General features: G+C 59.7%; 43 protein-coding genes and 2 tRNA genes (1 of these 45 running past the window's edge). 23 read left to right on the top strand and 22 right to left on the bottom strand.

All coding sequences use genetic code 11. The annotated features are described in order from the left end of the window. Window positions 1-2212, top strand: the 3' portion of a protein-coding gene (locus VGG64_00245) for an amidohydrolase family protein (protein ID HEY1597997.1). 1097 nt of this gene lie to the left of the window's left edge; the window shows 2212 of its 3309 coding nt (coding positions 1098-3309); its start codon lies off the left edge, out of view; its stop codon occupies window positions 2210-2212. Between the two features lie 180 nt (window positions 2213-2392). Beyond that, window positions 2393-3748 (top strand): amidohydrolase family protein, encoded by a 1356-nt coding sequence (locus VGG64_00240; GenBank protein ID HEY1597996.1) that lies wholly within the window; start codon window positions 2393-2395, stop codon window positions 3746-3748. Window positions 3749-3780: 32 nt separating this feature from the next. Here VGG64_00240 and VGG64_00235 read toward each other — a convergent pair whose 3' ends face one another. Beyond that, window positions 3781-5169: an HD domain-containing phosphohydrolase gene (locus VGG64_00235; protein ID HEY1597995.1), complete on the bottom strand. Its 1389-nt coding sequence runs from the start codon at window positions 5167-5169 to the stop codon at window positions 3781-3783. A 264-nt stretch (window positions 5170-5433) separates the two neighbouring features. Next, a complete protein-coding gene (locus VGG64_00230; protein HEY1597994.1) occupies window positions 5434-6864 on the bottom strand; it encodes an arylsulfatase in 1431 nt (476 codons plus the stop codon). A 263-nt stretch (window positions 6865-7127) separates the two neighbouring features. Here VGG64_00230 and VGG64_00225 point away from each other — a divergent pair, with 263 nt between their 5' ends. After that, entirely contained in the window at window positions 7128-10259 is a 3132-nt protein-coding gene (locus VGG64_00225) for a DUF1553 domain-containing protein (GenBank protein ID HEY1597993.1), read from the top strand. Continuing rightward, entirely contained in the window at window positions 10256-11692 is a 1437-nt protein-coding gene (locus tag VGG64_00220) for a DUF1501 domain-containing protein (GenBank protein HEY1597992.1), read from the top strand. The genes VGG64_00225 and VGG64_00220 overlap by 4 nt, the downstream gene beginning before the upstream one ends. 330 nt (window positions 11693-12022) lie before the next feature. Here the strand turns inward: VGG64_00220 and VGG64_00215 are convergent, their stop codons facing one another. Then, window positions 12023-13516 (bottom strand): M81 family metallopeptidase, encoded by a 1494-nt coding sequence (locus tag VGG64_00215; GenBank protein ID HEY1597991.1) that lies wholly within the window; start codon window positions 13514-13516, stop codon window positions 12023-12025. Window positions 13517-13521: 5 nt separating this feature from the next. After that, the gene (locus VGG64_00210) at window positions 13522-13926 is read right to left on the bottom strand and encodes a RidA family protein (GenBank protein HEY1597990.1); all 405 of its coding nucleotides are present in this window, start codon (window positions 13924-13926) and stop codon (window positions 13522-13524) included. An 81-nt stretch (window positions 13927-14007) separates the two neighbouring features. On the opposite strand from VGG64_00210, the gene VGG64_00205 reads away from it, so the two are divergent. Together VGG64_00205 and VGG64_00200 are read left to right on the top strand one after the other, a co-directional pair. Then, window positions 14008-14784: an IclR family transcriptional regulator gene (locus VGG64_00205; GenBank protein ID HEY1597989.1), complete on the top strand. Its 777-nt coding sequence runs from the start codon at window positions 14008-14010 to the stop codon at window positions 14782-14784. Further along, window positions 14781-15452: a hypothetical protein gene (locus VGG64_00200; protein HEY1597988.1), complete on the top strand. Its 672-nt coding sequence runs from the start codon at window positions 14781-14783 to the stop codon at window positions 15450-15452. Before VGG64_00205 ends, VGG64_00200 begins: the two co-directional genes overlap by 4 nt. A gap of 297 nt (window positions 15453-15749) precedes the next feature. On the opposite strand, the gene VGG64_00195 is transcribed toward VGG64_00200, so the two are convergent. Both VGG64_00195 and VGG64_00190 read right to left on the bottom strand, forming a co-directional pair. Then, window positions 15750-16685: a hypothetical protein gene (locus VGG64_00195; protein HEY1597987.1), complete on the bottom strand. Its 936-nt coding sequence runs from the start codon at window positions 16683-16685 to the stop codon at window positions 15750-15752. A 79-nt stretch (window positions 16686-16764) separates the two neighbouring features. Then, window positions 16765-17352: a YceI family protein gene (locus VGG64_00190; protein HEY1597986.1), complete on the bottom strand. Its 588-nt coding sequence runs from the start codon at window positions 17350-17352 to the stop codon at window positions 16765-16767. 566 nt (window positions 17353-17918) lie between these two features. Between VGG64_00190 and VGG64_00185 the strand changes: the two genes are divergently transcribed. The 5 genes from VGG64_00185 to VGG64_00165 all read left to right on the top strand — a co-directional run bounded on the left by VGG64_00185 (window position 17919) and on the right by VGG64_00165 (window position 23596). Continuing rightward, a complete protein-coding gene (locus VGG64_00185) occupies window positions 17919-18515 on the top strand; it encodes an RNA polymerase sigma factor (protein ID HEY1597985.1) in 597 nt (198 codons plus the stop codon). Further along, window positions 18502-18786 carry a hypothetical protein gene (locus VGG64_00180; protein ID HEY1597984.1) on the top strand — a complete coding sequence of 95 codons (285 nt, stop codon included), beginning with the start codon at window positions 18502-18504 and terminating at the stop codon, window positions 18784-18786. Before VGG64_00185 ends, VGG64_00180 begins: the two co-directional genes overlap by 14 nt. Then, entirely contained in the window at window positions 18783-19274 is a 492-nt protein-coding gene (locus VGG64_00175) for a hypothetical protein (GenBank protein ID HEY1597983.1), read from the top strand. Before VGG64_00180 ends, VGG64_00175 begins: the two co-directional genes overlap by 4 nt. An 85-nt stretch (window positions 19275-19359) precedes the next feature. Next, window positions 19360-21450, top strand: coding sequence for a redoxin domain-containing protein (locus VGG64_00170; protein ID HEY1597982.1), 2091 nt, complete (start codon window positions 19360-19362; stop codon window positions 21448-21450). Between the two features lie 127 nt (window positions 21451-21577). Continuing rightward, a complete protein-coding gene (locus VGG64_00165) occupies window positions 21578-23596 on the top strand; it encodes a redoxin domain-containing protein (GenBank protein HEY1597981.1) in 2019 nt (672 codons plus the stop codon). 63 nt (window positions 23597-23659) lie between these two features. Here VGG64_00165 and VGG64_00160 read toward each other — a convergent pair whose 3' ends face one another. The 3 genes from VGG64_00160 to VGG64_00150 are packed head-to-tail and all read right to left on the bottom strand — an operon-like array spanning window position 23660 to window position 26267. Continuing rightward, window positions 23660-24634 carry a zinc-binding alcohol dehydrogenase family protein gene (locus VGG64_00160; GenBank protein HEY1597980.1) on the bottom strand — a complete coding sequence of 325 codons (975 nt, stop codon included), beginning with the start codon at window positions 24632-24634 and terminating at the stop codon, window positions 23660-23662. 47 nt (window positions 24635-24681) lie between these two features. Further along, window positions 24682-25377, bottom strand: a complete 696-nt coding sequence (locus VGG64_00155) for an alpha/beta hydrolase (protein ID HEY1597979.1) — start codon at window positions 25375-25377, stop codon at window positions 24682-24684. A 41-nt stretch (window positions 25378-25418) separates the two neighbouring features. Next, window positions 25419-26267 (bottom strand): alpha/beta hydrolase, encoded by an 849-nt coding sequence (locus VGG64_00150; protein ID HEY1597978.1) that lies wholly within the window; start codon window positions 26265-26267, stop codon window positions 25419-25421. Between the two features lie 1295 nt (window positions 26268-27562). Between VGG64_00150 and VGG64_00145 the strand changes: the two genes are divergently transcribed. Continuing rightward, window positions 27563-28288 carry a metallophosphoesterase family protein gene (locus tag VGG64_00145; protein HEY1597977.1) on the top strand — a complete coding sequence of 242 codons (726 nt, stop codon included), beginning with the start codon at window positions 27563-27565 and terminating at the stop codon, window positions 28286-28288. A gap of 53 nt (window positions 28289-28341) precedes the next feature. On the opposite strand, the gene VGG64_00140 is transcribed toward VGG64_00145, so the two are convergent. Beyond that, window positions 28342-29295 carry a cobalamin-binding protein gene (locus VGG64_00140; protein ID HEY1597976.1) on the bottom strand — a complete coding sequence of 318 codons (954 nt, stop codon included), beginning with the start codon at window positions 29293-29295 and terminating at the stop codon, window positions 28342-28344. A 160-nt stretch (window positions 29296-29455) separates the two neighbouring features. Here VGG64_00140 and VGG64_00135 point away from each other — a divergent pair, with 160 nt between their 5' ends. The 4 genes from VGG64_00135 (at window position 29456) to VGG64_00120 (ending at window position 33258) form a co-directional block, all read left to right on the top strand. Beyond that, entirely contained in the window at window positions 29456-30271 is an 816-nt protein-coding gene (locus tag VGG64_00135; protein HEY1597975.1) for a glycerophosphodiester phosphodiesterase family protein, read from the top strand. Between the two features lie 163 nt (window positions 30272-30434). Beyond that, a tRNA-His gene (locus tag VGG64_00130) sits at window positions 30435-30508 on the top strand. Window positions 30509-30856: 348 nt separating this feature from the next. Continuing rightward, entirely contained in the window at window positions 30857-31555 is a 699-nt protein-coding gene (locus VGG64_00125; GenBank protein HEY1597974.1) for a hypothetical protein, read from the top strand. Between the two features lie 233 nt (window positions 31556-31788). Then, window positions 31789-33258, top strand: coding sequence for a serine hydrolase (locus tag VGG64_00120; protein ID HEY1597973.1), 1470 nt, complete (start codon window positions 31789-31791; stop codon window positions 33256-33258). A gap of 103 nt (window positions 33259-33361) precedes the next feature. On the opposite strand, the gene VGG64_00115 is transcribed toward VGG64_00120, so the two are convergent. The 6 genes from VGG64_00115 to VGG64_00090 all read right to left on the bottom strand — a co-directional run bounded on the left by VGG64_00115 (window position 33362) and on the right by VGG64_00090 (window position 40846). After that, on the bottom strand, window positions 33362-34345 hold the full coding sequence (locus VGG64_00115) for a DMT family transporter (GenBank protein HEY1597972.1): 984 nt from the start codon (window positions 34343-34345) through the stop codon (window positions 33362-33364). Window positions 34346-34687: 342 nt separating this feature from the next. Beyond that, complete coding sequence (locus VGG64_00110) at window positions 34688-36097, bottom strand: galactokinase family protein (GenBank protein ID HEY1597971.1); 1410 nt, start codon at window positions 36095-36097, stop codon at window positions 34688-34690. Next, window positions 36094-37284 (bottom strand): DegT/DnrJ/EryC1/StrS family aminotransferase, encoded by a 1191-nt coding sequence (locus tag VGG64_00105; protein HEY1597970.1) that lies wholly within the window; start codon window positions 37282-37284, stop codon window positions 36094-36096. The genes VGG64_00110 and VGG64_00105 overlap by 4 nt, the downstream gene beginning before the upstream one ends. After that, complete coding sequence (locus VGG64_00100) at window positions 37271-38161, bottom strand: NAD(P)-dependent oxidoreductase (protein HEY1597969.1); 891 nt, start codon at window positions 38159-38161, stop codon at window positions 37271-37273. The genes VGG64_00105 and VGG64_00100 overlap by 14 nt, the downstream gene beginning before the upstream one ends. Window positions 38162-38248: 87 nt before the next feature. Then, window positions 38249-39799 carry a glycerophosphodiester phosphodiesterase family protein gene (locus VGG64_00095; GenBank protein ID HEY1597968.1) on the bottom strand — a complete coding sequence of 517 codons (1551 nt, stop codon included), beginning with the start codon at window positions 39797-39799 and terminating at the stop codon, window positions 38249-38251. A gap of 171 nt (window positions 39800-39970) precedes the next feature. Continuing rightward, window positions 39971-40846: a hypothetical protein gene (locus VGG64_00090; protein ID HEY1597967.1), complete on the bottom strand. Its 876-nt coding sequence runs from the start codon at window positions 40844-40846 to the stop codon at window positions 39971-39973. Between the two features lie 198 nt (window positions 40847-41044). On the opposite strand from VGG64_00090, the gene VGG64_00085 reads away from it, so the two are divergent. Next, on the top strand, window positions 41045-41791 hold the full coding sequence (locus tag VGG64_00085) for a VTT domain-containing protein (GenBank protein ID HEY1597966.1): 747 nt from the start codon (window positions 41045-41047) through the stop codon (window positions 41789-41791). Between the two features lie 37 nt (window positions 41792-41828). Here VGG64_00085 and VGG64_00080 read toward each other — a convergent pair whose 3' ends face one another. The 3 genes from VGG64_00080 to VGG64_00070 form a co-directional block, all read right to left on the bottom strand. Further along, the gene (locus VGG64_00080) at window positions 41829-42962 is read right to left on the bottom strand and encodes a hypothetical protein (GenBank protein HEY1597965.1); all 1134 of its coding nucleotides are present in this window, start codon (window positions 42960-42962) and stop codon (window positions 41829-41831) included. A gap of 217 nt (window positions 42963-43179) precedes the next feature. Further along, window positions 43180-46305 (bottom strand): pentapeptide repeat-containing protein, encoded by a 3126-nt coding sequence (locus tag VGG64_00075; GenBank protein ID HEY1597964.1) that lies wholly within the window; start codon window positions 46303-46305, stop codon window positions 43180-43182. A gap of 973 nt (window positions 46306-47278) precedes the next feature. Beyond that, window positions 47279-47361, bottom strand: a tRNA-Leu gene (locus VGG64_00070). A 336-nt stretch (window positions 47362-47697) separates the two neighbouring features. Here VGG64_00070 and VGG64_00065 point away from each other — a divergent pair. Then, window positions 47698-47928 (top strand): hypothetical protein, encoded by a 231-nt coding sequence (locus tag VGG64_00065; protein HEY1597963.1) that lies wholly within the window; start codon window positions 47698-47700, stop codon window positions 47926-47928. 422 nt (window positions 47929-48350) lie between these two features. Here VGG64_00065 and VGG64_00060 read toward each other — a convergent pair whose 3' ends face one another. After that, complete coding sequence (locus VGG64_00060) at window positions 48351-48749, bottom strand: hypothetical protein (protein HEY1597962.1); 399 nt, start codon at window positions 48747-48749, stop codon at window positions 48351-48353. Between the two features lie 281 nt (window positions 48750-49030). On the opposite strand from VGG64_00060, the gene VGG64_00055 reads away from it, so the two are divergent. Further along, window positions 49031-50266 carry a putative sugar nucleotidyl transferase gene (locus VGG64_00055; protein HEY1597961.1) on the top strand — a complete coding sequence of 412 codons (1236 nt, stop codon included), beginning with the start codon at window positions 49031-49033 and terminating at the stop codon, window positions 50264-50266. A gap of 122 nt (window positions 50267-50388) precedes the next feature. Beyond that, on the top strand, window positions 50389-51261 hold the full coding sequence (gene metF, locus VGG64_00050) for a methylenetetrahydrofolate reductase [NAD(P)H] (protein ID HEY1597960.1): 873 nt from the start codon (window positions 50389-50391) through the stop codon (window positions 51259-51261). Window positions 51262-51265: 4 nt separating this feature from the next. Here the strand turns inward: metF and VGG64_00045 are convergent, their stop codons facing one another. Continuing rightward, window positions 51266-52552 (bottom strand): protein-L-isoaspartate(D-aspartate) O-methyltransferase, encoded by a 1287-nt coding sequence (locus tag VGG64_00045; GenBank protein HEY1597959.1) that lies wholly within the window; start codon window positions 52550-52552, stop codon window positions 51266-51268. Window positions 52553-53149: 597 nt separating this feature from the next. On the opposite strand from VGG64_00045, the gene VGG64_00040 reads away from it, so the two are divergent. Further along, window positions 53150-54319, top strand: a complete 1170-nt coding sequence (locus tag VGG64_00040) for a dockerin type I domain-containing protein (GenBank protein HEY1597958.1) — start codon at window positions 53150-53152, stop codon at window positions 54317-54319. Window positions 54320-54368: 49 nt separating this feature from the next. Here the strand turns inward: VGG64_00040 and VGG64_00035 are convergent, their stop codons facing one another. After that, entirely contained in the window at window positions 54369-55862 is a 1494-nt protein-coding gene (locus VGG64_00035) for an FGGY-family carbohydrate kinase (protein ID HEY1597957.1), read from the bottom strand. Between the two features lie 241 nt (window positions 55863-56103). Here VGG64_00035 and VGG64_00030 point away from each other — a divergent pair, with 241 nt between their 5' ends. After that, window positions 56104-57183: a hypothetical protein gene (locus VGG64_00030; GenBank protein ID HEY1597956.1), complete on the top strand. Its 1080-nt coding sequence runs from the start codon at window positions 56104-56106 to the stop codon at window positions 57181-57183. A 286-nt stretch (window positions 57184-57469) separates the two neighbouring features. After that, window positions 57470-57671 (top strand): hypothetical protein (locus tag VGG64_00025; GenBank protein ID HEY1597955.1); only part of this gene is annotated, 202 nt, incomplete at its 3' end.

Below are 57671 nucleotides of genomic sequence, written 5' to 3'. Positions count from 1 at the left end.
CAAAGCGGTTGAACGAGGACTGACACCCGAAGCAGCCTTGCGAGCACTGACAGTCGCTCCCGCCGAGATGTTCGGCGTGGCGAGTCGGCTGGGCACGCTTGAGCCCGGCAAGGCGGCTCATATTATCGTGGCCAGTGGCGACCTGTTTCACGGCAAGCCCAAGGTCCTGGAGACCTGGATCGACGGCGTACGCTATGAGGTGGAGACCGAACCGCAGTTGGACATGCGCGGCACGTGGACCGTCGAGATTACGAAGCCAGACGGCGCCAAGGAATCGATTCAGTTCGAGATCAAGGGGCAGCCGACCAAGCTCTCGGGCAAGATCAAACGGGGCGACAAGTCGACCGCACTGACCAATCCTGCGCTGGCTGATTTGCAATTCTCGGCGTCGTTCAAGGGGGAGGCACTCGGGATCGACGGCGTGCTGCAACTCTCGGCGACGGTTTCGAAGTCGAATGCCGCCGTGACTGACGCCGCGCCCGAGCTATCCTGGCTGGGGTCGATCGTTTGGCCTGATGGCCAAAAGACCGCCTGCACTGCCAAGCGTGATGCGCCTGCCAAAGCATCCGACTCGGACAATGCCGAGCCCAGCGCCGACGACAAAAAAGAGAAGGCACCCGAAGGCGAGAAAACAAAGACGCCCGACGAACCGGCCGCGCCTGCGGCCAAGCCGGACGACGCGCCCGCAGTGGCCAAACCGGCTGAGCCTGCGGCGACGACCGAAGACGCAGCGGCAAAAGCAGCCGCGCCCGCCAAAGAAGGCGAGCCCGCCGCCGAAGTGGCGAAGAAAGATACCGAGCCGAAGAAACCGGTCCGCGCCCTGGCTGAGGTGAACTATCCCCTGGGAGAATTCGGCCGCGCGACCGCACCTGAGCAGCCAGCCGCCGTGTTGTTTCGCAATGCCACGGTTTGGACGAGTGGTCCGCAAGGTCGACTGGAGAACGCTGATGTCCTGGTCGAGCAGGGCAAAATCAAGGCCGTCGGTCCCGGCCTTGCCGCGCCGGCGGGGGCTGTGGTGGTCAATGCCACGGGTAAACATATCTCGGCGGGCCTGATCGACTGCCATTCCCACGTCGCCACCGACGGTGGCGTGAACGAATCGGGACAGACGATCACGGCCGAGGTTCGTGTCGGCGACTTCGTCGACCCGAACGACATCAACATTTACCGGCAGCTGGCTGGCGGCGTGACCAGCTCTAACATCTTGCACGGCTCGGCCAATACGATCGGTGGCCAGAACCAGGTGCTGAAGTTCCGCTGGGGCGCGGGGCCGGAAGAAATGAAACTCGTGGCCGCTCCGCAAGGCATCAAGTTCGCGCTGGGCGAGAACGTCAAGCAAAGCAACTGGGGCGAACGGGCCAACGGTCGTTATCCGCAGACGCGCATGGGGGTCGAGCAACTCGTGCGTGACGCCTTTCGCGCCGCGCAGCAATATCGCCAGACGCAGGAAGAATGGAAGCGGACCAAGGTCGGCTTGCCGCCACGCGTGGACTTGGAACTCGAGGCATTGGCCGAGGTCGTCGAAGGTAAGCGGCTAATCCATTGCCATTCGTATCGGCAGGACGAGATTCTGGCATTGTTGCGCACTTGTGAGGCGTTCGGCGTGCAGATCGCCACGTTTCAACACATCCTGGAAGGCTACAAGGTGGCCGACGTGATGGCCAAGCATGGTGTTGGCGGCTCGAGCTTTTCAGACTGGTGGGCCTACAAGTTCGAGGTGCTCGATGCGATTCCTTACAACGGTGCCCTGTTGCACAACGCCGGAGTCGTGGTGTCGTTCAACTCGGACGATGCCGAGTTGGCCAGGCGGTTGAACACCGAGGCGGCCAAGGCCGTCAAATACGGAGGGGTTCCCGCCGAAGAGGCGCTCAAGTTCGTTACCCTGAATCCAGCCAAACAATTGCGCATTGATCGATGGGTCGGATCGCTCGAGCCTGGCAAAGACGCCGATGTTGTCGTGTGGAGCGCCTCGCCGCTGTCGACCTACAGCCGTTGCGAGCAGACTTGGATCGACGGCCGACGATATTTCGACGCCGAAGAGGATCGTCAACAGCGCCGCGCGGCCGCTACCCTGCATGCAGCCTTGGTGCAGCGAATTCTCAGCTCGGGGGAACCGACCGTGGGGCCCGACGAGGAAAAGAAGCGTGAATCAGCATTCTGGCCGCGGGAAGACCTCTTCTGCCACGGCGGAATTCACGATCATGACCATTAGCGCAATGGATCGCGGTCTTTACGTCTTCCCAGGCGTTGACTATTCAATTGCATCGCAAAAAAGCAAACAGCTTGTAACCACGAATTACACGAATGAAGAGAAGTGACGGCACTTAATTTGATTATGAATAACGCATTCACGCATTTGATCGGCCCATATGCGGTTTTGGGAAGGTACATCATGAGACATTGCCTGATAATTATCCTGGCAGTTGTATTCGGTGGACTGGGCGAGGGCCGCCGCGCAATGGCGACGCCCGAGGTGCCTGGCGCGGCGCAGCAGCGGCCGATTGCGCTGGTGGGCGGGACGGTGCATCCAGTAAGTGGGCCCGTGATCGAGAACGCAACGCTGCTATTTCAGGACGGTAAGATCGTGGCCGTCGGGCGTGAAGTGGCGGTTCCGGCGGATGCCGAACGCGTCGACATTGCGGGCAAGCATGTTTACCCGGGACTCATCGATGCCAATACGCAGCTGGGCCTGGTCGAAATTCCCTCGGTTCGTGGATCGCGAGACCAGGCCGAAACGGGAGACATCAATCCCAACGTAAAGGCGCAGGTGGCGTTCAATCCCGATAGCGAATTGATTCCCGTTGGTCGTTCCGGCGGCGTGCTTTCCGTGCTGACGGTGCCTAGTGGCGGCTTGATCACGGGCTTGTCGGCTTGCATGCAGCTCGATGGCTGGACCTGGGAAGACATGTGCCTGAAACCAGACGTCGGCATGCACATCAGCTGGCCGCGCATGGCACCCGTTGAAGCGGCCCTGAGTGAACCCGGCGAGGCGCCCGCCGGACGGGATCGCGATAAAGCTCTCAAGACGATTCGTCGCGCGGTAGTCGATGCCCGGGCGTATTTGGCGGCCAAGCGCGCGCAGCAGTCCAGCGGTGCAGCCGCGCCCGAGTTCGACATCCGCTGGGAGGCGATGATCCCCGTCTTGGAAAAGAAGATTCCGGTGTTCGTCGATGCCGAGGATATTCAGCAAATTCAATCGGCCGTGGCATTTGCAGAGCAAGAGGGGCTGCGTCTGGTGATCGTCGGAGGGTATGACGCGCCGGAGTGTATCGATTTGCTAAAAAAGAATGCTGTGCCGGTTATCGTGGGGGGCGTCCATCGCCTGCCACGGCGCCGCATGGATGCCTACGACGCTCCCTTTACTGTGCCTGCTCGCTTGCAGGCTGCGGGCGTTCCCTTTTGTATCGCGGGCGTAATTGGCGGCGCTTCGGGATCGTTGCCGTCGAACTTGCGGAACCTGCCCTATCATGCCGGTACGGCCGCGGCGCACGGTCTGCCGGCGGAAGAGGCGCTGAAGGCAATTACGATTTACCCGGCTCAGATCCTCGGCGTGGCCGACCGCGTGGGGACACTTGATGCGGGCAAGGATGCGACGTTGATCGTCACCAGCGGCGACCCGCTCGAGATTCCCACACAGGTCACGGCGGCCTACATTCAAGGCCGCACGGTGCAATTGACTGACCGGCACAAACGGCTGTGGGAGAAGTACAAAGAAAAGTACCGCCGCCAGGGGATTAAGAATCCCTGACGATCGAGCGCGGTGTGAAGCGTTAGCGGGGCTTAAAAGACGACTTCGGCAGCGCTCTTGTCGTCAGCCACCGGCGATATGGGCTGGTATTCTCCGCTCGAGAATTTCTCGGCGACCTGTTCAATGCTGTCGATGCAAGCTCGAAATGCGTCGACAACCGAGGGGTCGAACTGCGTGCCTGCGCCAGAGAGGATCAGCTGCATGGCCTCTTCGTGCGGCATCGCATCGCGATAGACGCGCTGCGTCGTGAGGGCATCGTAAACGTCGGCCACTGCGACGATCCGCGCCGAGAGCGGGATCTCCTCCCCTTTAAGCCCATAGGGATAGCCCAGACCGTCCCACCGCTCATGATGAGCAGCGGCAATTTCGCAGGCCATGTCGAGAAAGTCGTCATCTCCCAATCGCTGCTGGATCGAGGCCAGGCAGCGCGCGCCAATCACTCCGTGCGTCTGCATGACCTTGCGCTCTTCGCTGGTCAGCTTTCCGGGCTTGAGAAGGATCTCGTCGCGGATGCCCACTTTGCCGATGTCGTGCAGCGAAGAGGCCAACTTGAGCCGTTCGATATATTCCTCGTCGATGCCGGTATGGTGCCTGGCGAGTTCCTTGGCGAGGATGGCGATGTACTCGTGGACTCGATCCAAGTGCTCGCCCGTTTCCGCATCGCGCGAGTCTGCCAGTTTCGCCAGGCCGAAGATGACGGCATCGCGTGTGTTCACGAGCGCCCGAGACCGCTGCGCTATGGTTCGCTCGAGACGGGCATTGATGTTCTCGAGGGTATTCTCGTATCCGTGGATGATGCCCATGCTGAAGGCGGTCCCCAGCAGCACCAGGACCACGGTTACGAACGCCCCAAATGTCCACAACGGAGTCGTGATATGATCGACCACGGCCCAGTTTTCCCCTTCGTGCTGATCGGCGACTAATAGTGCGCCGCAGTCCGCCAGATCGCGGATCGTGAAATAGTGCGTGCCGTCGGGCAAATCGACCCAGCCGCCGATCGTGCCTCCAGGGGTAATCTTGCCCAGCGTTTGCTCGATGAGCTTCGGGTCGGAAGGCACCACCGGGCCGCGCGCGTCGTCCTGCAGCGTGGGATGACAGATGATCTTGCCGGTGCGGGCATCTGCCAGGTACAGGTAGCCGTTATTGGGCAGCCGGAAGCGTTCGATCAGCGATTGCACGCGTTGAAAGTCTTGGCTGCCGGGACGCAAGTCCGATATGCCCCATTCGCCCACAAACGCGGCGAATTCTCCGACGACCTCCGAGTTGACGGCGGCAATCTGTCCGCGCAGGGCCAGCGTCAGGCCCCGTTCCAGTAACTTGCCGTACCAGGCAAGCGTGACAATCAGGCACAGCATTTGGCAGCTTGCCAATGCGAGCACCCATAGCCAACGTGCGCTTACCTTGGCCCCTTGCTTATGCACGGCCGCTGCTCCGCGGAATTGTGTTTGCCAACGAAACCTTACGTCGGAAAATGATCTTAGAGTCCCATGTACTGCTCCGGCGAGTGACCGTTCGTCGAACATGGGCTAGTGCTGCGACCGCTGTAAACCGCGCCGCTAGCAGGTTCCCGAGAACCGGAACTGCCGTCGGCGACGTATTGCACGGATCGTGCGGGAGGTATTGCGCGGGGAGTGAGCGGGCCTCGCATTGAGAGGGTGCCACGCGCAGTGGGATGCACCGAATGCTCAGTGCTTGGACGGTTGCGCGCCGGCGGGGAGTGGCCAATCGGGCGATTCGGTTCTGGCGGAATCGATCAGCGCCGTGAGCTTGGCGGCGACCTGCGGATTTGCGTCTGCGACGTTCCGGGTCTCGGCAATATCGCTCGCAAGGTCGTAGAGCGCGATCGGCGTCGACATGCCGGATCGAATTCCCTTCCAATTGCCAGTCCGAATCGCTTGCTGGAAACCGCGCTCGTGAAACTCCCAGTACAAATAATCGTGGTGTTGTTGCGTGTGGCCCGCGCGCGGGGGGCCGACGAGCGTGGGCAGGATCGAGATTCCGTCCAAGCCGGCTGGTGGCTGCACCTGCGCGATCTCGGCCAGCGTGGGCAAGACATCCCAGAAAGCCCAGGGCAAGTCCGACGTAGATCCGGCCGCAATCTGGCCGGGCCACTTCGCTATGCCCGGCACTCGAATGCCTCCCTCGTACAAATCGCGCTTGATTCCGCGCAAGGGACCGGAGCTGTGAAAAAAGTTCGGGTCGGCGCCACCTTCCTTGTGCGGACCGTTATCGCTGGAGAAAAGTACGATCGTCTTGTCGGCGATTCCAAGATCCTGCAAGTGATCGAGCACGATGCCGATATCTCGATCCAAGCGCGTGATCATCGCGGCATGGTTCTTCTGCGGCTGCGGCCACGATTCATTCGTATAGGGCGCGTCACTGGGGACCTCCATGCCTTGCTTTCCGGCCTCGTTGTTGGCGTGCGGGCTCGTGAACGCAAGATACAGGAAGAAGGGGTGCGCCTGCTGGCGATCGAGAAATGTTATCGCTTCGCGCACGAAAAGATCTTGCGAGTACACAGCGCGCTCGCTAGCGACCCCATCGCGCACGACATTGCCGACCACGGGTTCCTTGTCTCGGTTGCGCCAGAGAAAGTCTGGATAATAATTGTGCGCATGATGCTGGCTGAGGTAGCCGAACCAGTGGTCGAAGCCCTGCTCGTTCGGAGCGCCTGAAGTACCGGCTTCCCCCAGCCCCCATTTGCCAATGATGCCTGTCGCGTAGCCGGCCGTTTTTAGCACTTCGGCCACGGTGACATCGTTCGCTTCCAGAGGCACCTGCGCATTGCCGCGAATACGGCAATGCCCGGTATGCAGGCCGGTCATTAGAGTGCATCGGCTGGGGGCGCAGACCGTGCAACCGGCGTAACAATCGGTAAAGCGGACGCCCTCGGCCGCCAGACGGTCTAACCGCGGCGTCTGGATTCTTTGTTGCCCATAGCAGTGCAAATCACCATAGCCAAGATCATCCGCCAGGATAACGATGATATTCGGACTACGCGGCAAATCCGCGTTATCGGCTGCTTTTGAAGGGGAATCGCCATGCAATGCGACAGTCGCAACAACGATAAGTGCAGCTATTTTTTGTAGTAATCGCACAGTCAGTTGGTATCGCATGACGACGGGCTCGCAGGCATGAACGGCCAAGAACAGTGTACGACGGTCATCAGTCTGACATAATAGGTCTCATTAACACTGTCTGCTACGGCTCCCTGGCGGGTCGTTTAATCAGTTCGTGTGCTTCAAAGAAACATGCTGCCTCTTCGATGTTGTTTAGGGGACAGTTCCACGTGGCATCATTCGGCTATCAGCATCGCTCCAGATTCCAGAACACCTTCTGGCGCATGGTGTTTTATGCTTGCTGGATATGGCAACCATCGGTGGCTGTACGAGCCGCCGACGCGATTGACTTCAATCGGGATGTGCGCCCGATCCTGTCGAATCATTGTTGGAGTTGCCATGGGCCGGACGGGGTTTCGCGGCAGGCCGGTTTGAGGTTGGATCTGCGCGATGTGGCGCTGCGTCCAGCGGATAGTGGTGAGACGCCGATCGTGCCAGGCAAACCGGAGTCCAGCCACTTGCTGGCGCGGGTTGATGCGACAGACTCTGAGACGATCATGCCGCCCGCGGCAGCGAAGAAGCCGTTGACGTCGGAACAGCGCGACGTGCTGCGGCGTTGGATCGCCGGCGGCGCGTCGTATTCTCAACATTGGGCATTCACGGCACCGCAACGCCACGAGACGCCGATCGTACGGCAAGCGACCTGGCCCCGCGGCGAGATCGACCATTTTGTTCTCCATCGACTAGAAGCTGAAGGCCTGGCTCCCGCCGAAGAGGCGGATCGCGCGACCTGGTTGCGGCGAGTCACTCTCGATCTAACAGGGCTTCCCCCTTTGCCGGACGAGCTCGACGCGTTTCTCTCTGACGACACGACTCTGGCCTATGAACAGGTGGTTGATCGTCTGCTCAATTCAGCTCGGCATGCCGAGCGAATGGCGATGCACTGGCTGGATCTGGCCCGCTATGCCGACACGAATGGTTACAACAATGATGAAGTGCGCACGATGTGGCCTTGGCGCGATTGGGTCATTGATGCCTTCGCACAGGGCATGCCGTACGACCAATTCCTCACCGAGCAACTGGCTGGCGATCTGCTCCCCCAGGCAACACTATCGCAGCGTGTGGCGACCGGATTCAACCGCAATCACGTTCTGACCACCGAAGGTGGCGTCATCGAGGAGGAGTATCACGCGGAATATGTCGCCGACCGCGTGCACACGGTTTCAACGGCGTTCATGGCGTTGTCGATGCAATGCGCCCGCTGTCACGATCACAAGTACGATCCGATCACGCAGCGAGACTACTACAAATTCTCGGCATTCTTGAACAATGTGCCCGACAAGATCGTGAGCTACAGCCAAGGGAAGATGGCCGAGCCGCTCTTGGCAGTCCCCAGCGCAGCGCAGCGAGATCAATTGGCGCAACTTGACGACCGGCGCCAGCAACTCGAACAATCGGTGCAGCGACGACTGGCAGACGCCCCTTCCGAAGCGGACCTGTGGGAAAAAAGCCTGTCCGCCGAGCAGCTTGCGAACTTCGCGCCGGGCGGGTTGATGTTGCGCGCCGCATTCGATGAGTCGAATGTTGACGAAAACGAGTTTCATCCCGAAATCGTTCTCAATGAACTGAACCCCGCACAGCAGGGCGTGATTCTAGGGCGAGTATCTCGTGAGCCTGGGAAGCTGGGGACAGCGCTCGCGTTTGACGGCACGACGACTGTCGAATTCGCCGCAGGCGGAACATTTGAAAGCGAAGAGCCGCTGTCGTTCGCGGTCTGGGTACGGCCGCAGTCGACCGACGCGATGGCCGTGCTTTCCAAGATGGATGAGGTGAACGCCTTTCGCGGCTACGACATCATCCTGGAAGGTGGCAAGGTAGCCACGCATTTTGTCCACGCCTGGCCGGACGATGCGCTAAAGATCATTACCAAGAAGCCCCTCAGCCAGGACGCCTGGCAGCACCTCGTGGTTACGTATGACGGCTCGCGGCGCGTGTCAGGCGTTGCGATTTACATCGACGGTCGTTTGCAGGAGACCGACGTCAGCGCGGATACGCTGCGCGGCACGATCCAGACTGACAAGCCCTTTCATATTGGTCGGCGGCAGACGTCGGCTCCGTTCAAAGGATTGATCGACGACGTGCAGGTCTACCACCGAGTCCTCAATACCGATCAAGTTGCCCAGCTCGCCACAGGCCAAGACCTTGTGGCTTTGCAAAACTGCCTTTCGATCCCGCCCGTGCAAAGATCGATGCCGCAGCACGACTTGATACGCCAATATTTTGTGAATCAGATCGACCCACAGACACGGCAACTGCGCACAGAATTGGCCGATCTACAGAAGCAGGTCGAGGACGTCCGCCTCGCTATTCCCAGCATGATGGTGATGCAAGAAGCGTCTCCGCCGCGGCCGACATATTTGTTGAGTCGAGGCCGCTACGATCAGCATGTGGCCGAAGTCTCGGCCGATGTGCCGGCTACGCTCTTGGAACTTTCCAAAGATGCGCCGCGCAATCGATTGGGCCTGGCACAATGGCTCGTCGACCCACGCCACCCTTTGACCGCGCGTGTGGCGGTGAATCGCTGGTGGGAGATGTTATTCGGCACGGGGCTGGTGGAAACCAGCGCCGACTTTGGTGTGCAGGGGGCGTTGCCGAGCCATCCCCAGCTACTCGATTGGTTGGCGACCGAGCTGATCCAAAGTGGCTGGAATACTCGCGCCATCCTCAAGCAGATAGCGTTGTCTGCTACCTATCGACAATCTTCACGGGTCACGCCCGAGTTGCTAGCCAAAGATCCTGTGAATCGCCTGCTGGCGCGCGGGCCACGCGGACGGCTGCCGGCAGAAACGCTCCGCGATGCGGCGCTCGCGGCCAGTGGACTGCTGCAGGCGCGCGTTGGTGGCCCCAGCGTGAAGCCCTATCAGCCAGAAGGGCTGTGGGAAGACGTGTCCGTCGAACGACGGGAAAAGTATGTCATTGACGTGGGCGAGGGATTGTATCGTCGCAGCATGTACACTTTTTGGAAACGCACCTGCCCGCCGCCGACAATGTCGTCTTTCGACGCTCCAGATCGTGAGACCTGTGTGGTTCGACGGGCCACGACCAATACCCCGCTGCAAGCACTGATTCTTCTCAATGATCCAACCTACGTGGAGGCCGCGCGGCACCTTGCCGAGCACGCCCTGCAGCATGCCGGCAGTGAGACGGAAAGACTCGCATTCGCCTACAAGCGTGTTTTGTGCCGCCGTCCGCACGCCAGAGAAGAAGAGCTACTTCTCGACACGTATCGTAAGGCGCTCGCACAATTTCACCGCGACCCGGCCGCCGCGGAAAAACTGCTGCAGGTGGGATACACGAAGTCCGACCCTCATCTCGAACGCTTGGACCTGGCCGCCTGGACCGTTGTGATGAGCATGCTCCTGAATCTCGATGAGGCGATCTCTAAGTCATGACGCCGATCAGCGAAGCCTGCGCACGAATCGCACGCCGACAGTTCTTTGGTCGTAGCGGAACGGCCATTGGCACGGCCGCCTTGGCATCTTTGCTGAGCACCGAAGGCTACGCGGCGCCGACGCCACTCGGGAATCTGCATTTTGCGCCGACCGCCAAGCGCATCGTCTACTTATTTCAGTCGGGCGGGCCGTCGCAGTTGGAATTGTTGGACTACAAGCCCGAACTCCGCAGGCTGCACGGCTCGGAGCTTCCCGATTCGATTCGCCAGGGCCAGCGTTTGACGGGTATGACGTCCGGCCAAAAAAGTTTTCCCGTAGTCGCGCCGAAATTCGGCTTTCGACAATTTGGCCAGTCGGGAACCTGGCTCGGCGAATTGTTGCCGCATACTGGTCGCGTTATCGACGAAGTGTGCCTCGTTCGCTCGATGCACACCGAGGCGATCAATCATGATCCGGCCATCACGTTTTTGCAGACCGGCTCGCAGCAGCCAGGCCGGCCTTCGCTGGGCGCGTGGGTTAGCTACGGCCTAGGGCGCGCTACGGAAGAACTGCCGGCGTTCGTCGTGCTCATCTCGCACGGAAGCGGCAACGATTCCAATCAAGGTTTGCTCGACCGCTTGTGGGGAAGCGGCTTTTTGCCGACGAGCCATCAAGGCGTGAAGCTGCGCAGTGTTGGTGATCCCGTGCTGTATTTGTCGAATCCCCCCGGAATCGACAGCACGCTACGTCGCCAAATGCTCGATGGCATCACGCAACTGAACGAGCAACACTACGACGAAACGGGCGATCCCGAGATCGCCACCCGCATCGCGCAATACGAAATGGCGTTCCGAATGCAATCGTCGGTGCCGGAGCTGGCCGACCTGTCATCCGAAACGGCAGCCACATTTCAACTTTACGGCGAGGATGCGCGACGGCCCGGTAGTTTCGCAAGCAATTGTCTGTTGGCACGCAGGCTGCTGGAACGAGGCGTGCGCTTCGTGCAACTTTATCATCGCGGCTGGGATCAGCATGCCGGACTGCCGACGAATATCCCGAAGCAATGTCGCGACATCGACCAAGGTCAGGCCGCCCTGATTCAGGACTTAAAACAACGAGGGTTGCTCGACGATACACTCGTGATTTGGGGTGGCGAGTTCGGTCGCACCGTCTATTGCCAAGGGGGGTTGCAAGACGATTACGGTCGCGATCATCACGGCCGCTGCTTCTCGATGTGGTTGGCTGGCGGCGGCATCCGGCCTGGCGTCGTGCACGGCGAAACGGACGAGTTTGGCTATAACATCGTCCGCGACCCGGTGCATATTCACGACCTGAACGCCACGATTCTCAACCGCCTGGGCTTCGACCACGAGCGTCTCACGTTCCGCTTTCAAGGCCGCGACTTCCGCCTCACCGACGTCCACGGAAAGCTGGTTCCAGAAATCCTCGCCTGAAACGCAATGCAGTTTCGTCCGCGAAAGCACGAGTCACATGGCGGGCAACTGCAAGTCGGCATCTGCGCCGTTCCTTCCGACACTACACGCAAGCTAAACCTTAACGGAAACTCTCACGGACGCCGGTACTGAAATTGGGAGGGGAGTGGCAGCCCTCGGGAGCTTGAATACCCTATGGCGTTTCGTCCACCGCCAATTCTCAGCACAGTCCTGACAAACGCAAGCGCCCCGCGTCCCCGTGTATGCCTCGCAAGATGAGCAGATGGGGGCGGGCTTGCCGGCCGGTGGCGCGTTGCCGTTGAAGCAAGTTGGATGGGATCGTGGTTACTTTCAAGCGCGTGGCGGTAATGACCAACGCGTGTCCGGCTCAAAAGGAAACATGGGAAGACGCCGGTGATGATACGACAGTGCTCCCATGTCGGCCGTCGTGGTGCCCGGCGTATTTACACGGATGAAATGCAGACAGACAGCCTCGTAGGCGGCAACGGGCGCGTGGACGCCTTTCACAATCAGATAACGAAACGAAGAGGGATCGATCTGGCAATGGGAAAGCTGACGCAGGGAAAAAGGAGCCATGCGACGCGAAGTGAGCATGATAGTCAGGCGGTCGCGGACCTGCACAATCGCGGTCGATCCCTGATCAAAACTCATGAAGCCGCCGTGGCGTGGTTCGGGCTCGGTCCACTTGCCATCGCACAATTGCGAGACGGTTGCCTCGATCTCTAGCGGTGCGCCATGTGCGTCGTCGGTTTTTCCCCCGGCGCGAAGGCTAACGGTGTGGCCGATGCCCGCCGCTCGCGATGCCTCGACAGACTCTGGATCGTATAGGCAGACAAATGTTGGGCCCAGCGACTGCTGCATCATAGCCTGCGCCAGCGAGGTACCGTCGCCCGGTGACCCACCGCCGACGTTATCTCCCATATCGAGCAGACATACCGATCCGGTCAATGCCGTTGCCAAGGCAAGAGCCGCTGGTATATCGATGAGCTGGCCGACCAACTCGTGGCGCCGCCTCCAAAGGAGCTGCCCTAAGTCGTCGGCGCATCTCTGGGCGAGGTCCGTGTCCTTGTCGGCGACGACTAGTGTGGCCGATCCCATTTCCGTCACATCGGCATAGGGGAAACCCAAGAGAATGCTGCTCGACAGAACGCCCAGGCGCTCGCGCCCGAGGCGCGCCGATTCCAGAATTCCACGGCATGGCTCGGCAGCCGTGGACTGCCGCTCGATATTGATCGCCACAGGCGGAAAGCAGGCTCGCTGTATGGGAAAGACCTCACCGCGCAAGGTGCGCGCCATCAGGGCGGCTGCCTCCAAGCCCCGCGCGCGTTGATCCAGGTGGGGATTCGTCCGATAGGCCACCAGTGCGTTGCATGCCGCTACCATCTTCGCCGATAGATTCGCGTGAGGGTCTAACGTGCCCATGATCGGCATCTGGTTGCCGAGCTGCTGACGCAAGCGAGACAACCAGAATCCGTCGAAGTCGGGCTCTGGTTCGCTGACCGCGGCACCGTGCGGCGCGACGAGCACTCCGTCCAGTTCTCCGGCGCCGGCCAGCGCGGCGTCTAAAATTCCCATCAGCGACCGGCACGTGTCGCCCGCGATGACGCCAAAGGGCATCGCGCGCGCTGCCATGATCCCCACCGCCTCAATCCCGCATTCTTCCAGCCCGCTAAAGAAGCCACCGACTTCATGGTGAGCGCTGGCGAGGGCCGATCGTACGTCTGCGCCCGTGAGAAGGAGGTCTTCGCGAAAGCGATCGAGAACCGTCGGTTTGCCGATGAACGTATTCGATTCTTGCTGAATCGCGATGATGCCAACGCGCATGGGGACTACCTCTGGGGCTGCGAAGTTTCGGAAGGATCGATCATGGCGATCGCATCGATTTCGAACTTCAGGGCCGTCCCCAGACAGCCAACCAGCGTGGTGCGCGCCGGAAACGGCTCGGAGAAAAACTCGCGATAGACCTTGTTGTATTCCTCGAGGTCCTCCTCGCGGCCGACATAGCTACGGACTTGAACGACGTGGGAAAAATCAACGCCCGCTGCGGTGAGCACCGATCGCATATTCGACAGCGAGCGACGCATCTCGCCCGCGAAGCTGTCGGACACGATCTCGCCCTCGCGATCGACCGAGGCCTGGCCCGAGACGAATATCAAGGGCCCCACGCGCACGGCCGAACTAAATGGGAGTGGATTCTCGGACAGCTGTGGGTCGCGGATCGATTGGATCGGCATGGTCACCTCTAAGGTCGAATGCGGCACCGGCCCGGTGACAGCGCCCTTGATTCCATATTGTGGAACATTATATTCGAAAGAATGGAATCAACAACAGTCATCAAGGCGCTCGGATTGCTCGAAGCGCTGGCCATGACCGGCCGCGGCAAATCGCTCGCCGAGTTGGCCCTCGAGATGCGCATGCCCAAGCCGACTGCGCATCGGCTGCTAAAGACCTTGTCGGCGACGGGGTACGTGGAAAAAAGAGACCCGGGCATGTATCGTCCCGGGCCGGCCCTGGCGCGATTGGCCGCACGGGGTGCCGACGACATCCTGCAGGGGATCGCCGCACCGGTATTGAAGGAATTGCACCGCGTAACGCGCGAGACGGTGAATCTGGGCGTGCTGCGGCATGCCGACGTCGTCTATCTCAAGGTGTTGGAGAGCCCGCAACCGCTCCGCCGCGTTGTCACGGCGAATTCGACGGACCCGTTTTATTGCACCGCATTGGGTCGCGCCATCGCGGCCCACTTACCTTCGCCGCAGATTGACTTTCTCCTTTCCACGGCACGGTTGCAGAAGAAGACCACGTCGACCGTGATCGACGTGGCGAAACTGCAGCGGGTATTACAAGAGGTACACGGCAGTGGCTACTCGATCGAAGTCGATCAAACGGATGTCGGCGTAACATGCCTGGCCGTGCCGATCTTCGATACACGGGGAGTGCGTGCGGCGATCAGCCTGAGCGTCCCCAGCTCGCGAACCGATAAGTTGCAAAACGGCAAATGGTTGAAGTTGCTGCAGCAGGGTGCCTTGCGAATCACGAAACAGTTGAAGACGGGCGCCGTGGCCCAATCTGAGCAGGGGACCGATCCATGACCGAGCACGCTGTGCCTGCGGACATTACGCTCGCGATGCTGCGGGAAACGATTTATAGCGCTGTCATGTGCGACGCGCTCGACACGCTGGGATTTTGCCGTCAATCGCCCCGTGTTCCGCTCGCGCCGCTGACGGTCGACGTGGTGCTCGTGGGTCGCTGCAAAACGACGTTGTGGGTCGACATGGCCCACGCGGATCCGCAACCCTACGAGTTAGAGTTGCGTGCCGTCGACAGTTGTCAGGCGGATGACGTTGTCATTGCCGCTGCGGCAGGCTCAGTGCGATCGGGCGTGTGGGGGGAACTGTTGAGCACAGCCGCACGCAACAGCGGCTGTGTGGGTGCGATCGTTGACGGACAAGTTCGCGACGTCCGTAAAATGCGCCAGATGAGATTCCCGATGTTTGCGCGGGGAACCTGCGTCTACGACAGCCAGAATCGTCAGCGGGTCGTCGACATCGACGTGCCGGTCGAGATCGACGGAGTGCGGTTTTGTCCCGGAGATCTGGTCATCGCGGATGTAGACGGTGTGGTTGTCGTTCCACAGGAAGTCGAGATCGAGGCCGTACAGCGCGCATGGCAAAAAGTACACGCCGAGAACGAAACGCGCGCGTGTATTGCAGCCGGCATGAAAGCCGTCGCCGCGTATCACAAGTTCGGGGTGCTGTAGTATTGCCCGAGAGCGCCAAAGTGCGTTTCCGTCGCCGTGGGCTCGGTGTTCGCGTCCTTCCCCAGCTACTTGTCGACCCGCATGGAGGCGGAATTCGTCGACATCGATGAAGCGATTTTTCTATTGCGCCGTCGTAAGGATCCCGACGAACTGGCTAAGCACCAGTGGCTGCTGGCTCGGTGGCTCGACAGACAACCGTCGCCAACTTGACGCCTTTGTCGACAGGCCTCACCGGTTTTTGACACCCAATGCAAATCCGCTCGCTCATGGGCGCAAAGCGCGCAGCGTTTTTCCCCGTCATTTCTCATGCAGATCTCGAAATGCACTCGGGCTCGATGGCGTCGAACGCGCCGTGGATGCGGCGATAAACTTCCGCTGCGCGACAATCACGATGACGATCAGTGGCACGGTGAGGCAGCTTAGCCGTACGGCGTTGCGCCAGCCGGGTGAAAGAGAGCGCAGTCGCGGTAGTTCTACGGTCCATACCAGCATCGGCGCAAGCAGCAACCATGCCATCTGTCCGGTCGACAGCTGACCGAAGAACCGACCGGCGAGTAGCACCGAAAATATGCCCACCACAGCCATGCTGAGGCTGCCGTTGGCCGTCGATTGTGGTCGCGCAAGGTGCGAAGCTAGTGTGGCACCAGCCAGCGCTGCGGCCAGGCCCAGTCCGAGCAGTCCTGCACGGTAGTAGCCCGAAAGCATGACCGTGGCGGCTACTGCCAGCGCGTCGAGAGCCAACACCCACATCACCACATGACTGGATGTTTGTGATTGCAGCCCGCTTAACATCGCCCACCACAGCATCAATAGTGCGGCAAGTCCGCACAGGACTATCGTCGCTTGCAGGGACGACCATTCCGCCGAATTCCGACCATCGAGGTCGGCCAGGTAGACGGAATTGTGCAACAGGATAGGCGTCACGATTGCCGCCAGCCCCGCGCGCATGATCCAAGCCACGCGGCGTGAGCGCGCGGTTGAAGCCAAGGTGTCGAGCAATAGCGTTAAGGGCACCAGCAGGGTCAAAAATCGTCCGCGGTCTTCAAGCGCAGGCCAATGCGGCCATTGATCGGTAGCGCCGCTGGCGGCCAGCACTCCGGCGCCGACGGCCCAGCTCCAGCACGCGCTGCGTTGCCATAGTCGCACGGTGCCCCAGGCCGACAAAAGCATAGACACGGCCGCCGTCAGTCCACCAACCAGCAGCACTTTCGCCAGCAGGAAGACATCAAGCATTGGCCACAGCTTCCGTCGTGGTCAGGCCAGCCTAGCGTGCGGCGAGACTCGCCGCGCGACATGCCGCCACGGTGTATGCCTACTTGGCTGCCTCGGTCTTGGCCGCCTCGATACCGATGAAAATGGGGATCTCGTCGCCCAGTGCCTTGGGCTCGGCGTTGACGCCGAAGTCGCTGCGTCGGATCGAGAACGTCGACACCAGACCGATCCGCTTGGTTCCCTTGGGAAATTCAACGACTTTATCGCCCCCCTTGAGCGTGAACGAAACGGGCTTGGAAACCCCGTGCATATCCAAGTCACCTGTCACCTTAAAGCCGCCGTCGACCGCTGCGACACTCGTGCTTTGAAACGACATGGTCGGAAACTGCTTTGCGTTGAAATAATCGGGCGCCCGCAGATGCTCGTCGCGTTTGACGTTGTTGGTATCGATACTCTCCATCGGAATTGATAACGCGAAGCTCGATTTGGCCGGATCCGCCTGGTCGATCGTGATTTTCCCCGAAAAGTCGTTGAATCGTCCGTGAATATTGCTGATTCCGACATGGGAGATCATGAACGAAATCGAGGAATGGACCGGATCGACCGTGTAGGTGTCCGCCCCGTGCGTGACGCTGACGCAGGCGACAAGAATAGTTGCCAAAGTGATCTGCCGAATAACCATTGTCATAATTCGCACCTTTGCGCAGAAGTTGAGGATTCAATGCGAGAGCATCATAACGCCTCGCCAGGACGAACTCCATCGACGGCGCTCTGTCGTGAAATGAAGGCCGATTCTGTCGCGATCGTCGCTCTGCCGGGGTAAATGCGCCCTGCCCGCAGGACTGGCCGCCGTCTTCTGAAACACGACCCAAGAGCGACATTGTGGCCCGGGCCTTGGGAACGCCTACGTGTGGCGTGAACTTGCCGGGGCCGCCATCACGCGACCATCTTCTCCGCAGGCGAGGATGTTGCCGGTTGGGGGCGTTCCTGCCAGGGGGACGCACGAATCAAACCGAGGTTCTTCGGGACAAATTGCCTAGACGGTATGCTAGATCGCCTGCGGCTGCACGCGGCGCCGGCCCGCCGTTGGCAGGTTGTTGCTGGCATCTTGGTGCCGCGGGGCGACGAAATTCACAAAAATCTCGAAATCCGGTGTAACCGAATCGATAAACCGGCCATTACTACTGTAGCGCACCTGTATTCGCGGTCGCCGGACACTGTTTGTGCCGGGGCGGCTACCAAGTGGGTTGACGGTTGAGTGAACCAACCGAGCAAAGCAATCTGGCGAGGAGTTTGGAGGGAGACGGGGAGGCGTACGCGCGCATCGTAGCTAGCTATCAGACTCAGATCGCGCGCCGCATGCGGGTGTTCGCCAACGATCCGGCGGTTGTCGAAGAATTGGTTCAGGAAGTGTTCGTCGATGCCTACTTCAGCCTTCCCAAGTTTCGTGAAGGGAACTTCCCCGGATGGCTGAAGCAAATCGCGACCCGCGTCGGATACCGGTATTGGAAGAAAAACCGCCGTCGCGCGGAATCGGGCCGCGACGACGAATGGTGGCGCCAGTTGGCACAACACAAGATCGAAGTGTTGGATCGGGCGGCAGTCGTCCGTCTGGTCCGCGCCCTGATGGATCGGTTGCCTCCGAGAGATCGGCTGGCACTGGTCTTGATTTACATCGAAGGTCACAGCATCGACGAGGCCGCGCGACTGGCCGGCTGGTCAAAAACTATGGTCAAGGTGCAAGCATTTCGGGCACGTCGCAAGATGCGTGCATTTTTTGCCGAGCTAGGCATCGACAACGTTCAGTCGGCATGCGAAACGGTGGGGGACGCCATACATGAACGACTTTGAGCTCCTCAGGCAGTTTGGCGCACAAATGGGTGCCGATGCAGATGTCGCAATTGACGTGAGCGATCGGGTGATCCAGCGGATCAGGCACGGCCGGTCCAGCATGATTGATCACCGTTTGTCGCTGGCCTCGATAGGAGCTTGTGTACTGTCGGCGGCAGTGATCGCGGCCGCATGGTCGACGCAACCGGCGAATGACAACTTGGCCTCTCTTTCCGACGCCGCTGTCATGGCGACGGGCCCCGACGCGTTACGGAGCGTGATCGAACCATGATGCGCTTCGAAGAAAGTGACGAAATGGGAGGAAACGTCGGCAGCGCGACGATGGAGGCACGGCTTCCCTCAGGGCGGCGCAATCGCGCCCGGCCGTGGATTTCGCTTCTGCTCGTGATGGTCGTATTCGTCGCGGGGCTGCTTTGTGGCGCGGCGGCGATGCGCGCATTCCCGAGGTCGAGACAGCCCGAGGATTGGAGCGATCTGCTGAGCCGCGTCGCCAATCGGATGCAAAGAGACCTTGACCTGACCGAATTGCAGCAGGCAGATATTCAAGCGATTGTCCGCGCGCATCAACCCGAACTGGATCACATTCGCACGCACACGATACGGGAAATGCGCACGGAACTGCAACAAGTCATGGACGAAATGTGCAAGGCCCTGACTACCGAGCAGGCGAACCAATTCCGTTCCGAGGCACAGCCACGCCTCGACAAGTTTTTTCCGGCCGATGGCGAACCAAACGCTCACGATCGCACGTCTAACTAGCGTTTAGTTGCATCGATGCGACGCAAATTGTAATCGAATGCCATACGGCCCCCGACCGCTTACGTCCACCACAGAAAGGTTTGTCATGCTGCGTTCGAACCTCGCCGTTGTTGTTTGTGCTGCGGTGGTCTGTTGCGGGACCAGGGTAGGCGCCGTCGAGTCGAGCTCAATCGGCCAGAAGATTGACGACTTTTCCCTCAAGAATCAATTCGGCAAGGAGTATTCCCTGGCCGACGTGAAGGATGCCGACGTGGTAGTCGTGGCTTTTGTCGGCGCCGAATGTCCGCTGGCCAAACTATATGGTCCGCGGCTTGCCGACCTGGCGGCGAAGTTCAAAGATTCCAAGGTGGCGTTTTTGGCCATCGACTCGAACCGGCAAGATTCAATCGAAGAGATTGCCGCCTATGCCTCACGGCACCACATCGACTTTCCGCTGCTCAAGGACGCTGGCAACAAGATAGCCGATCAATTCGGTGCCGAGCGTACGCCGGAGATGTTCGTGCTCGATAGCAGCCGTGTGGTGCGCTATCACGGCCGCATCGACGATCAGTATGGATTTGCCGACGGCGTCGGCTATCAGCGCCCGGAAGCGACGCGCGGCGACTTGGCCGAAGCGATCAACGAACTTGTCGCCGGCCAAGGGGTTAGCGTGCCAAGTACAGAGGCCGTCGGCTGCAAAATCGGCCGCGTTCGTCAACCGGTTGCCGATGCGAAGATTACATACAGCAATCAAATCGCGCGCGTCTTTCAGGATCATTGCGTCGAATGCCATCGCCCGGGCCGGATCGGTCCTTTTGCCATGACCAGCTACGACGAAGTCGCCGGCTGGGGCGAGATGATTCGCGAGGTGGTCGACCTGGAACGCATGCCGCCCTGGCATGCGGACAAGGGGCATGGCAAGTTTTCCAACGATGTGCGACTCAGTGACGAGAACAAGAAGCTAATCGCCGATTGGGTCGACAGTGGATGCCCCGAGGGGAATCCCGCCGATCTACCGAAGCCGCGAGAGTTTACCGATGGCTGGGTGATTGGCGAGCCCGATCAGATCGTCTACATCGGCGACGGGCCGGTGGATGTGCCCGCCGAAGGCGTGATTGAATACTACCACTTCTCGGTCGATCCCGGCTGGACAGAGGACAAATGGCTGATGGCCGCCGAAGCCAAGCCCGGCAGCCTGGACACGGTGCACCACATTCTAGTTTTCGTGCAACCGCCGGGTGCCGGCGGTGGATTTTTGGGTCGTGGCGATGCGAATCGCGGCGACACAAAAGGCGACCAAGCCAAAGGTGGCGATGCCAACCGGCGCGGGCCGAACCCGAATAGACGGCGCGGCGGGGGTGGTGGGATCGAAAGCGGAAACATGATTGCCGGCTACGCGCCGGGCATGAACCCCATGTTGCACACCGATGGCACGACGGCCATGCACGTAAAGGCTGGCTCCAAGCTCGTGTTTCAATTGCACTATACGCCCAACGGCACGCCCGCCAAGGATCGCAGCTATGTCGGTCTCAAATTCACTGATCCTGATAAGGTCAAATGGGTGGCCCGCAGCACATCGGTGGCCAACATGTTGTTCGCCATTCCGCCGGGCGACTCCGACTACCAGGTGACGGCCGAAGGCAAGTTCGAGCACGATACGCTCGTCGCCAACTTGACTCCGCACATGCACACGCGGGGCAAGTCGTTCCGTTACGAAGTCACCTACCCCGACGGCAAGCAGGAAATCCTACTGGACGTGCCGCGGTACGACTTCAACTGGCAGACGACGTACCTGCTGGACCAACCGAAAATGCTGCCGAAGGGGACCAAGCTCGTCTGCACCGCCCATTGGGACAACTCAGAGGAGAATCTTTCGAATCCCGATCCCAACAAGATCGTGACCTGGGGCTCGCAAACGTTCGAAGAGATGATGATCGGCTTCTACGTCGAGGTGTTTCCCAAGGGTGAGATGCCCGCGCGACCCTCGGGGGGGCGCTCGTTTGAGCAGTTCACTCCCGACAAGGTGTTGGCCGCTCTCGACGTCAACAAAGATGGCAAGCTCACGAAGGAAGAAGTGCCTGGTCGGATTGGCGAGCGTTTTGACCTCGTCGATCAAAATCACGACGGCGCATTGAGCAAGCAGGAGTTGGAAATGCTGCTGACGCTCATGCGTACCGTTACCGGCGGCCGGCAATGAGCAAATGCCATTAGGCGGCAAGCGCCTAGTGCGAACGAGAATTGTAAATCGCGGTTCGGGCGCAAAAAACGTCTATAGACATTTGAATTGCGATCAGACTTTGTTCTTTAAAAGGATGGGCGAGACCATGCGAGATTTCTTTGCGCTGCTGGGATTGGCGGCGTCGACCATGTTCGCTTGCCACGCGACGGCCGCCGAAGGCAAGCCGGATATTGGGGCGCCCGTTGCTGCGAAGTCGCCGGTGGGCAGCAAGATCGCGCCCTTCACTCTCAAGGACTTCCGCGGTCAGCAGTATTCGCTCGCAGACTTCCAAAGCAAAAAGGCGGTGGTCGTCGTTTTCCTCGGCGCCGAGTGCCCGATCGCCAAATTATATGGGCAGCGACTGCAGCAGCTTGCGACGGAGTTTGGGTCGCAGGACGTCGCTTTCTTGGGCATCGATGCCAACCGGCAAGACTCGATTTCCGAACTTGACCAGTTTGCCCGAACTCATGGTCTCACTTTCCCGCTTCTTAAGGATGTTGGCAATGCGGTTGCTGACGCGTTTGGCGCCACCCGCACCCCGGAGGTTTTCGTCCTCGACCCGCAGAGCATTGTGCGCTATCACGGTCGCATTGATGGGCAATACAGTTTTGGCGCGGGCGTCGGCTATGCACAGCCCAAGGCCGAGCGCCGCGACTTGGCCGAGGCGCTCGGCGAGCTGCTGGCCGGCAAGGAGATTAGCGTCGCATCGACCGACGTGAAGGGATGCCTGATTGGCCGCGTGCGTCCGCCGAAGGAAAAATCGGAGGTCACGTATTCGAATCAGATCGCACGGATCTTCCAGAGCCGTTGCCAAGAATGTCATCGCGACGGTCAGATCGGTCCATTCGCCATGACCAGCTATGACGAAGTAGCCGGTTGGGGCGAAATGATCGCCGAAGTCGTCCGCGAGCAGCGGATGCCTCCCTGGCATGCGAACCCCACGCACGGCACCTTTGCCAATGATGCGCGATTAAGCGATGACGAAAAAGCCCAGATCTACGCTTGGGTCGACAACGGTTGTCCCGAGGGGAACGCGGCCGACCTGCCGAAGCCCAAGGACTTCGCGGAAGGCTGGCTGATGCCGCAGGCGCCCGACCAAATCGTTTATATGACCGACGAACCCGTAAACGTGAAGGCCGACGGTGTCGAAGCCTATCGGCATTATGTCGTTGACCCGAAGTTTACCGAAGACAAATGGGTGAAAATCGTCGAGTGCATGCCAGGTAACCGCAAGGTCGTACATCACATCATTGTGTTCGTGCAACCTGCAACCGGAGGCATGGGGCGTGGCGGCTCGGGCGGCGGCGGAGCTGGCGGTGCCGGTGCGGGCGAAGGGAGCCAGAACGTAGCACGCGACGAAGACGGCAACTCTCAACAAGGCGACGGCAATCGTGGCGCGGGAACTGGCGGACGCCGCCGCGGTGGACCCCTGGCCGACAACGATATTTCGGGGTTTGGCTTCTTAGCCGGCTTTGCTCCAGGTACACGGCCCGTCATCGCGCCTGACGGAGTGGCCAGGAAAATCCCTGCCGGTTCTAAGTTGGTCTTTCAAATGCACTACACGCCTTGCGGGTCGGAGCAGACTGATCGCAGCGCGGTGGGGTTGATGTTTATGGACAAGAAAGATGTAACGCACCAGATGTCGACGACCAACGTGTCGTACCATCAGTTGAACATCCCGGCCGGGGATGCGAACTACACGGTCGAAGCCGATAAGACCTTTACCCGCGATACCCTGGTGATGTCGATGTTCCCGCACATGCACATTCGCGGCAAGTCGTTCCGGTACGAAATAACCTATCCGGACGGCAAGCACGAAGTGTTGTTGGACGTGCCGCGGTATGACTTCAATTGGCAGAATAGCTTCATTCTTGCTGAACCGAAGTTGATCCCGCAAGGGACAAAGCTTTTGTGTACCGCGTCGTACGACAATTCACCCGAGAATCCTTACAATCCAGACCCAACCCAGACGATTCTTTGGGGCCCGCAGACCTGGGACGAAATGATGATCGGCTGGTACGACATTTCGTTGCCCATCGCCGAGGTCGAGAGCCTGCTGGAGAAAAAAAAGGCGCAGGATGAGAAATCGGCGGATGCGGCCGGCGGCGGCTCTGCGAGCGATTAGCTTCCCTATACCGGGGTTGTGAGCTTTTTGCGCGGGATATTATCGATTTCGGCGGACTTGCGTTCACCGAGGGTCAACTACGACCACCATTTTTTCGTTCGCTTCGTTGGCCTCCATGACGCGATGCGCCTCGCGGATGTCGTCGAAACGAAATACGCGAGATGGCTTGGCATCGAACCGTCCTTCGGCCACCTTGTGAGCGATGTCCTGCAATGGAACGTCGGACAGGGGGAACTGCGGCGTGCCAAAGACGAAGCTGCCAAAAAATGTCAGGTAGACGCCGCTCGCCATTTGCAGCAGCGGGTTGAAGTCGGCGATCGGAGCAAGCCCTCCCAGCCAGCCGGCAAGGCACGCCCGTCCGCCTCGGCGAAGCATGTCGAGGGAATCCAAGATCGTGCTGTTTCCCACGAGGTCCAAAACGGCGTCAATCTGTTTCGCTTCAGCGATTCGTTTGGAAAGATCCGGACCTTCTAGTTCGACGCGCATCGCCCCTCGATCCTCGAGTTTCCTGAAACGGTCACGATTGCGTGTCGTGGCAATCACCTTGACTCCGGCATCCACCGCCATATTCAGTGCCGCCAATCCAAATGATGACGTTGCGCCGCGAATGACGAGCGTCTGTCCCTGCTTGATGTCGAGATTTCGAAACAGGCACGACCAAGCGGTGGCATATGTCTCGGGAATCGCAGCGACCTCTTCCCAGGGCAGAGCAGTTTGAATCTGAGCGACGCCGCTCACGCGTGCTCGCGTAAACTCCGCGTAGCTTCCGTTGATCGTTCGACCAAGACCTCCCATTAACGCGGCAACTTTGCTCCCCACGGCAAACTCGCCGCCTGGACAGCTTTTCACGATCCCGACACATTCAATGCCGCTGATAGGCATCGATTCAGCCCATTCGCCGCGGCGCACGTGCATTTCAGCGTGATTGATGCCGAAGGCCTTGATCTGGATGACGACATGGCCTGGCTGTGGCTCGGGTTCCGAGATGTCCTTGAAAACCAGAACATCCGGTCCGCCGAAATGATCAATGACAATCACACGCGCGGGGATATCCTCTCTTAAGAAAGGGGGCGATTGGCCCTAGGCTATGAGAGCGTGGCCTTCGCCGCGGTGAGAATCAATTCCGTGACCGCGGCGGGTGCCGTTAACAACGGCGCGTGGTCGACCTTCTGGGCGCTGATAGTCGCTTGCATTCGGTTCGCCATGAAGTGCTGAGTCTTCGGGTTGATCATCCGGTCCTCTTCGGCCAACAAATACCAAGTGGGCTGTGACCTCCAGAGTGGTCTCGGGGCAGCTTCCTGAATGCACTTCACCGCAATGGGCCGCTGCACTGCTTTGGAAAGAAGCACTTGCTCTTTGCTGGCATGATGCGCAAAGGCGTTGCCGAATCCGTCGTCCGGCATCCATATGAGCCCGTCTGTGTCGGGGACGAGCTTGGGAGCCTGGGGATGCGGTTCATCCTTGTAAAACACCTGAGCAACGGTTTCGCCTTCGTCGGGGGCCAAGGCCGCGATGTAAACGAGTCCCTTCACCCGGTTATCGTTCACGGCCGCGATTACTGCCCCGGCATAGGCATGAGCAACCAAAAGGATCGGCCCTCTGGTTCTGGTGATCACCCGCTGCAATGCCGCTGCGTCATCGCTCAAAGACGTGAGCGGAATTGGAGCGGCGATTACCTGAAGCCCTACTTTGTCGAGCGGAAGGATGATACGGCTCCAGCTCGAGCCATCCGCCCAGGCACCGTGAACAAGAATCACGGTCGCGTCATTTTGAAACCCCACGGCTGCACTCCCGCCCAACGTGTGAACCAAGATCGAAGGTGCTATGTGAAAAACGAGCGAATCTTGCCAGCGATAAAATCGCAATGCTCTTCGAGCGCGAAATGTCCGGTATCGATGAGGTGCAGTTCCGCCTTGGGGATATCTCGCAGATAAGCCTTGGCACCTTCGATGGTGAAGAACGGATCGTTTTTCCCCCATACGATCAACATCGGCGGCTGATACTTACGAAAATATTCATGCCAGCCGTCGTAAAGCGCGACGTTGGATTGATAATTGTGCAGCAGTTCCAATTGGATCGCGGCATTGCCGTCGCGGTCGAGGAAATGCTGATCCAAGGTGTACGAGTCTGGATTGATTGCCGTAGGGTTCTGGACGCCGTGCGTGTACTGAAACCTGGTCGTATCGAGCGTGACCATGGCACGCACAGGCTTCTCGGTCTCGGCGTTCCGGTTCTTCCAAAACGGTTTCATCGGATCGAAGGCCGGCCCAATGCCCTCGATGTAGGCATTGCCATTTTGCACAACGATCCCTTCAATGGCATCCGGGTGCTTTGATGCGATACGGTAGCCCACAGGTGCCCCGTAATCCTGCACGTAGATGCTGAACTTCGTGAGTCCGAGGTTGCGGAGAAGCAATTCCTCGACGTGAGCCGCGAGGTTATCAAACGTATAGGAAAACTCGTTCACGCGGGGAGCATCGCTATAACCGAATCCGACATAGTCAGGGGCGACGAGGTGAAACTTGCTGGCAAGTTGGGGAATCAGATCCCGGTACATGTGCGACGAGCTTGGGAAGCCGTGCAGCAAGACCAGGGTCGGCGCGTCCGGGGCGCCAGCTTCACGATAAAAATGCTGCTGGCCACGAACGGTTGTAGTCTTGTAACGCGTCATGATGCACCGACGATACACGGTCGGACCACAGGCTTTGGAGTCTCGATATTCAAGGTTCTAAGCGCGCCAGCCTGACGCTGCAAATGGAATGCCTGACGGCCAACGTGGAGGCGACCTGACCACGGATAGAAAGCCCGTTGCGCCGAAGCGGTTCGTGGATTGCCTAGTGCTGTTCTTAATCAGGCGTGGATCTAGCTTTGTGCCGTTCCCTAAGAACAAAGATCAATCGGTTATTTGGCGGCGCCCGTGCTTTGAAGCTAACGACTTGCCCCCAGTGCATCTCGGTGCAGTGGCGTTGTTTGGGACGTGCATTTAATGCCTTCCTGGGTTTAGCATGTCGCGCAAGCCCCTAGATCGACGACCCCTACTCGAACCGACGTTTTGCACGCAGGGCATTCAAGCTGGTTGCTGGCTGACCATTCTGCGCTGTCTGGTTATCGGTGCCCCAGTTCGCAAAGGTGCTGCTGACCGTCGCTATCAGTTCGCCCGCGGGCCGTTGAAGGCGGCACAAATGATGGGGCAGCGGCCGTGTCGACGACGACGGATCAGGTGCTGTTAGTCGAGTCGAACAATTAGGAAAACTGACTGCGCTGGATGCTTTCGGCCGCACGGAACGAGCCATTGCCGTCTGCGTCCCAGGTAAGGCCCTTGGTCGCGTGAGCGTTGGTCCGCGATAAGAGCTCGCTGACGGAAATGGACACGTTGTCGTCTGTGCCCTAGGCGGCTCCGATCTGGCGCGGTGCAACGGCGCCTGGGCGTGTCAAGATCGGCCGATTGAGTTGGTCGGGGTTTTCCACAGCGTATATCGCCGCCGGCCCGTAGAAACGCACAACGCCGTCGAAAGTCGCTTCGCGCGACTGCATTGTTTCGCGAGCACGGACCGTGCAATCGTGTACGTGGAAAAACGTATCGGGTCGCCGGCAGAGGCATACACGGCGGGCGATGCATACCGGCGACCCTGACCCGTGAACGGAGTGGAACACGGGCTGGACGCACCATAAGCTGGCCCGCCGAGTATCACAAGGCACCTTCCGGTTTTGGAAGTATCTTCCTCGTCTGGCCATCGCTGCATGCCCCACAGAGCGCGCGACGAACTGCACGTGTTGATCGTCTGTACCGTTCGGCCAGCGAGAAACGGCTAAAGTCGACCGAGCTCGCAGCAAGAATCGTCACAGCCGACGATGCGCTAGGACTGACAGATGCGCCGGTCTGCCGATGGCTGCTTGTTCCGTCGCCCGGCAACTCGTATTGTTGAGTTTTCCTGGTACTCGCGGGCACAGTCACCCACGGCGCACATGAACATACTTCAGAATCGTCTGATAGCCATTGGCGACGTCCATGGTTGCGTCCACGCGCTCGACGCGCTGCTGGAAGCCATTGTTCCGGCGCCGCAGGATCAATTGGTTTTTTTGGGCGACTTGATCGACCAAGGACATGACAGCTGCCAGGTGCTTGACCGTCTGATCGCACTCAAGCAACAGTGCCAGGTGATACTGATTCGGGGCAACCATGAGGAGATGTTGTTTGCGTCCCGCGATAGCGAACCGGCGTTGCGTTATTGGGAAAACTGTGGCGGAGTAACTACGCTCAACTCGTACCGATTCGGCGGAGGCTTGGACGCGATTCCCGCCAGGCACTGGGGGTTTCTGGAGGAGTGCCGGCCCTATTTTGAAACCGACGAATTTATTTTCACGCATGCGCACTACCTGCCTGACCTTCCCATGAGCGCGCAGCCGGATCATCAGCTGCGCTGGGCCTTATTCGATCCCGCCGAAATGCGGCCGCATTATTCAGGCAAGCCTGTGATCGTCGGGCATACGGAGCAGGCCGATTGCGAGATTAACGACTTGGGTTTCGCCGTGTGCATCGATACCGCCTGCTGGCAGCATGGCTGGCTAACGGCCCTCGAATTGCACACGAAGCAGCTTTGGCAAGCCAGTCGGTGGGGACTGTTGCGCGATCAGGACGAACCGACGCATCGCGGGCGATTGCCGCAGTTGGTGCGCGCGGAACGCGAATGAGGCACGCTCGTCGCATCGCGGCCGTGAGAGCAATTGGTATTTAGGCGCCGTTGTCAGAGCAGCGGTTGCCAAACCGGCACGTCCTCAACGGTGCGCGATGGCCAGCCGAAAATCTCGGGATGGAGCAGGCCGGCCAGGATCTCGAGGCTGTCGACGATCCGCGGTCCAGACCGATTGAAGTACGCATTGCCATCCACGGCGTAAACCCGGCCGGCACGCACTGCCGAGAGCTCATTCCAGCCCGGTATTGCCGTGAGCACACGAGATTCCGTCACGGCGCGGGCCAGGTCGAATCCGCACGGCATGACGAGCACGACCTGCGGGTCAAAAGCGATGATGTCGCGCCAGTCACCGTACGTGCTGTGCCGTCCGCCTTGCGGTAACGGTTGCACGCCGCCGGCCCATTCGACGAGCTGGGGCATCCAGTTTCCGGCCAGCATGACGGGCTCGATCCATTCGATAGCAGCGATTCGCGGCCGATCATTCGCGCCCAGGCGGGCAACGCGTTGCTGCACCTGGGTGACGCGCTGGCGAAGGTCCGTGACGTACGACTCCGCGGCCCTTTGCGCTCCGGTGGCCTCGCCGATGCGGAGGATGTCGGTCAGAATGTCGTCGAACGTCATGGGATTGAGCGCCACGACTTCCGTAGCAGAAAGCGCGGGCTCGGAACGCACCAGCGATAGCACGTCTTCGTACTTCACAGCGCAGACGTCGCATTGCGCCTGAGTAACGATCAGTTCTGGCGCCAATTGTGACAATCGCGCGCCGTCAATTCCGTACAGAGCTTGCCCTGCGGCCAGCATGTGCCGCACCTGGGCGTCGATCTCGCCGCTGGTGGGCGCGGCCACGTTGCTGGTCGTAACGCGAGGCTTGCTGACCGCTGCGGCCGGGTAATCGCATTCGTGGCTGATGGCCACGACCCGGTTCCCCAAACCAAGTGCGTACAGAATCTCGGTGCCGCTGGCCAACAGCGATGCAATGCGCGATGGATAGGCAGATTGAGTCACGGTTGTATCTCTAGCGATCTGGATAGCCGGCCGGCCGCCACACGATTTGGCGACAACTGGTTGGCATGTTGAGACCCTTTCGCCACGCCTGCCGCCAGCGCACAATAATGACATTCTAATGCCAAGGTCACCAGCCGTCGTGGAAACTACAGGAGCCGTTATGAACCGCCTTTGGCACAGATTGTCGTTCTGCTGGATCTTCGCAGCGAGCTTGCTTGCGGCGGCGCATGTAGATGCGGTCGAGGTCGTATGCCATCGTGGCGCCAATGAGTATGCGCCTGAGAATACCATGGCTGCCACCCAGCTTTGTATCGATTGGGGCGTCGCGTACGTCGAGGTCGATGTGCGGACCAGCAAGGACGGGGTGATGTACCTCCTGCACGATCCGTGGCTAACCCGCACGACTAACGGCAAAGGGTTTCTCTCGCAACTAACCAGCTCCGAAATCGACGAGCTCGACGCGGGCAGCTGGTTCAACAAGAAGTTTGCCGGTGAAAAGGTGCCACGGCTCGATCCCTACTTGCGGGCGATCAAGGGGAAGATCAAGGTCTATTTCGACGTTAAGAACGCAGACCTTAAGCAGCTGATTGCCATGGTCTACGACGTGGGGATGGAAAATGACTGCTTCTTCTGGTTCGATCGGGCCGATCGGGCACTGGAATTCCGCGAGCTCGACAAGAAACTGCCGCTGAAAGTGAACGTTGGAAACGTCGACGACGTGCGCGATGCTGTCGAACGATATCAGGCCAACATCGTTGAAACGGGGCTGCGGCAACTCAGCCCGGAATTGAGCGAGGCCTGCCGCGAGCGAAATCTAAAAATCATGGTTTTGCAAACCAAGAACGATCCGGCTGCCTTCCGCCGTATCGTGGAATTGAAGGCCGACATGGTGAACCTGGATCATGGGGACGTGTTCCTGAAGATAGAGCGAGAAATGACGGGCAAGGCTGCGCCGGCCGCCCCGGTGGCGAACTGATCCGCTCAGCGGTTCGGTCCCGCGCGTTGTAAACGGAGTTACGAGACAAGCTTGCGCCGCCAAGGGAAAAGTGCCGCCCGGCCTGCTGCTACGGGACATTCCGCGGCGCGGCCGCCGTTGACCCCCTTTTTCGCTGCCACTATATTCGGATTCTTCGCGGATGGTGGTTGTAGCTCAGTTGGTTAGAGCGCTAGATTGTGGTTCTAGAAGTCGGGGGTTCGAGTCCCCTCAGCCACCCTTGGGCAGGTGATCTTTGGTTTGACCTCTCTTGGTCGCACGCCGGGCCGACGTTTCCGGCGGTTCGAGATAATTGTGCCGCTGCCTGGCCGAGGCCGGTAGCCGACGTCTGAGGCGAGCCGGCTGGCCTCCCTAATGAAAAATCGGCGTCGGAACTCCAGATTTCGCAGCCAGGCACTGGACTTTTACGGCTATCTGGCCTCCAATAGGGCTGCCAGTTCGGGTTAGTAGTCACGTCGCGACGGGAATAGGGTCTCGACCTTTGTGTCGGTACCGTCGCATCGTGCATACGGGGGCGCGTTATTCTGCGGCCATTCGAGCCGCCACGCGCGAAGGAAGTTCTCTGTTATGTCCCTCAAATTGTTTGCGGTGTTACTCTGCGCACTCAGTTCGCTGGCCGGGTGCAATTGGCAGAATGCGTACATTGAGCCAGTGAATACGCCGGCGCCACCTGCTAATCCTCCGGTCACGGCGAGTACTCCGCCGCAGCCGGCAAACTCTGGTCCTGCCTGGCCTGCTGACGTGGTCGAGATCGCCCTCCCGCCCACCGGCTACACTTGGGCCATCCCCTGGTGCGAGGCGGTCTGCGATACCTCGCGCCGCACCGAAGTGGGGACGGTTTCGATCAGCTATTTAAAGTTGCATGTGATCATCAAGGGTGAGCATTTCGTCGCGATCAATCAGAGTTTTGGTTCCACCATGTGCGGTGGTTTGTACATCCGCAGCCCCTGGTTCGGATACGGCACGACGCTTGCCGGCACGTACGATCCGATGCCCTTCACCCTGTCGGGCGGCTATGCAACCGTGCAGCCCAGCGACCAGCAAGACAAGGTCTATCACTGGTATTCTTGCGGGCGCAGCGACATCGGGAAGCCAAGCAAGGTGTGGGTCGAAGCGCGGGTGAAGATCACCGGTTCGGCCTGTTTCCAACTCGGCTGGGATTACTGGAATGCCGAGGAAGACGGCGATGCGAAAGAAGGGGGGAGCACGCGCTGGTATTACGACAGCGATGCTCCGAACTGGACCGTGATCACGCTGGGATACTAAGACCCCGACTGCGAACTCGACGGGTTCCGCTGCGCGTGCCCCTATTCGTCACGCTAGAATCATCTCAGACGGCGCCTGCCGTCGGCAAAAGTGCGCCGTTAGAAAGTCCCGCGCGCTGAGGACGGAGCGCGGAAGGGGCGCACGGAGCGGGCGAATCTGCAAGATTTGCACCGCGCCGTCGAATAGCATGGCAAACGATCCTCGGTTTGCCAATCTCATGCGGGGGGACATCGATGCGCTGCTCGGTTGCCATTCGGTTGGTCGTGCTCGCCTTATGGCCACTGGTCTCGGTGGCCACGTCGGCCGATTACAGCCCGGAAGTGCAAAAAAGAATCGCGGCGGTCGAACAAGGTTTGATTCCGGCCGTGCGAATCAAGGGGCGGACGGTGCCCAAGTCGATCACGGACCGCTTGGCGCAAGATCACGTCCCTGCTGTCAGCGTGGCGGTGATCAATAATTATCAGATCGAATGGGCCAAGGGATATGGCGTCGCCGATGCCACGGCCGGCGGGCCTGTGACTAGCGAGACGCTATTCCAGGCGGCCTCGATGAGCAAGCCCGTCACGGCGCTCGCGGCGCTGAAGCTGGTCGAAGCGGGAACGTTCGAATTGGATGCCGACGTCAATAAACAGTTGAAGTCGTGGCACGTCCCGGAGAATGACTTTACGCGTCAGCACGCTGTGGATTTACGCGGCCTGCTCAGCCATACGGCCGGCCTGACCGTACACGGTTTCCCCGGTTACGCCGTGGGAGCGACGCTTCCCACCGTGCCACAGATCCTCGACGGATTGAAACCGGCGAACACCGCGCCGGTACGCGTCGATAAAGTGCCGGGGCACGGTTTCCGCTACTCGGGCGGCGGCACAACGATCGTGCAAATGCTGTTGACGGATGTGACGCAGCGACCGTTCGCGGACCTGATGCGCGAGACGGTGCTCGCCCCACTGGAAATGTCCTCCAGCACGTTCGCACAGCCGCTGCCAGAGAGCTTGCAACCACGGGCAGCGACGGCACACAACGACCGGGGCCAGCCGGTCGTGGGACGATGGCACGTCTATCCCGAGCAAGCTCCGGCGGGACTCTGGACAACTCCCTCGGATATGGCGCGCTACGCGATCGAACTACAACTGACCCACGAAGGGAAATCACAGAGAATTCTGAGTCGTGAAATGATCGACCAGATGCTCACACCGCAAGGGGGTGGCCCGGTCGGGCTTGGACCCTTTCTAGTCACACGTGGTACGACACGGCGTTTTGAGCATGGCGGCGGAAATGAGGGCTTCCGCTGCAATTTCATCGCTCTGCTGGATCGCGGTCAAGGTGCGGTCGTGATGACCAATTCCGACGCCGGCAATCGAGCCGTAAACGAAACCATGAACGCCATCGCGATTGTCTACGCATGGCCCGACTTCCTGCCGGAAGAGCGGGAAATGGTTCACAGCGAGGCCGACCAATTGGAACGCTTTGTCGGCAGTTATGCGCTGAATGCCGCTTCGGTGGCGATGGTCTCGCGGCAAGAGGACCGTTTGTTCGTCAAACTGCCCAGGCAGGCGGCCTTCGAGCTGTATCCACAATCCGCGACAGAATTCATTACCGAAGAGCCCGAAGTTAGCGGCGGTTGGGTTATCGATGCGCAGGGTGCGATCGAGGCGGTGACTTTCAACTTCGACGGCCGGCGGGTGCGCGCGAAGCGGGTACCCTAACCGGCGCCGATGGGACTGCGACGACGAGCACGTTGAAGCACGTGCGAGATAAATCGTCTTCATTGGCTGCCGCAGTTATTGCAGCACGAACGATATAAGGCGTTTAGACGGCGCTGTCGTAACGCATGATGAGCACCGTTGCTGCCAGCACCACGCCCGCCCCGGCGAGCGCGAGCGTGCTCATCCGTTCCCCCAGCAGGGCGCTGGCCAACAGCACGCCAAATAGCGGCACCAGATACAGCGCCGCCGAGGCCACGGTGACGGGAATGTGTTCCAGCACATAAAAGAAAAGCAGCATCGAGACCGTGTACATGAACACGGCCAGAAAGGCCAGGGCGGCCCAGCCTCGTCCGTCGAGCGCGGCGAACGCGGCCGGATTGAGCGGCTCGCACCATAGCAGAAGCGGCAAACTGGCGAGCGAAGCTGTGATATAGCTGTAGATGAGAATCTCGACTTCGTGAAACTTCGTCATCAGCCCCTTGCAATAGACGTTGTAAAACGACGAGCCCAGGCAGCCCAGCAGAATCAACAAATTGCCCCTCAGATAGCCGCGTTCGAGAAAGTCGCTTTGCTCGAGGTCGTTAACGGACATTAGCGCGACTCCGATAAGGCCGATGAGCAGGCATAAAATCCGCAGCCGGGTTAGCCGCTCGCCGAGCATCAGCGATGCCAGCAGGGCGCTAAAGACCGGGATCAGCAGGTTGAGCACCGCGGCGTTCGACGCCAGCGACTTCATCACTCCCCATGTCATCCCTAACTGTGCCAGTACCTGCCCAGCGATACCGGCGATGGCGAAATGCAACCAGTCGCGCGGCGTCGGCCAGGAAGTCTTTTTATCGCGACGCCGTAAGCGCACCAATAATGGCAACAGCAAAGCCGTGGCCACATAGAAGGGCAAGAACGTGATCGTGATCGGTCCCAGCGTCGGCGGCGCATCGGTCCCTTCAACGGCGGCGTCCGCGGGTGCCAAAAACTTGACGGCGGTTCCTTGGGCCGACCACATCAAGCTGGCCAGTGCCAACAAAAACAAAAACCACAGCCCTCGCGAGCGGCGATCGACCGGCGGAGTTGGTCCATCATGCGGCATGGGAACGACTTGCTTTGGTTCTTTTATAGCTCACCACGGAGACACGGAGGCACGGAGAGAGACTGACGGCCGTGTAGGAATTCGGTTTAACCACGAATCACACGAATGACACGGATAGGAACAAGACATCGACACCAGGCGTAGGAGCAATACATAGGAACGACGCGTAGGAATGCAATGGTGTGACCTCCCCGAACACTGGAAAATTGCGGTCGAGTCGATGCGAGATCGCCCACCTCTTCGAATTCGTGCAATCCGTGTGATTCGTGGTTCTAACGTATTTCTCTTCATCCTCTCCGTGCCTCAGTGTCTCCGTGGTGAACGTGCAATCCTCTTGATTGACTACGAAGCACTTGGGGCAAGCTCGATCACGCCAAAGCGATCGGCGCCGGGCGAGCTGCCGCGGAACACGTAGGGTCGCGCGCCGCGCGCCTCGGCATAGTGCTTCACGAGGCATTCGAAGGCCGGCTCGCTGTCCGCTAAGCCCAAAACGGCCACCGTTCCTCCGGCGCCACCGCCGGTAACTTTCGCGCCGAAGATGCCTCGCGCGTGACCTTGCTCGCGCGCCAGCCGGACCAGCAGGTCGGTCGCCTCGTTTCCGAGACCGGTCTCGGTATAGCCATAGTGCGATTGATACATCAACTCGCCCATCAGGATCGCCGCCGAGCGCGCGTCCGTCGCATCGGCGCCGCGGGCCAACTCGGCAAACATGCGCACGCGTTCATTCTCTTCGACGGCGTAACGCGTACAGGCCCGCACGGCGTAGTCAATTTCTGGTCGCGCCTTCGTAAAGGGATCGACGTGCTCATGAGCGACACGCAGATATTCGGCGCCGCTCATCCGGTCGGGCAACCTAGATTCGAATCGCTCGCGAAAGAGCGACGGCGAAAGATTGGCGAGATATCCAGCAAAGCGGTCATCGGTGAATCGCGGAATCGGCGACGCGTCATCGGGACGCACGGCGATCTCTTCCCAGTCACAGATCAGTTTATAACCCATGTAGGCAGCCGCCCGGGCCGCTTCGTATTCAATGCCCGTCACGGCGTGCGACACGCCGGAGTCGATGGCCCAGCAGGTCAGATCCGCTGGCAGCCGCACCAGCGGTTGTGGCACACAGGGCTGACATACCAGTGGCAGCACGCATCCTTCGTCGCCAAGCACGACCGCGATTTGATCCATGATGCCGCAGGCGCTTTCGGCGATGACGTTTTCGGCCCACTGGCAGGCCTCGGCCAATGCGACTCCTTCGAGCGGTATGCCGTATGCGCTGGCCGCGGCCTTCATCACGGCAACTTCGATCGCGGCCGACGAGCTGACCCCCTTGTTCAAGGGCACATCGGACTCGATGTACACGGTGGCTCCCTGCCGCACGCGCTTGGGCGCCCGCCAGCGAAGCCAATAGAAGAGCCCCAGCACATAGGCCGTCCAACGAATCGTAGGATCGCGATTCACCAGCTCGCGGACACGTGATTCGTCCGTCAGGTCGTCGAGCGCGAATTCGACGGTGTGTTGCCAACCCTGTTCGGCAAGCTGGGGATTAACAAGAACAATGCGGCCGTCGCGGCGCCCTTGTACGGCGGCCCAGGTGGCCTCGCGGATGGTCGCTTCGAAAACCATGCCGCCGGTATAGTCGTCGTTGCCCCCCATCAAGTCGAGCCGCCCAGGACTGCGGGCAATAAAAATCGAGGAATCGAGCGAGAAGAGTTGCTCGTCTCGCTGCAGTCCGCGCACCGTGGTGGGAAAGTCTTTCATGCCAGCGACCGAATCGAATTAATCAGATAGTCGATGCCGTCGCTCGTCAGCCGCGGATGAATTGGCAGGCTGACGTAGCGCGCGAAAAGTGCTTCGGCGATGGGGCATTCTCCCTCGCTATGTCCCAACTGGCGATACGCGGTCGTCAAGTGCATGGGCATGTAATGCGACCAGACCTTGATCCGTTTCTTCGTATACAGCTCCCACATGAAATCTTCTTTCGACAACGGGAACTCGTCACCGAGTAGCACGCAATAAATGTGGAAAGTATGTACCACGTCCGCAGAGACGTACGGCAGGCCCAGCCCAGGAATGCCAGCCAGTCCTTGGTCATATTGAGCCGCGATCTGGCGGCGGCGCGCGTTGAAGCCATCGAGTTTGGCTAATTGTGCCAGCCCCACGGCGGCCTGCGCGTCGGTCAGGCGGAAGTTGTATCCCACGTCGGCGAAGTCCAACATCCAATAGCGCTTGCCCATGGGGCGTTCGCGCTCGTCGATCGGCAGATACTTTCCCTTGGGATCGTAAGTCAAACAGCACAGCGAACGATAGGAAAGGAGCCGCTCGTAGAGTTGGGGATCGTTTGTGGTAACCAGGCCACCTTCGCCAAGCGTGACCATATTCTTCTGCTGATGAAAGCTGAAGACGCCAATGTCTCCCAAGGCTCCGGCCTTGCGCCCCTTGTATTCGCCGCCGGGAGCGTGGGCACAATCTTCGACGATCCGAATGCCACGCGGCTTAGCCAGGGCCACCAGCGCGTCCATGTCGCAACATTGACCGTACAAATGGACCGGTAAGATCGCCTTCGTTCGGGGCGTGATCTTGGCAGCGACTGCGGCCGGGTCGAGATTAAGGGTGCGGGGGTCGATGTCGGCGAACACGACTTTGGCCCCGCGTGCCGCGATTGCATTGGCCGTGGAAATCCAACTCAGCGGCGTCGTGATCACTTCATCGCCAGGGCCCACACCGGCCGCGATCATGGCCAGTTCGAGCCCCATCGTCGCGTTGGCCACGGCCAAGCCATAACGCGTGCCGCAGTAGGTGGCGAACGCTTCTTCGAACTGCTTGACGCGTGGGCCGCATGAGGGGGCGCTAGCGGCCAGTACGTCGCGCAGAGCCGCGGCTTCTTCCTCGCCATAGGCGGACCCGTGGTTGAATTCCAGTTCGTGAATCGCCTTAGGCAGTTCCATGCACGGCTCGCTTTATGACCTCATCGCAGGTAGGAACGCGGAATCCGATCAAATGGGGGAGTCGCTCGCAAACCAGAAAGTCGTCCGTGCCGCGCGGTGCGCGTCCGGCGATCGGTTCGGTCTGCGGGCGGACAAGCTCTGGTGGTGCCCCTAACTCTACAGCCAGCCGCCGCGCGAGTTCGTAGCGAGACATCTTATCCGATGAGCCGATATGGAAAATGCCCGCCGCATCTTGCCGTAGCAGTTTCACCAAAAGTGGGGCCAACGTGCCGACGTCGATCGGATTGCGAAACTCATAGCTGGGCGACCGTACTTCGCGCCCGGCGCGCAACGTATCGGCCAGCTTGTTGACGTAAGAGTTATTGCCCGGCGTCGGGGAAAGCCCCAACACCAGCGAAAATCGCACGATCACGGCAGTGGGCAGCAGTTCTTGAATGACGGCCTCGGCACGGGCCTTGGTGCGGCCATAAAAATTCACCGGCGTAGGCTGGGAATCCTCTGGGTACGCGGCCAATGTGCCGTCGAACACGGCATCGGTCGACGTAAACAATAATCGCGCGCCCAAACGTTGACACTCTCTCGCTACGTGCAACGGCCCAAAATAGTTTACTTGCTCGGCAAGGACCTGTTCCTGCTCACATCGATCTATGTCGGCCATCGCCGCCGTAAGAATTACGGCATCAGGGCGGACCGCATCGAACGCCGCGCGCACGCTGTCGGACTGTGTGATGTCGATCGACACCGATTTCGACGCCTCGCCCGCGGCGCGGCGCAGTCCTGCCACAACATCGCAGGCCTCGGCAGCGGTGCGTGTGATTTGCGAACCGACAAAGCCGCCGGCGCCTATAACGAGCAGTCGTGGTCGAGTCTGGGGCATGCTCTTTCGCAACGCGAGTGAGTATCGTATCGGAACGTCGACGCATTCCAGCGGACACGCCGGCAAACAAAAAGTCCGTGCAACGAACTACGGCTTGGCCGCCAATCGTTCGATCGCTCGCCACAGTCGCAAGGGATGATCGGTCTGAATCAAATCGATGCCCCATTCGATCGCCTGGGCGTAGCCGTCGACGGTGGTATCCCCCTTGGCGTCGGAGAAGACTTTGATTCCGAGTTCGTGGCAGTGCGCGATATAGTCGCGAGACAGCAGCTTCCAGGGCGTATCGACGGCATAGGGAGCCAATCGCTTGGCCAGCGTGTCGACGTGGCTGACGGTGCCGACAGGAGACAACAGCCGGATACGCGGATCGATCTGCTTCAATTTCTCAAGGTATACCGGGCCCTGATAAACGACCGTGCGTTCGACCAGTCCATGCCGCGCGACCGCCGCTGCCAGAGCCTCGGGCGTGATGTCCTTGGCGTCGAAGTACAATCCCATTTGCGGCGGGAAGTGAGCCAGGTATTCTTGCAATTCGGGAACCGGCGTGCCTACGAAGGGGAGCCCGAACCAACTCCCCGCGTCCAGCCCGCCGAGCGTCTCAGCTGTGTTCTGGCGAACCCGCCCGTGGCCATCCGTAGTACGGTCGAGCGTACCGTCGTGTAGCAGGTAAAATGCCCCGTCGCCGGTCGTTTGCACGTCGATCTCGACGAAGTCGGCCAGCATGTGGTCCGCTTTTTCGAGCGACGCCACCGTGTTCTCCGGCGCATAACGCAACTGGCCGCGATGGGCGGCGATCTGCACGGGCCGCTTGTCGACGCGCCGCGAGATCGCATCGACAAGGAACTCTTCTGGCAAATTCGTGCGGACGGCATCCACGCCCGCGGCTGTCAACTTTTCCCACATTTCGTGATTGTCTTGGCCGCTGCAACAATCGGCCACGATGGACATTGTCGAGTTGTGCAATGCCCGGCAGATTTCGGCAGTGGCGAGCGCGGCCGGCAGCAAGATGGCATTGGGCTTTGTCTGGGCGGCCCATTGAATGATGTCCTCACTGGCTGGCGGTCGACCGAGAATTGCGATTTTGCCAGCCGCCGCGTGCGCGATTCGCGCGATAACGTCTGCGGTGCCGGTGACGGCTACCCGATCCTGCATGTCGGCAGTGTTCACTTCTTCGACAAGCTGCGCCGGCTCGACGTCTTGGCAGACCAGCACTAACCGAGTGTGGTTCTTGGCCAGATCAAGAGCTTCGACGAGCGAAAGCACCTTGGCCCCGGCAAAGCGCTTGGCGAACCAACTGCCGGCATCCAGCGCCTGCAACTCGGCCAGCGTGTGATCACCGACGGCGCCAGCGCCCGATGTTTTACCGTCGATCTGGTCGGTATTAAAAACAACGTGTTGTCCGTCCTTGGTGCGGCGTATTTCTAGTTCGACGTAATCGAGATCGTCTTCGCCGGCCATTGCCAGCGGCCGCGCCGTATTGACGGGTGCTTGTCGCGTGTATCCACCGGGCGCGACAACCAAGGGGCGGGCCCCTGGCGAAAGCGGCTCGAGAGCCTTGGCCAAACAGGGCGCTGCGGATCCGCATGCCGTGGCGATCAGCGTCGCCAGGATTTTAATCGTCGAATGAATCTTGAGCATCGGATGGGCTTTCGGGCGGGTGAATCTGCGGGCGGCGTGCGACAAATGTAGCGGCTTGGGCGACCTGGCGGGCGGGTTCCCGTTCGACCGATCAAACACAGTAGCGGCAACACGGACGTATTTCGTGGGTGCTGCTGAAGGCATCGAGTGTAACCCGCCGCCGCCGGCTCGTCATGCCAGGGGCAGCGCGGCGTCGCAGCGGGCGATATGGTCGTGAACTTTCACGATCACTTCGGCGTCGGGGTGCATTGTGGCGTTGCCCAATGTCGCCAGATGGCGGCAGGTGGCATATTTTGCCTGGCTGGCCGAGTATTTGGCCTGCCAAGCGTCGAAACGAGCCTGCGCCGCGCCCGTGTCGCGCGGCCAGGAAACGGCCGGTTTCCAAATCCCGCAGCGCCAGGGCTTGGGAGTGAGCCGCGCGCGAAACGAGGCCTGCGCCTGGCACAACCGCGTATAAAGCGGATCGGCGCCGAGTGCCACGAAACAGGCCTGCGTTTCGTCCCCCGTCGGATCGAACAGATCGTGCGTCGCCAGCAGCCGCAGCCCGGAATGCGTGCGGTAAACGCGGACATTCCAAGCCGGGTTGTCGCGGACAAAGTTCTCGACGCGCAGGCGGGCAGTTTGCTCCTGCTGTTCAATGGGGGCAACGGGGGAAGGCGGCTTGCGGCCCAACAGGGCGCCAAACATTTGACTCAGCGTGGCGCCTGCCCCGACTTCCTGAAAATCGATGTCGACAAACATGACGCGCGCCGTATTCAGCACGAGCGCCCCGTAGGCATTGCGCGTGACAGCGGCCGTGATCTCTCCGTCGGAGCTCGTGAATCGCTGGATGACCTCCTCACGCAACGGGACGTTGCCATAACCGTACCGGTCGAGCCGCTGACCACTGAGACGCGCACGCAAAATGCGCGCGGCTGCCGCCAGCGCAGACTCTTGGGCTTCGCTTTGACTGGCATCCGAACTGCGCCAACAAGAAAACGAGCGCGCCGCGCCGTCAGGCGCGGTTTCGTTGGCAGTCCCCTTTGCCCAATAGGCAGGAATACGCATCACACTTTTCCTTGCAGAGAGACACGAACGGTTTTTCCGTCCGAATGCGGATCGAACGACCGCCGTCGGTCTGGGTGCGTTCGGCGCACGAAGCGTTTTCTGGCGTGGCCCGCATTACCCAGCGGCGCGCCCTTGCGGCCGGAGCGACGTCAGCGTAACAAGGGGCACGTCCGAGAATCAATCGGAGAAGTAGCACGGATGAGCGAACCGACGAAACAGCAGCCGGTCGTTGCGACGCCGGACAACGGCCGCGGACGAACGTGGGTTAAAGTCGCCGCGGGGGGGCTATTGGTTGCCGTTGCGCTGTGGGTGGGCCGTTCTTTCGGCCATCACATCCCGGCGCTCGAAGATTGGGTGGCATCGCAAGGGTCATGGGGCTATGTGATATTCATGGCCGCCGTCGTTGTCGGCACTTCGATCTTTGTGCCTGATACGGCCTTTGCAGTAATGGCCGGGGCCCTGTTCGGCCTATTGTGGGGGACGGCACTGATGACGGTTGCCTGCTTGCTGACCGCCACGGTGAACTTCCTGCTTGGCCGGTTGTTCTTCGAGCGGGCCGTGCGCGCGCTGTTGGCACGCAAACCACAGTTGGCAGCCATCGAGCGGGCGGTGAATCGCGAAGGCTTTCGCTTTCAATTTCTGCTGCGGCTGACGCCGATCAATCCCGTCACGGTCAGCTACGTATTGGGGGCTACGGCGGCCCGCTTTCCGACATTCCTTGCCGCTTGCTTCGGGCTGGTGCCGAGCCTGTTTGTGGAAGTTTATTTTGGTTACGTGGCCAAACACGTGGCCAAGATGTCCGGAAGTGCGAGCGAGCATTCGACCCTGCACAGCATGCTTACTATCGGCGGCCTGGTGCTGTGCATCGCCATGCTGGTGTACATCGTGCGTCTGGCGCGGCGGGCGATTGCCGATAGTGAAAGCCAGGCATCCGCTACAGCATGAGAACGCGCCGCTAACCGCGACGGTCGCGGTTTTTCAGCTATGGCGTAATTTTGACGATCCGGTTGTTCGAGCTGTCGGCGATATACAGCGTGCCGGTGGGATGCACGAAGACACCGTGCGGTTGGTTTAATTGGGCCGCGAGCGGTGGGCCATCCAAGCCTGCGGCGCCGGCCTGGCCCGTCCCGGCGATGCGAACGAGCTTGTGTTCTGCCGGCAGATATTTTCGGATCATGTGGTTCTCTGTGTCGGCGATGACGACGTTGCCGTCGAGGTCGATGCAGAGATGCTTGGGACCATTCAGCGGCGACGGCTCGCGTCCCTCTTCGTCGCGACAGTCCTTGGTTCCTTTTCCGGCCACGGTGCGAATATGTCCGGCCGTATCGACCACGCGCAAGGCATTGCCGCCACGCTCCAGGATATAGATGTTGCCGCGCGCGTCGGCGGCCACGGCCCGCGGATCAGCCAGTGGCGCTTCGCGTGCCAGGGCGCCGTCGGTGGGCACTCCGCGCTCGCCATTGCCCGCCACGGTCTCGACAGTACCGGCCACGGGGTTCCCCGTATCGTCTATCGGATTGCCAGTGCCCGGTGCGAGCGTGATGGCGCGAATCCGCCGGTTATCGAGATCGGCGATCAGCAGTCTCCGGCCGTCTGGCTGTAAGGCCACGCAGTAGACTGCGCCGAACTCGGCCTTGTCGGCGGGGCCGCCATCGCCGCTAAAGCCCTTGCGGCCGGTACCGGCAAACGCGGTGATCGTTTTGCCGGCCGGGTCGAGCTTGCGGACGCGATGGTTCCAGGTGTCGGCAATATAGATGTCTCCTCTGGCACCGATGGCCAGGTTGTGCATGCCATCGAACGTGGCCGATAGCGCCGGTCCGCCGTCGCCGGAATTCCCCTTCTCCCCCGTGCCGGCGACAGTCTTCAACACGCCGTGTGCATCAACGGCGCACACGCGATTGCCGGGCATCTCGACGAAGAACAACGTGCCTGACGCGTTGAATTCGACGCCGAAGGGGCCGTTCAACTTGGCTTTGGTCGCCAAGGCCGGCACCTGTTCCTCACGGCCGCCCGCCACTAGTACCAGTTGCGCGGCCGGCGCAGCTGGCACAACGACGATGAAGATACAAGCGAAGGGAATCAACCAACGGGCCAAGGGCGAATGGAAACAACGCACCGTTTGTCCTCGAGTGAAATTGCCAACGCCGACCGGCGACATGCGATCGTAGTTCGTCGCGGCCATACCTTCAGACTGCGCCTGAAATGGTACGGTTCGCGGGATCGTCGAGATTGAGGAAAACGGTACCCTAAACCGGAGGCGGCAGCAACAGCCGTCGACGAGTGGGATTTGCAGGGATGCTGGTTTCGTCGCCCGCAAATCTCGACACTTCTTTTCAACCGCGCTTCGATCGAATACGGGTCCGCCGTCGAAGCGCGAGCAAGCCAAAGCCGCCGAGCGCGGCCAGTACGGCACTCGTGGGCTCAGGTACGGCCGTGAACGTGACGTAGCCCGTCGTGTAGAGCTGGCTCGTATCCGCGATGTATCCTGCGGGGGCGATGATCTGGTCGAAATGCTGGCCAGCCGGCAGCTCGGCATTCCAATTAAAAAGTTGCAACGTGAAACTGCTCAGTGAGGGTGGGCCCGTGGCTGGGTCGAAAGCCAGATCCAGCGTGCCGCCCAAATGCACATTGCCCGGCGCGAGATTGAGATAGATCGTAGAGGAGAAAGGGAAAGTGGGAATGCCAAAGTAGCCAAGGAGGCTGGTGCCAATGAGCATTTGCAACGTACTCGTCGATGTAAGCGACAGGCCTTGATTGATTGTAACCGTATTGTTTGGGAAAGTTTGTGTGCTCGGCGGCTCTCGCACCACCAGTGTCTCCGATGCAGCAAGTGCCAGCGGCCCAATTTGGCCCATGTTTAGGAACCCCGGAACGGGCAAAATGGCATTGGTTGTGAATGCCCCGGACAATGTGGAGGTAGTGATCGACGTACCGCGCAGATCTGCATCCGAGAGATTTACACCGGAGAACGATGCCGAATAGTTGAACGCCCGGCGCAGGTCTGCTCCGGAAAAATTAGTGTTCGTGAGATCTGCTCCAAGGAAGTTGGCGAACGGCAGATTCTGGCCGGCAAGATTCCAACCCGTCAAATTGTCACCGCTAAAATTCGGACCTTGCCCCAAAAGGACGCTAAGCCTCCCGAAGGGCGTTTTCGCCTGGTAGTTGGCCGTTGAGTACAGCTGCTGGGCAGTGAGATTGGTGTTGGCAAAGTTGACACCGTTAACATTGGCACCGGTAAAGTCCGTGTTGGTTAAGTTATCGCCTGCGAAGCTAGCGCCAGACAGGTTTTGCCCGGCAAAGTTCCAACCGCTGACAACATCGCCGGCAAGCTGAATGCCAACGTATGGAAAAACGGCCGTCGACAACGACTTCGCCTGATAGCTGGCCGTTGAATAAAGCTGTTGGGCTGTGAGGCCTGTATTATTGAAATTCGCGCCGGCAACCGTTGTGCCGGCGAAATTGACGCCCGCCAGCGTCGCCGCGCTGAAATTGGCTTGCGTCAAGTTCTGATTGGCAAGGTTCCAGCCCGTGATGTCGTTATTGCTGAGATTGATCGCCCCCAGAGTCAATGACTGGTAGCTGCCTGTGCTGTAAATCTGCTGGGCAGTCAGACTCGGGGTATTGCTGAAATTCGCACCAGGAATATTTTGCCCGGCAAAATTCCAGCCCGTGACGTCGTTGCCGCTGAGATTGATCGCGCCCAGATTCTGATTCTGGTAGCTGGCCGTGGAATAAAGCTGAGCCGAAGTAAAGGTCGGGGTGGCTGAAAAGTTTCCGCTCGCCACGATCGCGCCGGCAAAGTTGGAACCGGTGAGCGTCGCGCCGGTGAAAATCGCGCCGGTGAAATCAGCTTGCGACATATCGGCAGTCGTGAGGTTGGCGTTCGTGAAGTTTGCTCCTGGGGCGGAGGCGCCAACAAGCTTGGCGCTAACGAGCGTCGCGCCAACAAAGCTAGTTGAGTTGCCAGGGAACATACTGCCGGGCGGCTGGTTACCCAAGTACGCCTGGCTTAAGTCGGCGCCATTCAGGTTGGCGTTGTTGAAGACGGCGTTCGCTGCATTAGCGCCGCGCAGGTTGGAATTTGGCAGTTGAGCGTTCGTGAATGCTGCCGACGAAAGATTTGCTTGCGAGAGGTCGGCGCCGGTGAAATTGGTGTTTGTGGCGTTGGAACCACTCAGATTGCCGGCGGTGAGCTTGGTTCCGGCGAAGCTTGTTCCTTCGAGATTCTGCCTACTATAGTTTCCGCCTGTTAAATCCTGGCCGGAGAAGTTGAGGCCCGGAAGCTTTCCCGCCTGATAATCCGTGGTGCCGTAGATCTGTTGATTGGAAAGGCCCGTGGCGCCCGTAAAGTTTGCGCCGGCAATGGTGGCACCGGCAAAGTTGATGCCCGCAAGTGCCTGTCCTGACAGATTAGCGCTCGTTAAGTTGGCCTTTCCGAAGTCGGCGCCCGAGAGCGTGGCGCCGGAAAGGTTGACATTGGTCAAGTCCGCCTGGCCGAAGTCGGCGCCCGAAAGTGTAGTGCTCGATAGGTTGGCATTGGTCAAATTCGCCTGAGTGAAATTGGCGTTCGTGAGTATCGCGCTATACAGGTTGGCGTTGGTCAGGTTCGCCTGGTTCAAATTGGCGCTTGCGAAGTTGGCGTAGTAGAGCGTGCCACCGGTCAGATTGGCCTGGCTGAGATTGGCATTGGTCAGTACAGCACTGCCGAAGTTCAAACCGGGCATATTCTGGCCAGCGAGATTCACGCCGGTAAGGTCGTAGCCGATGAGGCTGATCGCTCCCAGATTGTGCGCTTGATAGCTGCCGGTGGAATACAACTGTGCGGTGGTAAAACCCGTCGCGCCGTGGAAATTCGCTCCATCGATGGTTGCGCCTGTGAAGTTGGCGCCCGCCAAGTCAGCATTCACCAGCGACGTATTCGAGAAACCGCCATTCTTCAAATTCTGTCCGGCCAGGTTCCAGCCGGTCAGGTCGTCGCCCGAGAAGTTGATGCCCGTGAGATCCTGATTCTGATAGTTGACCGTGGCGTAGAACTGCCCACTGGTCAGGTTCGAATAGCGAAAATCCGTGCCCGTCACGTTGGCTCCGCTAAAGCTCGCCCCGGTGAGCGTCGAATAGCCCACGTACGCGCCGGTGAGATTGGCCTGATTGAAGTTGGCATTGGTGAGGGTGCTAAAACCGAAATCTGTATTCGTGAGCGAGGCGCCGACGAAGCTGGCGCTCGTCGCCATTACGCTATTGAACGAGGCGTTGTCAAGCCAACTGGCGTCGAACGTGGCGCCGGCCAAGTTGAGCCCGCCCGCACCGCCGCCGCTAAAATCGCCGTACCGCAGGCTGTGACCGGCCGCGTTCCAGCCCGATAGATCGATCCCGGGGCCGAGCGTGATCCCTGCCGTGCCAGGAATCGGCTGGCCTGTTTGCAGACTATTGATCTGCGCGCGCAAGGGCGCGACTGCCACGCACATCCACGCCATCGCGAGCGTCGTGCAGGCTGCGGCGACGATGTTGCAACGTGGTCGCTGACGCCGGCAAACGGACAGAACTCCGACTGGCGCAACGGCGCGCTGTGAAACAATGAATGACTGGCATGGCTTTGTGGCCGCAAGCGCGGCCGGACGGAATGTCGCACAAAAAGTGCGGAATTGACGAAACATGATATGAATCCTCGCAAGTGCCTCGACCTGTCCCAAGAAGCCGATCGGGCGCCGAAGAAGCGGCGGTCACAACCGGTGCGCGCGAGAGCGCGAAAACGAATCGGATAACAACACACAGGAAAACGAAGAAAAGCAAAACGAACATGGGTCTCGATCTCTTGAGTGACCTACCGTGGCGCGCAGGAAGATGCCCGCGCGCGACGGCAGAAGAAAACGTACGGATGAAAAAACGAGAAACGAGCGCAAGCGTCTACGCGCTACGTTGCCGAGATATCCACACCATTAGCTGCCCAGTTGTGTGTTCCGGCGGAAGGGCCTCTCCTCTCCACCAGCTAGGATCGTAGAACTCGCCTGGACCGCAGTCAATGGAAATCGCCCCACGGCGCAAATTCTCAGGGTCTTCCTCGGGGACGATTCTCGACCTCCGGGTCGCGAGGCCAGGGCCAAAGGACGACCTGATGATCGATCACATGGTTGCAACCCCGGTTGCCGTGCCCACGTGGTAACACGCCGCGGACGTTCTCCGGAGGCCTGGATAGCGACATGTCGGGACGGTGACATTCTGCCGCGCTAACTCACGTCGGCAGGATTAGCCACTATCCGACCGAGGTGCGACACCCTGAACGCACCCAGGCGATGAACGAGAGCAACCCCGCCCCTCGAAAGGCCGCACTGAGCTGGGCGGTCAAGACGGCCCTGATGGCCAAGGTGCCAACGATCAAGATGCCACGGCGGCCGACGGAGCCGATAGTTCCTCGAATATATATCGGGCTTTGAATACCGGAGGTGGGACTTGAACCCACACGACCTTGCGGCCACTGGATTTTGAGTCCAGCGCGTCTGCCATTCCGCCACTCCGGCACGAGAGCGAGGCCCCAATTTTGACGAGCGGCGGGCGGGAGGTCAATCCGGGGCAAGTCGGGCCCTCCCTAGCGACTTTCGCTGCTGCCCAGTCGGAGAATGTCGGCGGCCCGTTACATCCCAGAACTGCACTGGGATCGAATTCATTTCCCGTGCGAGCGGCCAACTCCTGTCAATAGTTGGCTGCCTGCGGCCATCACGGTCGTTGGCCGAGTGCGAGTATTGCTTTTATGAGTATTGGGACGACGTTTCCGTCGGCGTATGGCATACCAGGTGCGACGTGCAGCCGTGAGCTAGACTTTCAAGTGTTCTCTCAACGTCAACAGGAATGGGGATATGTCGATCCAAGAGCCAACCATCCAGGAGATTTTCTCCGCCCCGATGTCGCTCGACGAGTTTAGCGCGCTCGACACGCTGGTCGGTCGCCACGACAAGGTAAAGCAACTACTCGTCGCTCATGGGGTATCGAAAATTGGCGCCGACGCGCTGTTGGAGCGCCTGGAAGAATATTGGAATTGTGGCGAAGCCCGCATGACGGTCGGACGCCAGCCGCAAGAGCAACGTTAAGAATTGCTCACGCCTTCTGATCCTAATATTGGCCGCCGGTGGGGATGACCCGCCAGGCGGCTTTCTTATTGCGCTAGGCCAGCGAAAGGGAGTGTCAGGTGTTGCAGTGATTCGTCTTTTCGCCGCGTACACAACCGTTTCGAGACGGACTGAATGCCCCGGATGGCATTGTCGACCTTAATGACTCGCAGCGCGAATCGCTTGACCAACTTTTACTTGCGCTTAAAATAACCAACGTAGGGCAGCAATGCCCCGCATTCGGCCGCGACAGGTTCCTGCCCCACCTGTCGCGGCCTTTTTTTGTCTGCGTGCTGGCAAATCGCTATGCACGTTCGGTTGAGGACTTGCGGGACCAAAGGCGCAAATGCCGGACGCACGAGTCGCCGGCCGGCGAGGTAGAACTTGGCAGCCGTGGCGTCGTTTCACCTTGCCACAGGTCGCAGATCTTCGGCCATATAGCGCCGTGCCAGCGTCATGTTGCGGCGGCACAGCCGGTATTGAATGGCGCGGGAGCGGGCGTTCCAGTGCATGTCGCGAATGGTTGCCACTAGCGGACGATTTTTGCCCACGAGCGAGCAGACCTCGACCGTGTCCCCTAGGTCGAAACCATCGCCGTCGATCGCCTGCCGCAGGGTCGGTTTCACCCGCAAACGCAGCTTTCCATAGCTCAATACGAGATAGGGACCTTCGCGCCCCACACGACGAAAGACGCGGTTGCTGGGAATCAGCCGGCGCGCTAGGCGGACATCGTCGGGATGGATCCAGGCGTTGCCGTCTTCCGGCCACCAGGGATAGACGCGATAGGGGGGTTCGCTACGCATGGTTGCCATATTCCTTTAGGCAGCTGCTGGCCTCGGGCCGCGCTGATTGAAGGGATTTTACTGCCACAGAATGGCTCCTGCCAATCGACCACGGTGGGGGCAAAAAAAGAACCTGAATGCCATGCTCAAGTTGCTCGACCGCCGGCAGCAGGGCCCTGGAAAGGATCTTCAGCGCTGGTCAAAACCTGCGGTAGACTTATAGACCTGAATTTGTTTCATCCTCCCGACTCCTCTCCCGCCAGGGACGAGAGGAGAGTAGTCGCCGACCAGCAGCATGATCCATGCCCATCCTATTGTTTGAAGACGAGCAGGTGACGCAACTCTATCCTGTCTCGGTAGGGAAGCCGGCGTTCCTCTTGTCGTGTGGCAGCTTTCGGCTGCTGGATCTGGTGACGCAAATCGATCCGCACGTCCAAGTCCGGGTGCGACCCCATTTGCGGGCTGTGCATGACGCCGACTATCCGGCACCGACGACCGGCGCGCGCGGCGACGAGCCGATTCTGTTGGTGAACGCCCGCTTGGTTCCGTCGGTCGAAGTTATTGCGCAGCTCGAAGAGCTACGGCGTACGGGGAAACCCTGTCGGGTTAACAATGGCACGAATCTCGCCGTGGCGTTGTTACCGCTGGGGACTGAGATGCCTCCGGTCGACACGCCGATGCACGACTTGCAATGGCGCGTCGACCGTTGCGAGCTGCCGATTATCGAGTTGGATCTGCCGCTATTTGCCTACCCACACGACATTGTGCGGCATCATCTGACGTCGTTGCCTGGGAACCTGGATTATCGGCTGAAGCAGGGCGCCTATCGCGAAATTGCCGACGGCGTCTTCGCGGCCGAGGGGGCGTCACTAGGACAATTCGTCGTGACCGATACCCGCAAGGGCCCTATCGTGCTCGACCAGGGGGCGTCGGTCGGACCGTACTGCTATATCAGCGGGCCAGCCCACTTGGGGCAGGGGGCACGGGTTATCGAGCATGCGGCCATCAAAGATGGCGTCAGCCTGGGGCACACGACCAAGATCGGCGGCGAGGTCGAAGGATCGGTCATCGAGCCCTATACCAACAAGCAGCATCACGGTTTTCTGGGGCACAGCTATCTAGGGAGCTGGGTCAACCTGGGGGCCGGAACCTGCAATAGCGATCTGAAGAACACCTATGGCCAGGTGAACATGGAATATTGGGGCCAGCGCGTGCCGACGGGCATGCAATTCATTGGCACCATCGTCGGCGATTACGCAAAAACCGCCATAAACACGGGCATTTTCACAGGCAAGACCGTCGGCGCGTGCAGCATGCTGTACGGGTTTGTGACCACTAATGTGCCCAGCTTTGTCAATTATGCTCGACTGTTTGGGCAGGTCACCGAGGCTCCGGTCGACGTGATGGTGGCCACGCAGGCGCGAATGTTTGCCCGCCGCAACGTCAGCCAGCGGCCGTGCGATATTCAGTTGTTGCACGATATGTACGAGTTGACGCGGCACGAGCGGCAATTAGCCGGCGAACCGCTGTCCCTCTGACAGCCGGCGACTAGAATGGAAGGCCACGGTTGGGCCTCCGCGACGAGCTCGGCCGCAGTGCCGAGGCGGGGCACGCCCACAATGCCGCCGGAATTCATGGTGTCAGTCAGGGATCTCCTCGCATGCGAGTTGGTGATGCGTACGGGACAGGCAAATTCGGCCTGTCGTTCGAGCTGTTTCCACCGAAGACCCCCGCCGGAGAGCACGAGCTGTTCCGGCATCTGGTTGACCTGGCGGCCTATGAGCCCAGCTATGTCACATGTACCTACGGTGCGTTGGGGTCAACACAGGCCAAGACGCTGGAAGTCGTCGAGCGCGTTCATCGCGAGTTCGGCTGCCCCGTGGCATCCCATCTGACGTGTGTCGGTTCGACCGTCGACACGCTTCGCGCCTATTTGCGCGATGCAGCGGCCCGCGGCGTCGCCAATATTGTGGCATTGCGTGGCGATCCACCCAAAGGCGAGACCCAGTTTCAGCCCGTCGCTGGTGGTCTGCGTTACGCTAACGAATTGGTGGCACTGATTCACAAGGAGTTTCCGGATTTGGGAATTGCCGTGGCCGGGTATCCCGAAACTCATCAAGAGGCGCCCAGTCCCGAGGCCGACCTGGAAAACCTCAAGCGAAAGGTTGATGCTGGCGCGGATGCCGTCATTACGCAACTATTCTATGACAACGACGATTTCTTTCGCTTTGCGGAGCGGTGCGAGAACGTCGGAGTGAAAGTGCCCATCGTTCCCGGTGTGCTCCCGGTGACGAATCTGGCTCAGATCCGCCGTATTACAAGCATGTGCGGCGCGCGATTGCCGGCGGAGTTTGTCGCCCGGCTCGAAGCGCATGAGGACGATCCCGAGGAGCAGTTCGAGGTGGGGGTCGAATTCGCCACCGCCCAGGTGCAGGCACTGCTGGATCACGGCGTGCCCGGATTGCACTTTTACGTGCTCAATAAGTCGACGGCCACGTGCCGTGTGTTGCGGGCAGTGACACGGCCGGCCTAGGCGATTATCGATCTGACGGCTGCGGCGCCGATGGCTTTGATATGCGGCGCGCGGGCAGGACCGAAGGGTTGCTGGAGCCAATCGCCAGTGTCACGTCGTCGAACGACGCTTCTCCTGTCGCTCCCATGAGGCCAATCCACACGATGGCCATGCGGGCATCGACCGGCACGGGGATGTTCGCCTCCAATTGCTGCCAATCGAACGAACCCACAGCGGCCTCCAATGATTGCGGATTGCCGAGCGGCTTGCGGTCCTCGCCAAAGAAGGAAATCAGAAAGCCTGGCGTTTGATCGGGTGTCGTGCCGGCTTTCACTTCGTGTGCGCGAATCCATAGCGATGCGTTCAATCGCGCCACAGCGCGACCGTCGATCGCGATGGCCTGCAGAGCACGCGCGCTGCGGCCTGGCACGTCGTTTGTAAAGGTGATGACATGCTTGCCATCGGGCGCCGTTGGATCGGTTTGCACCTTGGCGTGGCGCAGGTAATACCATCCTGCAGGAGTGTCGGTGTCGGCCGATAGCTGTTCGAAGCTGCCGCCGTGCAAAGCCGGATGTGAGCCATCAGGTTGTACCACGCGCTGACGTTCGGCAGCGCCGGTCATAGGTACGAACATCGTGTGTTCGAGCGCGTGCGAAACGAGCTTGCCATTTTCTTTCTTGAATAGATACAGCGTCTGTTGAAATCGCTCCCCGATCGGCACGATCAACCGGCCCCCTTCGCGCAATTGATCGACCAGCGGTTGCGGCACCTTTTCCGGTGAGCAGGTGACGATGATTTTGTCGAACGGCGCGGCTTCGGGCCATCCTTGATAGCCGTCGCCAACGCGGGTGTGGATATTTTTGTAGCCGAGGCGTGCCAACGTCGAGGCGGCCCTTTTCCCCAAGGATTCTTCGATTTCGATCGTGTAGACGTCCTTGACCAGGGGGCTGAGCACAGCCGCCTGGTAGCCGCTGCCGGTGCCAATCTCGAGAACGCGGTCCGCGGGATCAGGATCGAGCTGCTCGGTCATGTAGGCGACGACGAACGGAGGTGAGATCGATTGGCCATGACCAATCGGCAACGCCATGTCGAAGTACGCCTTGGCGCGTTCGTCTGACGGCACGAATTGCGCGCGGCGCGTCGAACGCATCGCCGCGATGACACGTTCATTTTTAATTCCAACCTCGGCCACCTCTTGGTCCACCATCCGATGCAGCGCGACCGATTCGTCATCGGCACTCGATAATGCGGCGCACGGCCACGCGCCGAGGATCAGAACGAGATAGTGAAGCTGCTGTACTCGTGTCGGCATTGTTTGCTTTTGCTTTCGCAGCAATGACTGGCGGCGAAGAAGTTGGTGAACAGAATGATTCAAACCGCTTGGCTGGCAGAACGCCGGATCGGCAACCAGGGGTCGTAGATAGTTCTAGCTTAGTCGACGCAGGGCAATCGGATCTCGATTAAGGCAACTCCAGGGCTACAATTCGCCAGGTGCCGGTTCGGAATTTCACGCAGCGGTTAATTCGGTCCCAACGGTCATACCGTCGCCATCTGCACAAACGGCCAATGAGAATTCCTCCGCTATCGATGGGGGTTGCGATGACGATTCGACGCATCGCGAACTGAATCTTCGGGGCACAAGATGCATCTTTTGGGGGGGCGGATGCGGAAAGTTCCGCGTTTGCCGACGTGCTGTCAGCAATGGGTTTGAATGGCATTGATCGACCCAAGAAGTAAGGGGGGCGGAGTGTCGGAAAGTAGGAAAGTAGAAAATCCGGAAAAAACGCAAGAACCCTTGCCATTGTTGTCATCGGATGGTACTAACAATACTTGGACGAGATTGCCGGCGTGGTGCTGGCGATTAGGGCGTAATTGGCCGTAGGGGGCCTTGGGAAAGGCATCATAGATGATGATCGCAACTAGAAATGTTTGGCGTGGATTCGCTGCGTCTCTGGCGGCAGCTCTCTTCGTGGGTAATGTGGCACGTGCCGACGTGAACTGGGTTCTCCAGCCGAGTACGACATTGACGTTTGCCGCACAGGTGGGCACGTTTACAAACAACCAGTTCTACGAAATCTACAACGCTGTTCCGCAAACCGACCCGGGGACGCACCTTGCCAACGGCTTTACGAGTGGGCTTATTACTGGCCTCACGGGGAGTTTCACGACTGTGAATGACCCTACCTACGGCAACAACTTCCTGGCGGGCGTGAATTTTGGCGTCGAAGGGAACAAGAACGCCATCACCCAGGCTAATGCCAAGATCGTTGCGCAGAACAGTGGTTTGTGGCTGCCGAATCCCGTTACTGGTACGGTCATTCCAGGTACCTACGGGACTCCCGTTCCAACAAATGTCGGTGCCACACTGGTGGCCAGTGGGCTCTATCCGGCTAATGAAGTCCCGGATGCGGGCAGGCTTTCGTTGACAAACCTATACGGGAATGTCGATTCGAATGGCGTTGCCGTCCCAACGAACTCATCTGGGCATTTCGACGCTGTAAACCTGGAGACCGTCGGTTCGTTGACTCTCAACTTGAATATTAATACGAATTATCAACAAGGTGCCCTGTCTTTACCGGACTCTGGAAGCATTGGCAACGACCCTGCGAACGGTCCGGTAGATGCTTTCTTTACGCGTGGCACTGGTGCCAATTCCTACCAATACATCATGCACACGCAGATCAACGTGACGACGCCTTTCATTTCAGACCCGTTCTGGTCGATGCTCACAACGAATGAAAACGTCACCGCGGTCGCCAATCTGGCCAAGGGAGATGCCAACTTCGATGGCGTCGTCAACGGTCTCGATGTCAACATCATTGCCTCGCATTGGTTGCAGACCAACGCCAATAAGCTTGGACCCGGCGACGTTACCGGTGATGGTGTCGTCAATGGCTTGGATATCAACGCCATCGCCGCCAACTGGCTGGCTACGACCCCGGCTCTGCCGTCTTCGGTCGTTCCGCCGATTTCCGGAGGCAGCGGTACAGGCTCGAATGTTCCAGAGCCGAGCACTTGGGTGCTGATGGGCCTGGGCAGCATCGGCATGTGGGTGTTGCGCCGTCGCGCGGCTCGCTAGACTGCCATCTGGTGTAATTGTTGTTCATTAAAAAGCCTCCCTGGGGTCTTCACCCTGGGGAGGCTTTTTTTGTTGGCCGTGCCACATAGCCCCGCTGCCGCAGTTCGTCGCGAAAACGATCGAAGAGCTCCAAGCTGCTGTTCTCGGTCCGTGCCGACGGAACGAACGATCGCGCGATCTGCACCATCGTCTGTACGGCTTCGTCCAGCGATGGACAAATGGTTCCTGACGCCGCCAGGATGGCACTCCCCAAGGCGGACTCGGCGACTTGCGGGCGGTGCAGGACGCGCCGGGTGACATCCGCCCGGCATTGCATCCAAAGGTCGCTTGCGCTACCGCCTCCGGTGCTGTAGACTTCGCCGCGGGACGTGCCGCAAACATCATCCAGTACGTCGTACGCCAATCGTTCCACCAATGCCGTTCCGGTCAAGTATGCCGCATATCGTTCCGGCTCATCATTTGGTTCAGGCATGGCGAAACAGGCGGCGTCTTGGCAGTTAAACGGGAACCGCTCGCCGCGCCCGACCAACGGATACGCTGCTACCGGGCTGGGCAGAAACGGAGCCGCTGCACGGTCTAGATCTTTGACCGGCGTATCGGCAAACCAGGCGGCAATCCAGGCGGCGCCCGTGTTGCTGGCCGCCCCGGGCAGCCACAGCCCGCCAGGCAGCTTGTGTGAATAAACGAGGCCCGCGCGATCGCGCACGAAGTCGCGGCTGAGCCCTTTGAACACCAACGTCGTTCCCAGGGACGTGTTGTAGTCGCCAGCCACACGCAATCCCGAGGCGATGGCTGCCGCAACGCCATCGGTAGCTCCGGCGACAACCGTCAAGCCGGCCGGCAGTCCTGTCGCGGCCGCGGCAGCTTTCGAGACGCATCCAATTGGCGTCCCTGGAGAAACCACGCTGGGGAGGCGTTCGGGTACTCCTGGCAACTGCTCGATCCAGCCCGGCCAACGGCTTTCGTGCAAATCAAAGCCAGTCTTTAATGCGTTGCTATAGTCAGTCACGCTATAGTCGCCGGTCAGTTGCCCGGCAATGTAGTCCGCCTGGTGAACGAAACGTGCTGAGCGCTCGAACACCAAAGGCTCGTGCGCGGCGATCCATTGAATCTTCGGAAGTGCAAAGGAAGATTCGAATCGATATCCCGCCCGCGCGCACCAGGACCGCGCGCGATCCGTCAGGCTATCCGCCTCGGCAGTGGCGCGAGGATCGTTGTACATGATGGCCGGCCGCAGGGGGCGTCCAGCCCGATCGAGCGCCACGATAGTCCCAGAGGTGCCGTCCACGCTAACGCCCGTGAGTTGTGCCAACTGGTATCCGGCGTTCCTTAACGCCTCGGCAAGCTCCTGCAAGCAGCGCAGCACCGCTGCCCACCACGCGTGGGGGTCCTGTTCGTGGCCGCGGGCGCAAACGGTCTCGGCCGGGGTCAAGCTGGCCGAAGCCTTGGCTACGACCCGGCCCATCATGGTTGCGACGATCCCCCGCGCCCCGCCGGTTCCCAGGTCGATTCCCAAGATCAATGGCTCGTGAAGTGTCGTCATTAGGACGTTTTGACCATGTTTCGAAGCGTGTTCTAGGGGGACAAAGGAGACGCTCGGTTCAGGGGAACGGAATCGCAAAAATCGTTTGTGGCGCGTCCGGCACGTTGGTATTGTAGAGATTCTTGAAACTTTTCCGCATGTTTCCGGGGTAAATTGCGTGTTCGCGGTTGCCCTGTGCGGTCGGCGCGCCGACTGCCGAACTATTCTGGATCCTTTCTGTCTTCTCGTGGAGGTCGGTGCTATGCGACGCTATTTGTCTCGGGGATTGATGCTTATTGCGGCTTTTGTTACGGCGGCGGGTCTGGGTGGCGTTGCCCGCGCCGACGATGCAGCGAAGGTAGTAGGTGATTGGAATCTGAAGGTTTCGACCGATGATGGCCAGTCGCTGACTTCCGTGCTCAAGCTCAGCCAGGAGGACGGGAAGCTGAAGGGGACTTTCGTCGGCATGGACGGTACGGAAGTTAAGGCCGAGGATATCACGGCCAAGGGAGACGCCCTGAATTTCAAGGTGACTCTCGACTTCCAAGGAACCGAGCTTGTCGCCAAATTTGCCCTCAAACAAGAGGGATCGAATCTCAAGGGAACCGTTGATTATGACTTGGGTGGCCAGACCGGCACGCTGGACGTCAGCGGTGGTAAGGCTGCGGCAGCTGGGGGCAAGCTGGAAGACGGGGCCTGGGACTTGGCGATTCAGACCGACGATGGCCAAACCCTGAAGGCCTCGGTGAAGTTCAAGAAAGACGGAGACAAGCTGACAGGCACGTTCGTCGGCGTCGACGGTACGGAGCAAAAGCTGGACGAAGCCTCGGTGAAGGATGGCGAGTTGGCGTTCAAGGTCACCATCGACTTCCAGGGCAGCGAATTGGTCGCCAAATTCAAGCTCAAATCGGCCGACGACGGTGCCAAGGGGACGGTTGACTACGACCTGGGGGGTCAGACCGGAACATTGGACGTAATTGCCAAGCGTCCCGCGGCGGCTGCGGGTGGTGGCGATGTCAAGATCGCTGGCAAGTGGGACGTCGAGGTCGCCACAGACGATGGTCAGACCTTGAAATCCAGCGTGAAAATCGACAAGCAGGGAGATCAGATCTCGGGTGTCGTTGTCACTCCCGACGGCAAGGAAGTGAAGCTTGAAGATGGAAAGCTGGCCGGAGACGAGTTGTCCTTCAAGATCAACGTCGATTTCGAAGGATCGGCATTGATCGCCAAGTTCAAGGGAAAGGTAGATGGCGAGAAGATCAAAGGGCAGGTCGACTACGACCTGAGTGGTCAGACCGGCACCTTAGACTTCACGGCCAAAAAGAGCTCGGATGCCAAGTAAACGGCCTTAGAGATCGGTCGCAGGTCGTCCCAAACGGTCGTCGACGGATCAATGAGACAGTTCTAACAGCGGCCCTCCTCACGGAGGGCCGCTGCCATTTGTGGGTTGGGGGGGATCGGGCACACTCTTACAAATCCGTAGTGCTTATAGCGGAATTGCAAATTTTTCCGAAAAAAACGTTGCGAATGGTTTATGCGCTAGGTATCATTTGGAATGCGTGGGAGAGATTTGCGTCCTCATGTCATCGCTCATTCCGAGCGGTCAAGGTTCCTAAAGGTGCTCTACGATGAACAATCGACGTGCGTGCAAGTTCGCGTTCGGGTTGCTTGCCGTTGCCATCGGGTTTCTGACGTCTACGGCTCAAGCTCAGATCAACTGGGCAATTCAGTCGGCGAACAGTCAAGTGAGTTTCTCGGGTCAGATGGGTCTGGTGGTCTGGAATTACGACGATGGTTCCCTCGGGGGCACCAAGGGTGTTGCCGATGCCA

Source organism: Pirellulales bacterium, assembly GCA_036490175.1.
In the GTDB taxonomy this organism is placed as follows: Bacteria; Planctomycetota; Planctomycetia; order Pirellulales; family JACPPG01; genus JACPPG01.
Note: the sequence above shows the minus strand (reverse complement) of the source record. Positions and strands in the feature narration are given on the sequence as shown.

What these genes read in the sequence shown, in the direction of transcription:
- VGG64_00135 (HEY1597975.1), top strand. Translation starts at nt 29,456, where the DNA reads ATGAACCGCCTTTGGCACAGATTGTCGTTCTGCTGGATCTTCGCAGCG.
- VGG64_00090 (HEY1597967.1), bottom strand. Translation starts at nt 40,846, where the DNA reads ATGCGTATTCCTGCCTATTGGGCAAAGGGGACTGCCAACGAAACCGCG.
- VGG64_00180 (HEY1597984.1), top strand. Translation starts at nt 18,502, where the DNA reads ATGAACGACTTTGAGCTCCTCAGGCAGTTTGGCGCACAAATGGGTGCC.
- VGG64_00145 (HEY1597977.1), top strand. Translation starts at nt 27,563, where the DNA reads ATGAACATACTTCAGAATCGTCTGATAGCCATTGGCGACGTCCATGGT.
- metF (HEY1597960.1), top strand. Translation starts at nt 50,389, where the DNA reads ATGCGAGTTGGTGATGCGTACGGGACAGGCAAATTCGGCCTGTCGTTC.
- VGG64_00060 (HEY1597962.1), bottom strand. Translation starts at nt 48,749, where the DNA reads ATGCGTAGCGAACCCCCCTATCGCGTCTATCCCTGGTGGCCGGAAGAC.
- VGG64_00120 (HEY1597973.1), top strand. Translation starts at nt 31,789, where the DNA reads ATGCGCTGCTCGGTTGCCATTCGGTTGGTCGTGCTCGCCTTATGGCCA.
- VGG64_00035 (HEY1597957.1), bottom strand. Translation starts at nt 55,862, where the DNA reads ATGACGACACTTCACGAGCCATTGATCTTGGGAATCGACCTGGGAACC.
- VGG64_00100 (HEY1597969.1), bottom strand. Translation starts at nt 38,161, where the DNA reads ATGCCCCAGACTCGACCACGACTGCTCGTTATAGGCGCCGGCGGCTTT.
- VGG64_00085 (HEY1597966.1), top strand. Translation starts at nt 41,045, where the DNA reads ATGAGCGAACCGACGAAACAGCAGCCGGTCGTTGCGACGCCGGACAAC.
- VGG64_00220 (HEY1597992.1), top strand. Translation starts at nt 10,256, where the DNA reads ATGACGCCGATCAGCGAAGCCTGCGCACGAATCGCACGCCGACAGTTC.
- VGG64_00200 (HEY1597988.1), top strand. Translation starts at nt 14,781, where the DNA reads ATGACCGAGCACGCTGTGCCTGCGGACATTACGCTCGCGATGCTGCGG.
- VGG64_00150 (HEY1597978.1), bottom strand. Translation starts at nt 26,267, where the DNA reads ATGACGCGTTACAAGACTACAACCGTTCGTGGCCAGCAGCATTTTTAT.
- VGG64_00170 (HEY1597982.1), top strand. Translation starts at nt 19,360, where the DNA reads ATGCTGCGTTCGAACCTCGCCGTTGTTGTTTGTGCTGCGGTGGTCTGT.
- VGG64_00195 (HEY1597987.1), bottom strand. Translation starts at nt 16,685, where the DNA reads ATGCTTGATGTCTTCCTGCTGGCGAAAGTGCTGCTGGTTGGTGGACTG.
- VGG64_00240 (HEY1597996.1), top strand. Translation starts at nt 2,393, where the DNA reads ATGAGACATTGCCTGATAATTATCCTGGCAGTTGTATTCGGTGGACTG.
- VGG64_00115 (HEY1597972.1), bottom strand. Translation starts at nt 34,345, where the DNA reads ATGCCGCATGATGGACCAACTCCGCCGGTCGATCGCCGCTCGCGAGGG.
- VGG64_00230 (HEY1597994.1), bottom strand. Translation starts at nt 6,864, where the DNA reads ATGCGATACCAACTGACTGTGCGATTACTACAAAAAATAGCTGCACTT.
- VGG64_00215 (HEY1597991.1), bottom strand. Translation starts at nt 13,516, where the DNA reads ATGCGCGTTGGCATCATCGCGATTCAGCAAGAATCGAATACGTTCATC.
- VGG64_00175 (HEY1597983.1), top strand. Translation starts at nt 18,783, where the DNA reads ATGATGCGCTTCGAAGAAAGTGACGAAATGGGAGGAAACGTCGGCAGC.
- VGG64_00045 (HEY1597959.1), bottom strand. Translation starts at nt 52,552, where the DNA reads ATGCCGACACGAGTACAGCAGCTTCACTATCTCGTTCTGATCCTCGGC.
- VGG64_00040 (HEY1597958.1), top strand. Translation starts at nt 53,150, where the DNA reads ATGATCGCAACTAGAAATGTTTGGCGTGGATTCGCTGCGTCTCTGGCG.
- VGG64_00065 (HEY1597963.1), top strand. Translation starts at nt 47,698, where the DNA reads ATGTCGATCCAAGAGCCAACCATCCAGGAGATTTTCTCCGCCCCGATG.
- VGG64_00210 (HEY1597990.1), bottom strand. Translation starts at nt 13,926, where the DNA reads ATGCCGATCCAATCGATCCGCGACCCACAGCTGTCCGAGAATCCACTC.
- VGG64_00105 (HEY1597970.1), bottom strand. Translation starts at nt 37,284, where the DNA reads ATGGAACTGCCTAAGGCGATTCACGAACTGGAATTCAACCACGGGTCC.
- VGG64_00030 (HEY1597956.1), top strand. Translation starts at nt 56,104, where the DNA reads ATGCGACGCTATTTGTCTCGGGGATTGATGCTTATTGCGGCTTTTGTT.
- VGG64_00125 (HEY1597974.1), top strand. Translation starts at nt 30,857, where the DNA reads ATGTCCCTCAAATTGTTTGCGGTGTTACTCTGCGCACTCAGTTCGCTG.
- VGG64_00165 (HEY1597981.1), top strand. Translation starts at nt 21,578, where the DNA reads ATGCGAGATTTCTTTGCGCTGCTGGGATTGGCGGCGTCGACCATGTTC.
- VGG64_00055 (HEY1597961.1), top strand. Translation starts at nt 49,031, where the DNA reads ATGCCCATCCTATTGTTTGAAGACGAGCAGGTGACGCAACTCTATCCT.
- VGG64_00110 (HEY1597971.1), bottom strand. Translation starts at nt 36,097, where the DNA reads ATGAAAGACTTTCCCACCACGGTGCGCGGACTGCAGCGAGACGAGCAA.
- VGG64_00190 (HEY1597986.1), bottom strand. Translation starts at nt 17,352, where the DNA reads ATGACAATGGTTATTCGGCAGATCACTTTGGCAACTATTCTTGTCGCC.
- VGG64_00095 (HEY1597968.1), bottom strand. Translation starts at nt 39,799, where the DNA reads ATGCTCAAGATTCATTCGACGATTAAAATCCTGGCGACGCTGATCGCC.
- VGG64_00205 (HEY1597989.1), top strand. Translation starts at nt 14,008, where the DNA reads ATGGAATCAACAACAGTCATCAAGGCGCTCGGATTGCTCGAAGCGCTG.